Annotated in this window: 47 protein-coding genes (2 of these 47 cut by a window edge); 33 read left to right on the plus strand and 14 right to left on the minus strand. The window is 73.7% G+C overall.

What is annotated here, in order from left to right; all coding sequences use genetic code 11:
* The 7 genes in view from KJS59_RS09080 to KJS59_RS09110 are tightly spaced (at most 5 nt apart) and all read left to right on the plus strand, a layout consistent with a single transcriptional unit that may run on beyond the window.
* A protein-coding gene (locus KJS59_RS09080; RefSeq protein WP_213452007.1) for a non-ribosomal peptide synthetase/MFS transporter crosses the window boundary here: on the plus strand, positions 1–6,853 show its 3' end. It extends 7,142 nt beyond the left edge of the window; 6,853 of the gene's 13,995 nt are visible here — the last part of the coding sequence; the start codon falls outside the window, past its left edge; the stop codon is at positions 6,851–6,853.
* On the plus strand, positions 6,850–7,050 hold the full coding sequence (locus KJS59_RS09085; RefSeq protein ID WP_213452009.1) for an MbtH family protein: 201 nt from the start codon (positions 6,850–6,852) through the stop codon (positions 7,048–7,050). Before KJS59_RS09080 ends, KJS59_RS09085 begins: the two co-directional genes overlap by 4 nt.
* The gene (locus KJS59_RS09090) at positions 7,047–7,394 is read left to right on the plus strand and encodes a phosphopantetheine-binding protein (RefSeq protein WP_213452011.1); all 348 of its coding nucleotides are present in this window, start codon (positions 7,047–7,049) and stop codon (positions 7,392–7,394) included. Before KJS59_RS09085 ends, KJS59_RS09090 begins: the two co-directional genes overlap by 4 nt.
* Before the next feature lie 5 nt (positions 7,395–7,399).
* On the plus strand, positions 7,400–8,713 hold the full coding sequence (locus KJS59_RS09095; protein WP_249714001.1) for a glycosyltransferase family 4 protein: 1,314 nt from the start codon (positions 7,400–7,402) through the stop codon (positions 8,711–8,713).
* A complete protein-coding gene (locus KJS59_RS09100; RefSeq protein WP_213452015.1) occupies positions 8,710–9,666 on the plus strand; it encodes a thiamine pyrophosphate-dependent dehydrogenase E1 component subunit alpha in 957 nt (318 codons plus the stop codon). Before KJS59_RS09095 ends, KJS59_RS09100 begins: the two co-directional genes overlap by 4 nt.
* On the plus strand, positions 9,645–10,658 hold the full coding sequence (locus KJS59_RS09105; protein WP_213452017.1) for an alpha-ketoacid dehydrogenase subunit beta: 1,014 nt from the start codon (positions 9,645–9,647) through the stop codon (positions 10,656–10,658). Before KJS59_RS09100 ends, KJS59_RS09105 begins: the two co-directional genes overlap by 22 nt.
* Positions 10,651–11,826, plus strand: a complete 1,176-nt coding sequence (locus tag KJS59_RS09110; RefSeq protein ID WP_213452019.1) for a 2-oxo acid dehydrogenase subunit E2 — start codon at positions 10,651–10,653, stop codon at positions 11,824–11,826. The genes KJS59_RS09105 and KJS59_RS09110 overlap by 8 nt, the downstream gene beginning before the upstream one ends.
* A gap of 171 nt (positions 11,827–11,997) precedes the next feature.
* On the opposite strand, the gene KJS59_RS09115 is transcribed toward KJS59_RS09110, so the two are convergent.
* Positions 11,998–12,657 carry a TetR/AcrR family transcriptional regulator gene (locus KJS59_RS09115; protein WP_213452021.1) on the minus strand — a complete coding sequence of 220 codons (660 nt, stop codon included), beginning with the start codon at positions 12,655–12,657 and terminating at the stop codon, positions 11,998–12,000.
* A 57-nt stretch (positions 12,658–12,714) separates the two neighbouring features.
* Here KJS59_RS09115 and KJS59_RS09120 point away from each other — a divergent pair, with 57 nt between their 5' ends.
* The 3 genes from KJS59_RS09120 (at position 12,715) to KJS59_RS09130 (ending at position 14,847) form a co-directional block, all read left to right on the plus strand.
* Positions 12,715–13,218 carry a hypothetical protein gene (locus tag KJS59_RS09120; protein ID WP_213452023.1) on the plus strand — a complete coding sequence of 168 codons (504 nt, stop codon included), beginning with the start codon at positions 12,715–12,717 and terminating at the stop codon, positions 13,216–13,218.
* Between the two features lie 237 nt (positions 13,219–13,455).
* A complete protein-coding gene (locus tag KJS59_RS09125; protein ID WP_213452025.1) occupies positions 13,456–14,094 on the plus strand; it encodes a hypothetical protein in 639 nt (212 codons plus the stop codon).
* A gap of 150 nt (positions 14,095–14,244) precedes the next feature.
* Entirely contained in the window at positions 14,245–14,847 is a 603-nt protein-coding gene (locus tag KJS59_RS09130; protein ID WP_213452027.1) for a hypothetical protein, read from the plus strand.
* 71 nt (positions 14,848–14,918) lie between these two features.
* Here the strand turns inward: KJS59_RS09130 and KJS59_RS09135 are convergent, their stop codons facing one another.
* On the minus strand, positions 14,919–16,226 hold the full coding sequence (locus KJS59_RS09135) for a serine hydrolase domain-containing protein (protein WP_249713994.1): 1,308 nt from the start codon (positions 16,224–16,226) through the stop codon (positions 14,919–14,921).
* A 545-nt stretch (positions 16,227–16,771) separates the two neighbouring features.
* Here KJS59_RS09135 and KJS59_RS09140 point away from each other — a divergent pair.
* From KJS59_RS09140 to KJS59_RS09165, 6 genes are all read left to right on the plus strand, one after another.
* The gene (locus KJS59_RS09140) at positions 16,772–17,485 is read left to right on the plus strand and encodes a DsbA family protein (RefSeq protein ID WP_213452031.1); all 714 of its coding nucleotides are present in this window, start codon (positions 16,772–16,774) and stop codon (positions 17,483–17,485) included.
* A 128-nt stretch (positions 17,486–17,613) separates the two neighbouring features.
* Entirely contained in the window at positions 17,614–21,282 is a 3,669-nt protein-coding gene (locus KJS59_RS09145) for a nitrate reductase subunit alpha (protein WP_213452033.1), read from the plus strand.
* Positions 21,282–22,955 (plus strand): nitrate reductase subunit beta, encoded by a 1,674-nt coding sequence (gene narH, locus KJS59_RS09150; RefSeq protein WP_213452035.1) that lies wholly within the window; start codon positions 21,282–21,284, stop codon positions 22,953–22,955. The genes KJS59_RS09145 and narH overlap by 1 nt, the downstream gene beginning before the upstream one ends.
* The gene (narJ, locus tag KJS59_RS09155) at positions 22,952–23,575 is read left to right on the plus strand and encodes a nitrate reductase molybdenum cofactor assembly chaperone (protein WP_213452037.1); all 624 of its coding nucleotides are present in this window, start codon (positions 22,952–22,954) and stop codon (positions 23,573–23,575) included. The genes narH and narJ overlap by 4 nt, the downstream gene beginning before the upstream one ends.
* Positions 23,572–24,360 (plus strand): respiratory nitrate reductase subunit gamma, encoded by a 789-nt coding sequence (gene narI / locus KJS59_RS09160; RefSeq protein WP_213452039.1) that lies wholly within the window; start codon positions 23,572–23,574, stop codon positions 24,358–24,360. Before narJ ends, narI begins: the two co-directional genes overlap by 4 nt.
* Positions 24,357–25,598, plus strand: a complete 1,242-nt coding sequence (locus KJS59_RS09165; protein ID WP_213452041.1) for an MFS transporter — start codon at positions 24,357–24,359, stop codon at positions 25,596–25,598. Before narI ends, KJS59_RS09165 begins: the two co-directional genes overlap by 4 nt.
* A 36-nt stretch (positions 25,599–25,634) precedes the next feature.
* On the opposite strand, the gene uxaC is transcribed toward KJS59_RS09165, so the two are convergent.
* The gene (gene uxaC, locus KJS59_RS09170) at positions 25,635–27,059 is read right to left on the minus strand and encodes a glucuronate isomerase (RefSeq protein WP_213452043.1); all 1,425 of its coding nucleotides are present in this window, start codon (positions 27,057–27,059) and stop codon (positions 25,635–25,637) included.
* A 143-nt stretch (positions 27,060–27,202) separates the two neighbouring features.
* Between uxaC and KJS59_RS09175 the strand changes: the two genes are divergently transcribed.
* The 11 genes from KJS59_RS09175 (at position 27,203) to KJS59_RS09225 (ending at position 38,812) form a co-directional block, all read left to right on the plus strand.
* Entirely contained in the window at positions 27,203–28,192 is a 990-nt protein-coding gene (locus KJS59_RS09175) for a LacI family DNA-binding transcriptional regulator (protein WP_213452045.1), read from the plus strand.
* Between the two features lie 72 nt (positions 28,193–28,264).
* The gene (locus tag KJS59_RS09180) at positions 28,265–29,476 is read left to right on the plus strand and encodes an extracellular solute-binding protein (RefSeq protein ID WP_213452047.1); all 1,212 of its coding nucleotides are present in this window, start codon (positions 28,265–28,267) and stop codon (positions 29,474–29,476) included.
* Entirely contained in the window at positions 29,473–30,540 is a 1,068-nt protein-coding gene (locus KJS59_RS09185; RefSeq protein WP_249713995.1) for an ABC transporter ATP-binding protein, read from the plus strand. The genes KJS59_RS09180 and KJS59_RS09185 overlap by 4 nt, the downstream gene beginning before the upstream one ends.
* A complete protein-coding gene (locus KJS59_RS09190) occupies positions 30,537–31,415 on the plus strand; it encodes an ABC transporter permease (RefSeq protein WP_213452049.1) in 879 nt (292 codons plus the stop codon). The genes KJS59_RS09185 and KJS59_RS09190 overlap by 4 nt, the downstream gene beginning before the upstream one ends.
* Positions 31,412–32,290: an ABC transporter permease gene (locus tag KJS59_RS09195; protein ID WP_213452050.1), complete on the plus strand. Its 879-nt coding sequence runs from the start codon at positions 31,412–31,414 to the stop codon at positions 32,288–32,290. Before KJS59_RS09190 ends, KJS59_RS09195 begins: the two co-directional genes overlap by 4 nt.
* The gene (manD, locus tag KJS59_RS09200) at positions 32,287–33,495 is read left to right on the plus strand and encodes a D-mannonate dehydratase ManD (protein WP_213452052.1); all 1,209 of its coding nucleotides are present in this window, start codon (positions 32,287–32,289) and stop codon (positions 33,493–33,495) included. The genes KJS59_RS09195 and manD overlap by 4 nt, the downstream gene beginning before the upstream one ends.
* Positions 33,496–34,135: 640 nt before the next feature.
* The gene (locus tag KJS59_RS09205; RefSeq protein ID WP_213452054.1) at positions 34,136–35,335 is read left to right on the plus strand and encodes an LLM class flavin-dependent oxidoreductase; all 1,200 of its coding nucleotides are present in this window, start codon (positions 34,136–34,138) and stop codon (positions 35,333–35,335) included.
* Positions 35,336–35,362: 27 nt separating this feature from the next.
* The gene (locus tag KJS59_RS09210; protein ID WP_213452056.1) at positions 35,363–36,340 is read left to right on the plus strand and encodes an aliphatic sulfonate ABC transporter substrate-binding protein; all 978 of its coding nucleotides are present in this window, start codon (positions 35,363–35,365) and stop codon (positions 36,338–36,340) included.
* Positions 36,337–37,194, plus strand: coding sequence for an ABC transporter permease subunit (locus KJS59_RS09215; protein WP_249713996.1), 858 nt, complete (start codon positions 36,337–36,339; stop codon positions 37,192–37,194). The genes KJS59_RS09210 and KJS59_RS09215 overlap by 4 nt, the downstream gene beginning before the upstream one ends.
* Positions 37,167–37,928, plus strand: a complete 762-nt coding sequence (locus tag KJS59_RS09220; RefSeq protein ID WP_376771142.1) for an ABC transporter ATP-binding protein — start codon at positions 37,167–37,169, stop codon at positions 37,926–37,928. The genes KJS59_RS09215 and KJS59_RS09220 overlap by 28 nt, the downstream gene beginning before the upstream one ends.
* A gap of 338 nt (positions 37,929–38,266) precedes the next feature.
* A complete protein-coding gene (locus KJS59_RS09225; RefSeq protein WP_213452058.1) occupies positions 38,267–38,812 on the plus strand; it encodes a flavin reductase family protein in 546 nt (181 codons plus the stop codon).
* Between the two features lie 32 nt (positions 38,813–38,844).
* Here the strand turns inward: KJS59_RS09225 and KJS59_RS09230 are convergent, their stop codons facing one another.
* Positions 38,845–39,636, minus strand: a complete 792-nt coding sequence (locus KJS59_RS09230) for a hypothetical protein (RefSeq protein WP_213452060.1) — start codon at positions 39,634–39,636, stop codon at positions 38,845–38,847.
* Between the two features lie 186 nt (positions 39,637–39,822).
* Between KJS59_RS09230 and KJS59_RS09235 the strand changes: the two genes are divergently transcribed.
* Genes KJS59_RS09235 through KJS59_RS09245 form a run of 3 tightly spaced genes read left to right on the plus strand, consistent with a single transcriptional unit; the run spans position 39,823 to position 43,123 of the window.
* A complete protein-coding gene (locus KJS59_RS09235) occupies positions 39,823–40,644 on the plus strand; it encodes a MerR family transcriptional regulator (protein WP_213452062.1) in 822 nt (273 codons plus the stop codon).
* The gene (locus tag KJS59_RS09240; RefSeq protein ID WP_213452064.1) at positions 40,641–41,543 is read left to right on the plus strand and encodes an ABC transporter ATP-binding protein; all 903 of its coding nucleotides are present in this window, start codon (positions 40,641–40,643) and stop codon (positions 41,541–41,543) included. Before KJS59_RS09235 ends, KJS59_RS09240 begins: the two co-directional genes overlap by 4 nt.
* The gene (locus tag KJS59_RS09245) at positions 41,540–43,123 is read left to right on the plus strand and encodes a hypothetical protein (RefSeq protein ID WP_213452066.1); all 1,584 of its coding nucleotides are present in this window, start codon (positions 41,540–41,542) and stop codon (positions 43,121–43,123) included. The genes KJS59_RS09240 and KJS59_RS09245 overlap by 4 nt, the downstream gene beginning before the upstream one ends.
* An 88-nt stretch (positions 43,124–43,211) precedes the next feature.
* Here KJS59_RS09245 and KJS59_RS09250 read toward each other — a convergent pair whose 3' ends face one another.
* The 10 genes from KJS59_RS09250 to KJS59_RS09295 are packed head-to-tail and all read right to left on the minus strand — an operon-like array spanning position 43,212 to position 54,231.
* The gene (locus KJS59_RS09250) at positions 43,212–45,218 is read right to left on the minus strand and encodes an amylo-alpha-1,6-glucosidase (protein ID WP_213452068.1); all 2,007 of its coding nucleotides are present in this window, start codon (positions 45,216–45,218) and stop codon (positions 43,212–43,214) included.
* A 28-nt stretch (positions 45,219–45,246) separates the two neighbouring features.
* The gene (gene qcrB / locus KJS59_RS09255) at positions 45,247–47,010 is read right to left on the minus strand and encodes a cytochrome bc1 complex cytochrome b subunit (protein WP_213452070.1); all 1,764 of its coding nucleotides are present in this window, start codon (positions 47,008–47,010) and stop codon (positions 45,247–45,249) included.
* Positions 47,007–47,894, minus strand: a complete 888-nt coding sequence (locus KJS59_RS09260) for a QcrA and Rieske domain-containing protein (protein ID WP_213452072.1) — start codon at positions 47,892–47,894, stop codon at positions 47,007–47,009. The genes qcrB and KJS59_RS09260 overlap by 4 nt, the downstream gene beginning before the upstream one ends.
* A complete protein-coding gene (locus tag KJS59_RS09265) occupies positions 47,891–48,931 on the minus strand; it encodes a c-type cytochrome (RefSeq protein ID WP_213452074.1) in 1,041 nt (346 codons plus the stop codon). Before KJS59_RS09265 ends, KJS59_RS09260 begins: the two co-directional genes overlap by 4 nt.
* Before the next feature lie 11 nt (positions 48,932–48,942).
* Positions 48,943–49,332: a c-type cytochrome gene (locus KJS59_RS09270; RefSeq protein ID WP_213452076.1), complete on the minus strand. Its 390-nt coding sequence runs from the start codon at positions 49,330–49,332 to the stop codon at positions 48,943–48,945.
* Entirely contained in the window at positions 49,329–50,234 is a 906-nt protein-coding gene (locus tag KJS59_RS09275) for a cytochrome c oxidase assembly protein (protein WP_213452078.1), read from the minus strand. Before KJS59_RS09275 ends, KJS59_RS09270 begins: the two co-directional genes overlap by 4 nt.
* A complete protein-coding gene (locus KJS59_RS09280; protein WP_213452079.1) occupies positions 50,231–50,629 on the minus strand; it encodes a hypothetical protein in 399 nt (132 codons plus the stop codon). Before KJS59_RS09280 ends, KJS59_RS09275 begins: the two co-directional genes overlap by 4 nt.
* Complete coding sequence (locus tag KJS59_RS09285) at positions 50,629–51,264, minus strand: cytochrome c oxidase subunit 3 (RefSeq protein ID WP_213452081.1); 636 nt, start codon at positions 51,262–51,264, stop codon at positions 50,629–50,631. Before KJS59_RS09285 ends, KJS59_RS09280 begins: the two co-directional genes overlap by 1 nt.
* Positions 51,261–53,183, minus strand: coding sequence for a cytochrome c oxidase subunit I (ctaD, locus tag KJS59_RS09290; RefSeq protein WP_213452083.1), 1,923 nt, complete (start codon positions 53,181–53,183; stop codon positions 51,261–51,263). Before ctaD ends, KJS59_RS09285 begins: the two co-directional genes overlap by 4 nt.
* A 7-nt stretch (positions 53,184–53,190) precedes the next feature.
* Positions 53,191–54,231 carry a cytochrome c oxidase subunit II gene (locus KJS59_RS09295; protein ID WP_213452085.1) on the minus strand — a complete coding sequence of 347 codons (1,041 nt, stop codon included), beginning with the start codon at positions 54,229–54,231 and terminating at the stop codon, positions 53,191–53,193.
* Positions 54,232–54,398: 167 nt separating this feature from the next.
* On the opposite strand from KJS59_RS09295, the gene ccsA reads away from it, so the two are divergent.
* The 3 genes from ccsA to KJS59_RS09310 form a co-directional block, all read left to right on the plus strand.
* On the plus strand, positions 54,399–55,316 hold the full coding sequence (ccsA, locus tag KJS59_RS09300) for a cytochrome c biogenesis protein CcsA (protein ID WP_213452088.1): 918 nt from the start codon (positions 54,399–54,401) through the stop codon (positions 55,314–55,316).
* A gap of 82 nt (positions 55,317–55,398) precedes the next feature.
* Positions 55,399–55,812, plus strand: a complete 414-nt coding sequence (locus KJS59_RS09305; RefSeq protein ID WP_213452090.1) for a cytochrome c maturation protein CcmE — start codon at positions 55,399–55,401, stop codon at positions 55,810–55,812.
* Positions 55,809–57,671 carry the 5' portion of a cytochrome c-type biogenesis CcmF C-terminal domain-containing protein gene (locus tag KJS59_RS09310; RefSeq protein WP_213452092.1) on the plus strand. 258 nt of this gene lie beyond the right edge of the window, so the window shows 1,863 of its 2,121 coding nt (coding positions 1–1,863); it begins with the start codon at positions 55,809–55,811; the stop codon falls past the right edge of the window. The genes KJS59_RS09305 and KJS59_RS09310 overlap by 4 nt, the downstream gene beginning before the upstream one ends.

Consider the following 57,671-nt stretch of genomic DNA (forward strand, 5'->3'; position numbering starts at 1 on the left):
GCTGGCGTACTGGCGGGGTCAGCTCGCCGGGGTGCCCGCGCTGGACCTGCCCACCGACCGGCCGTGGCCGGCGGTCCCCAGCGCGGATGGCGAGTACCTCGACGTTTACGTGCCCCGGCGACTCGCCCTGGATCTCCAGCGGGTCGCCACCGAGGCGCGGTGCACGCCATACATGGTGCTGCTGGCCGCCTACCAGGTACTGCTGGGCCGGTTCACCGGCCAGGACGACATCTGCGTCGGCTCACCGATCGAGCACCGGCCGCGGGTCGAGGTGGCGAACCTGGTCGGGTTCTTCGTCAACACCCTGGCGCTGCGCGGGGACCTCTCCGGCGACCCGACGTTCCGGCAGCTGCTGGACCGGACGCGGGAGACGGCGCTCGCCGCGTACGCCAACCCGGAGGTGCCCTTCGACGAGCTGCTCGCCTCCGCCGGCATCCCCCGGTACCCCGGCCGGACGCCGGTGTTCCAGACCATGTTCGTCCTGCACACGGAGCAGGGCGCCGGGGTCGAGGTGCTGCCCGGTGTGGCGGGTGAGTTCTTCGACGGCGGCCTGCGGCAGGTCAAGTTCGACCTGAGCGTGGACGTCTGGCAGCAGGACCGCGGCCTGCGGGTGACCTTCGGCTACCGCGGCGAGCTGTTCGAACGGGCCACCGTGGCGGATCTGGCCGACCGGTTCGTCGCGCTGCTCGGCGCGCTCGCCGCGGCACCCGACCATCGACTGTCTACCGTGGAGGCCGGCGACCCGGCCGGGCGGGACCGGCTGCTCGCCGCGGATCGGGCGGCCACCGCGGACCTGGCTGACACGGCCGGCACCGCGGCGGCGCCCGTCGCCGCGCCGGTGTACGTGGCGCCGCGCACGCCGGCCGAGGAGCTCGTCGCCCGGGTGTGGGCCGACGTGCTCGGGCTCGACCGGGTCGGCGTCTACGACGACTTCTTCGCCCGCGGCGGGCACTCGCTGCTCGCGATGAAGGTGGTCGCCCGGTTGCGCGCCGCGACCGGAGTCGACCTGCCGCTGCGCGCCGTGTTCGCCGCCTCCACCGTGGAGGGCGTCGCGGCCGCGCTGGACGAGATCGAGCCCGACCCGGACAATGCCGACAGCGGCGCAGCCGGCGGCCAGAGCGCGGACGCGGTTCCGGTGCGCACCGGCGACGACGCACCGCCGCTGTCCTTCGCCCAGGAGCGGCTGTGGTTCATGGAGCAGCTGGCGCCGGGCACGGGCGCGTACACCATCGCCGTGGTGTTGCGGCTGCGCGGCGCGTTGGACGTGGCCGCGTTGGGTGCGGCCTACGACGGGGTGGTGGCCCGGCACGAGACGCTGCGCAGCCGGTTCCGCGATGCCGGCGACGGCCGCCCCGTGGTGGTCATCGACCCGCCCGCGCCGCGCGGCCTGCCGGTCCTCCCGGCTCCCACGACGGGTGACGATGACGCGGACGGCCGGCTCGCCCGGGCCCAGGATCTGGTCGCGGCACACCTGGCGGAGCCCTTCGACCTCGAAACCGGCCCGCTCATGCGGCCGCTGCTGCTGCGCCTGTCGCCCGGCGACGGGACGGCCGACGACCACCTCCTCGTCCTGGCGATCCACCACATCGTCGCCGACGGGTGGGCGATCGACCTGTTCGCCGCCGAGCTGCGCGCGCTCTACGCCGCCGCCCAGGCCGGCGCCGCGTCACCCCTGCCCGAGCTGCCGGTGCGGTACGGCGACTACGCGGCCTGGCAACGCGAGCGGATGGCCGGGCCCGCCAAGGACGCCGACCTGGCGTACTGGCGGCCGGCGCTGGCCGGGCTGGAACCGCTGGACCTGCCGACCGACCACCCCCGGCCGGCCCGCCAAGCCTTCCCCGGCGCGGCCCACACCGTCGCCCTCGACGCCGACCTGCGCGCCGGCCTCGCCGAGCTGGGCCGGGCCCACGGCACCACCCTCTACATGACGCTGCTCGCCGCGGTGCACGCGGTGCTGGGCCGGCACAGCGGGCAGCGCGACTTCGCCGTGGGGTCGCCGGTCGCCGGCCGCCTCCGGCCCGAGCTGGAGGGCCTCATCGGCACGTTCGTCAACATGCTGACGATGCGTGCCGCGCTGGACGGCGACCCGAGTTTCACCGAGCTGCTGCGGCGTACCCGGGAGAGGTGTCTCGACGCGTACGCCCACCAGGAGTTGCCGTTCGAGCAACTCGTCCAGGAGCTGAACGTAGCGCGTGACGTGCGCCGTCCGCCGCTGTTCCAGGTCCTCTTCGCGCTACAGAACTACGCCGAGCACGGTGGGCGTGCCGGGGTCGGGACGCCCGCCGCCGACGATGCGGCCGGGCTCGCCATCAGCGACGTGCCCGGACCGGTCACCGCGACCCGGTTCGACCTGGAGATCTACGTCTACGAGTCGAACGGGCGGGCGTGGGCCACCTTCGTCTACAACACCGACCTGTTCGCACCGGGTACGGTCGCCCGCCTCGCCGGGCACCTGGACCGCTTGCTGGCCGCCGTCGTGGCCGACCCCGGTCGGCGACTGTCTGAAGTGGACCTGTTGGACGCGCCGGAGCGACGGGCCCTGCTCACCGCGCCGGTCGAGGTCGACATCCCGGCCGACGCCACGCTGCCCTCGCTGATCGCGGAGACGGTACGTCGCAGCCCCGACGCCGTGGCCGTCACCTTCGAGGGGTCGCACCTGACCTACGCCCAGCTCGACGAGCGGGCCGCCGCCCTGGCCGACCGGCTGCGCGGGCGGGGCATCGGGCCGGACAGCCTCGTGGCGGTCTGCGCCGACCGCTCCCTCGAACTGGTCGTCGCGCTCTACGCGGTCCTGCGGACCGGCGCCGCGTACGTGCCGCTGGATCCGCAGTACCCGGCCGATCGGTTGGCGTTCATGCTCGCCGACTCCGCCGCGCCGGTGCTGCTGACCCAGGCACACCTGACCGCCCGGCTGCCCGCCGCATCCGCCGCGTCGATCATCGGTTTGGATCGGGACGAGGAGGAGGCGCCGCGCGCTGAGCCCATGGTCGACGGGGCCGAGCGTGGGCCCCGGCAGTCCGACGCCGCCTACATCATCTACACCTCCGGCTCCACCGGGCGGCCGAAGGGCGTGCCCAACACGCACCGGGGCATCGTCAACCGGCTGGACTGGATGCAGCGCGTCTACCGGTTGGGCCCCGACGACGTGGTGCTGCAGAAGACCCCGGCCAGCTTCGACGTGTCGGTCTGGGAGTTCTTCTGGCCGCTGCTGGCCGGTGCCCGGCTGGTGCTCGCCCGGCCCGACGGCCACCGCGACGCGGAGTACCTGCGCGACCTAATCCACACCGAGCGGGTCACCACGGTCCACTTCGTACCGTCGATGCTCGCCATCTTCCTCGGCACCGAGGGCGTCTCCCGGTGCACCTCGCTGCGCCGGGTCATCTGCAGCGGCGAGGAACTGCCGGTGGACCTGGCGACCCGCTGCCTGGCCACGCTCCCCGCGCAGCTGCATAACCTGTACGGCCCGACCGAGGCGGCCGTGGACGTCTCCGCCTGGCATTGCCGCCCCGAGGGGCTCGCCGGGCTGGCCCGGGTTCCGATCGGCGCACCGATCCAGAACACGTCGCTGTACATACTGGACGAGGCCCTGCGGCCGGTGCCGGTCGGCGTGCCCGGCGAACTGTTCATCGCCGGCACCGGGCTGGCCCGCGGCTACCTCAACCGGCCCGGGCTCACCGCCGAGCGGTTCCGGCCGGACCCGTACGGCCCGCCGGGCACGCGGATGTACGCGACCGGCGACGTCGCCCGGTGGCGGGCCGACGGCACGGTCGACTTCCTGGGCCGCCGGGACGACCAGGTGAAGCTGCGCGGCCTGCGCATCGAACTGGGCGAGATCGGTGCGGCGCTGCGGGAGCAGCCCGGCGTTCGGGACGCGGCGGTCGTGGTCCGCGAGGACCGGCCGGGCGACAAGCGGCTCGTCGCCTACGTGGTCACCGAACAGCCCGGCGCCGGCGCGCCCGACCAGGGCGGAGCGGCGGACCCGTCGGCGCTGCGGGCGGCGCTGCGCTCCCGGCTGCCGGACTACCTGGTGCCCGCCGCGATCGTGCCGCTGGACACCCTGCCGTTGCTGCCCAACGGCAAGCTCGACCGCCGCGCGCTGCCCGCGCCGGTGGTCCAACGTGACGGGTCGGCCGCGCTGGTCGAGCCGCGCACGGACACCGAGCGGCTGATCGCCGGCATCTGGCGGGAGGTGCTCGGCCTCGACACCGTCGGCATCGACGACGACTTCTTCGACCTGGGCGGCCACTCGCTGATCGCCACCCAGGTGGCGGCGAAGCTGCGGCACACCGCCCCGGCCGGCGTCTCCGTGCTGGAACTGTTCCAGTACCGCACCATCCGGGCCCTGGCCGAGCTGGTGGAGACCCCGGTCGAGCAGCGCGGCCCGCGCCGGCTGCTGCACGAGCTGACCAAGCCGTCGGGGCAGCGCGTCGGCACCCTCGTCTGCGTTCCGTACGGCGGCGGCAGCGCGGTGGTGTACCAGCCGCTGGCCGATGCGCTGCAGCCCGGGTGGTCCCTCTACGCCCTGTCGATCCCCGGTCAGGACGTCGGGGTGCAGGAGCAGGCGCTGCCCTTCGACGAGCTGGCCGCCCGGTGCGCGGCCGAGGTGCTCGACCGGGTGGACGGCCCACTCGTCCTCTATGGGCACTGCGTCGGCTCCGCGCTGCTCGTCGAGGTCGCCCGCCGGCTTGAGGCGGCCGGCCGGACGATCGACGCGGTCTACCTGGGCGCCACCTTCCCCTTCGCCCGGCCGACCGGGCGGGCGATGGTGCTGCTGTCCAAACTGGCCCGCCGCGACCGGCTGCGCGGCAACCGGGGCTACGAGAACTGGCTGCGCTCGATGGGCGTGGACCTGGCCGAGCTGGACCCGGCCGAGGCGAACGCGATCGTGCGGACGATGCGGCAGCAGGCCGTGGCGGCCGAGGAGTACTTCACCGGGCTGTTCGCCGAGCAGGTGGAGCCGCTGCGGGCGCCGGTGGTCTCCGTGGTGGGGGAGCGGGACTCCGAGACCGAGTTCTACCGCGAGCGCTACCGCGAGTGGCACTTCCTCGCCCGGCAGGCCGCGCTGGTCGTGCTCGACGAGGGCGGGCACTACTTCCTGAAGTATCGGGCGGCCGAGCTGGCCGAGATCGTGACCTCGGTGCACCGGACGGACGAGGCGCTCGCGGACCGCGACGGCGGGTGGTCGGTGCTCGCCCGGTCCACCATAGACCCGGCCGAGGCGCAGGGCCGCCCCGCCGCGATGGACCCGGCCGAGGCGCAGAGCCAGCCCACCGCGATTGACTCCGCCGAGGCACAGGGCCGGCCCACGGCGATGGATCCGGCCGAGGCGCAGGGACCACCGACCGCGGACCCGAAACGAACCACCGCCGGTCCGGACCGGTCCCGGGCGCGGGCCGGTGCGACGGTGCCCCAGCCGAGCATGCGCCGCTTCCTGCTGGTGGCCTTCGGGCAACTGACCTCCATGATGGGTTCGGCGCTCACCGAGTTCGCCATCCCACTGTGGATATACATGCAGACCGGCTCGATCGTCCGGTTCGCCGTCTTCGCCGTGCTCGGACTGGTACCGGGCATGCTGGTCGCCCCGATCGCCGGCGCGGTGGTCGACCGGTACGACCGGCGCCGGGTGATGCTGTTCGGTGACATCGCGGCCGGCGGCAGCCAGGCGGTGCTGCTCGGCATCGTGCTGACCGGGCACCTCGCGGTCGGCCACATCTACGTCCTGCTGGTCGCGCTGTCGGTGTCGCTGACCTTCCAGCGGCTGGCGTACAACGCGGCGGTCCCGCAGTTGGTGCCCAAGCGGTACCTCGGCCACGCCAACGGCGTGGTGCAGATGACCCAGGGCGCCGGGCAGTTCGTCGTCCCGATCATCGCCGCCGGCCTGATGGCCGCGGTCGGCCTGCGCGGCGTGCTGGTGCTGGACGTGGCGAGCTACCTGTTCGCGACCACCGTGACCCTGCTGGTCCGGTTCCCCAACACGATGCCGTGGCGGCGCCGCGAACCGTTCCTCACCGAGGTCGCCGGCGGCTGGCGGTACGCGCTGGGCGACAGCGGCCTGCGGCCGGTGCTGATCTTCTTCGCGGTGCTCAACCTGTTCATGACGGCGCTGTTCCTGCTCGTCTCGCCGCTGGTGCTCTCCTTCGCGGATCTCAACGCGGTCGCCCGCGTCAGCATGGCGACCGGGCTCGGCGGGATCGTCGCCGGGCTGCTGATGAGCCTGTGGGGCGGGCCCCGGATCCGCCGCGTGCGCGGCATGCTCTGGGCGGTCCTGGTGCTCGCGGTCTCCAGCGCGGTGCCGGGCCTGCGGGCCAACGAGGCGGTGGTGGCGGTCGGCGCGTTCGGCATGTTCTTCGGGCTGACCCTGGCGAATGGGATCTACGCCACCGTGGTCCAGGTGAAGGTGCCGCAGCGCTTCCACGCCCGGGTGTTCGCGGTCAACACGGTCATCGCGTTCTCCACGATCCCGATCGGGTACGCGGTGGTGGCCCCGCTGGGCAGCCGGGTCTTCGAACCGCTGCTGGCCCCGGGCGGAGCGCTCGCCGGCACGGTCGGCGCGGTCATCGGCACCGGCCCGGGTCGCGGTACCGCGCTGCTCTTCCTGGTCCTGTCCGCCGTCATGGTGATCCAGGTGCTGATCAGCCTGCGGCTGCCGAACCTGGTGCGCTTCGACGAGCGGGTGCCCGACGCGATGCCTGACGACCTGGTCGGCGCCCGGGCGCGCGAGGCGAAGGTGCGGCGGCGACGCGCGGCCGCGGACCCGGCGGCGCCCGCGGACCCGGCGGCGCCCGCGAACCGGGTCGCGCCGGTGGGAACGGCGGCGCGACCGGTGGTCACATCCGGCGAGAAGGAAAGGTGAGACCGGTGGAAGCTGACGAGGGGAGCTACCAGGTCGTGCTCAACGACGAGGAGCAGTACTCCATCTGGCCGGCCGGCGAGCAGCCGCCCGCCGGATGGCGCCCCGACGGCACGGTCGGCTCGAAGCAGCACTGCCTCGACCGCATCGACGAGGTCTGGACGGACATGCGCCCACGCAGCGCCCGGAGGCCGAGATGAGCGAGCCCGCCACGCCCGACGGGGCGGACGCCACGGCGGCGGCCGTCTTACGCATGTGGACAGAGCTCGGGCTGAGGCCGGGCTCGGCGGCCGACGACTTCTTCGCCGCCGGTGGCCAGTCCCTGACGCTGGTCCGGTTCCTGGCCCAGGTCCAGGAGGCGTACGGCGTGGAGCTTCCCGTCGACCGGCTCTTCGACGAGGACCTCACCGCCGCCGTGGCCGCCCGTCTGATCACCGAGGCCCAGCTCGACGCCGCCGACGAGGGGGACCTGGCGGCGATCCTGGCCGAGGTGGAGGGGCTGTCCGAGACCGAACTGGCGGCGCTGCTCGCCGAGGCGGAGTGAGCCGGATGCGCGTGCTGCTCGCCCAGAACATGCGCTACCTGCCCAGCCACGGCGGCGCCAACAAGTCCAACCGGATCATGTTGGAGGGGCTCGCCGCCCGCGGCCACCGGTGCGTCGCGGTCGCGCCGCTGCACGCCACCGAGCACCGGATGTCCGAGGCCGACCTGGTCGCCCACCTGGTCCGCCTCGGCGCCCCGCCGCCCCGCCGCAGCGGTGACGCGCTCGTCTTCGAGCACCGTGGCGTCCAGGTGCACGTGGTCACGGAGCCGGCCCGACTGGCCCCGTACGCCCGGCAGCTCACCGACGCGCTCCAACCCGACCGCACGCTCGTCCCCTCCGACGATCCCGGGCTGCTCATGCTGGGTACGGCGCTGCGTGCCAGCCCCGACCGGGTGGTGTACCTGGTGCACACGCTGCAGCAGGTGCCCTTCGGCCCGCGGACGTTCTACCCCGGCGCGTCCGGCCTGCGGCTGGTGCGCCGGTGCGCCGGCGTCGTCGCGGTCAGCCGGGCCGCCCGCGACTACGCCGTCCGGTGGGGCGGGCTCGACCCCGCGCTGATCTACCCACCGGTGTACGGTCCGGGCCCGCACCCGGACCTCGGCCGCCCGGACTCCGGCGCGGTCACGATGATCAACCCGTGTGGCTACAAGGGAGTGTCCGTTCTGCTCGGTCTCGCGGACGCCCGACCGGAGGTCCGGTTCCTGGCCGTCCCCACCTGGGGGACGACCGACGCGGACCGGACGGAGCTGGCCCGCCGGCCCAACATCGAGGTGGCCGATCCGGTGGACGACATCGTCGAGCTGCTGCGGCGCACCCGGGTCCTGCTGATGCCCTCGCTGTGGGACGAGACGTTCGGGTACGCGGCGGTGGAGGCGATGCTGCACGGCATACCGGTGCTCGCCAGCGATGTCGGCGGGCTCACCGAGGCCAAGCTCGGCGTGCCGTACCTGCTGCCGGTCCGCCCGATCAGCGAGTATCGCCCGCAGCGCGACGACGAACCGTACCCCGCCCCGGTCGTACCCCCGCAGGATCTTGACCCGTGGCTGGCCGCCCTGGACCGGCTGCTCGGCGAGCCGGAGCACTACCGGGACATCGCGACCCGCGGCCGGCGAGTGGCGACCGACTTCGCCGGCCGGCTCGACCCGGCGGAGCTGGAGCACTATTTGTCCAACCTGGACGCACCGGCGACGCCCGGCCCGGTCACGGCCGAGGCCGGCATCGCCGGCGCGGAGCGGGTCGCCCGGCTCAGCCCGGAGCGCCGCGCGGCGCTGGTCAAGCTGGCCGCCCGCCGGGCCGGTGCGCGGGACGGTGCGCGGTGACCGAACCGACCGACGCCGACCTGCGCCGGCTGCTGCTGATCCGGCACTTCGAGACCGCGCTGCTGGACCTCTTCGCCGCCGGCCGGCTGGCCGGCACCACGCACACCTGCCTCGGCCAGGAGCCGGTCGCCGTGGCGCTGGCGGACCTGCTCGACGAGCGGGACTTCGAGTTCAGCAACCACCGCGGCCACGGCCACTACCTGGCCCGGTTCGACGACCCGGCCGGGCTGCTCGCCGAGATCATGGGGCGGGCCGGCGGGGTCTGCGCCGGCGTGGGCGGCAGCCAGCACCTGCTGCGCGGGCGGTTCCTCTCCACCGGCGTTCAGGGGGAGAGCGTGCCGGTGGCCGCCGGCACGGCCCTGCACCTGGCCCGCACCGAGCCCGGAAAGCTGGCCTGCGCCCACATCGGCGACGGCACGTGGGGCGCGGGCGCGGTGTACGAGGCGCTCAACCTGGCCGTCCTGTGGCGGCTGCCGCTCGTGGTGGCCGTCGAACACAACGGCATCGCCCAAAGCACCCCGACGGCGGCTCAGCTCGCCGGCACGATCGCCGGCCGGGCCGCCGCGTTCGGTGCCGCCTACCTGCACGTCGCCGACGACGACGTGGCGGCGATGCGGGATCTGGTCGCCGGTCCGCTCGCCCGGGTCCGTGACGGCGCCGGACCGCTCGTCGTGGAGTTCGCGACCCGGCGGCTCGGCCCGCACAGCAAGGGCGACGACGCCCGCCCGCCGCAGCAACTGGCCGCCCTGCGCGAGCACGACTGGTACCCCCGCCACGCCCGGCTCTGCGGCGAGCGCTTCGCGCGCCTCGACGCCGAACAGCGCGACCGGGTGGCCGAGGTCGTCGCGGAGGTCAGCGCCCGACCGCCGGCCACCCCACCGGCACCGTCCCCGGCGGCGCTGTCCCCATCCGACAATCCAGCGGAGTCGCCGTGGCAGCTCGTCAACGCGTAGCCGAAAGCCTCAACGCGGCGCTGGCCACGGCGCTGGCCGACGATCCGCGGCTGTACCTGCTGGGCGAGGACATCCTCGACCCCTACGGCGGCGCGTTCAAGGTGACCCGGGGTCTGTCCACCCGGTTTCCCCGGCAGGTGCTCGGCACGCCGATCAGCGAGGCCGGCATCGTCGGGCTCGCCGGCGGGCTGGCCCTCGCCGGCGACCGGGCGATCGTCGAGATCATGTTCGGTGACTTCGCCACCCTCGCCTTCGACCAGGTGGTCAACTTCGCGGCGAAGTCGGTGACGATGTACGGGCGGCGGGTGCCGATGCCCGTCGTGCTGCGCTGCCCGACCGGGGGCAACCGCGGGTACGGCCCGACGCACAGCCAGAGCCTGCAGAAGCACTTCGTCGGCGTGCCCTCGCTGGCCGTCTACGAGCTGACCCCGTACCACGACACGACGGATCTGTTGCGTGGCATCCTGGCGGCGGGCGAACCGGCCGTCCTCTTCGAGGACAAGGTGCTCTACACCGACTGGATGCGCCGCGACGGCGCGGCCGACGACCTGTTCCGGTACGACGTGGTCGGTGACTGGCCCGGCGTCGCCCGCGTCCGGCTGGACGACGCGCCGCCGGAGTGCATTGTGGTCGCTCCGGGCGGCGTCGCCGATCGGGCGCTGGCCGCGATGCGCCGCCTGCTGCTGGAGTCCGAGATCGTCACCGAGCTGCACGTGCCGGCCCGGCTGTATCCGGTGGACCTCTCGCCCGTCCTGGACGGTGCCGGGCGGGCCGGCCGGGTGCTGGTCGTGGAGGACAGCACCGCCGGCGGGACCTGGGGCGCCGAGGTCGCCCACACGCTGCACACCGAGCTGTGGGGCCGCCTGCGCCGGCCGGTGCGGCTCCTGCACGCCGCCGACAGCGTGGTGCCCGCGGCGCCGCACCTGGAGCGCGCGGTGCTCCCGCAGGACGGTTCCATCGCCGGCGCGGTCGAGGAGATGTGCCATGGGTAGCGTCGAGATCCGGGTTCCGCAGCTCACCAGCAACGACGCCACCTGCATCCTGGTCGAGTGGCTGGTGGCACCCGGGGCGCGGGTCAGCACCGGTGATGCCGTGGTGACCGTGGAGACGGCGAAGGCGGCCGAGGAGCTGACCTGCGCCGGCGACGGTGTGCTGCATCCGCTGTTCGAGGCCGGCGCGGAGTGCGCCGTGGGCGAGCTGATCGGGGTGGTCGTCGCCGACGAAGCCCAACGGCAGCGATACATCGAGTCGGGTCGTATGCCCACTGTAGAGACAGCTGCGGCTGACCCGGCCACCGCGCCCGGTCAACCGGGCCAGGTGGTCACCGAGCCGGCGCGGCGCCGGATGGCTGAGCTTGGTGTCGACCCGGCGGCGGTCAGCGCGCTGGACCGCAAGGTGATCCGCGTCGCCGACATCGAGTCCCTTGCCCAGGCGCGACCGGCTCCCGGCGCCGCGGTTGCCTCGCCTGCCGGCGGGTCGGACCTGGTGGCGTTGTCGCCCGTCCAACGCGCCGTGGCGGCGGTCGTCGCCGAGTCGCACCGCACCGTGCCCGCCGCGTTCGTCGCGGTCAAGGTGCGCGTCGACGCGGCGCTGGCGCACGCCCGCGAGCTGACCCGCCAGCACCGCTGCCTGATCGGCCTGACCGAACTCGTCGTCAAGGCGCTTGGTGAGCTGCGTCCGCGGTTCCCGCTCTGTTTCGCCGGGCCGGTCGACGACGGCACCGTGCGGGTCACCGACCAGGTCAACGTCGGCATCACCATCGACGTGGGTAACGGCCTGCACGTACCGGTGATCCCCGATGTCGCCGCCCGGCCGCTGCCCGCCGTCGCGAAGGACCTGATGCGCCTGCGGGCCAGGGCGCTGTCCGGCGGCTTCCGTGCCGGCGAGCTGACCGGGGCGACCATCGTCCTCGCGCTGCACACCGAGGACGACGTGAGCGTGGCCGTGCCGGTGGTGCTCCCCGGTACGGTCTGCGCCGTGTCGCTGGCCGGCCGCCAGTACGAAGTGGACCTGGACGGCTCCGCGGTGGTGCGCCGTACGGTGGTGCAGCTCGGGCTGGCGTACGACCATCGGGTGGTCAACGGCCGGGAGGCGGTGGCGCTGCTGGTCGCCGTGCGGGAGCTGGTGGAGCATCCCGAACGGATACCGGTCGGCATTTGACTGCTTCCACGTGGCCGTGGGGCCGCCGTTCGGGCGGCCCCGGTGACCTTCGCCCCCGTTCTCCTTTATGCGGCGCGGCGGGCGCATCCCGCAGATGGCACGGGGAAGGGTCGACCGTCGTCCTCGCCCAGGTCGGGACGCGCCGACCTGCCTGACCGCGGTGCGGCTGGCCTAACGCGTCGCGGGCGGTCCGGTTGCACCCTCGGCGATACCGGCCAGGACCGCTTCCAACATCCGCTCGAACTCGGCGGCACCGCCGAACCCCGCTTGCAGGGGAGCCAGCGCGGCCAGGGTCGGATACCGGGCCGGATCGAACGCGGGTGGCGTCGCGGGGGCGTCGCTCCCGCCGGGATCCGTGCTCAAGGTGGCGAGCAGGTACCCGTTGAGGAACCCGAAGAGCACCAGGGGCGCGTCCGCGACCGCCCGGTCTGCGAGCGTGGCGCGACGCATCGCCGCGGTCAGCCGCTCGAGCGCCGCGAGGGCCACCGCCGAGGTCTGCGCCCGGGTCGCCAGCAACGGGAAGATCCGGGGGTGGCGCACCGCCATGTCGCGGTAGCCGTGGGCCATCGCGCGCGCGATGTCTAGCCAGTCGTCCGGCCACTGCGTGGCGGGGGCCGAGACCTCGGTCAGGACGGCCTCGGAGACGGCGTCCAGCAGCGCGGCCTTGCCCTTGATGTGGTTGTAGATGGACATCGGATCGACGCCGAGTTCGGATGCCAGACGTCGTACCCCGAACGATTCCAGCCCCTGGCGATCGACGAGGTCCACGGCCGCGGCGGCAATCCGCTCGCGGCTCAGCCCGGCCGGTCTGCCCTGTGTGCGCTTCGCCACTGGTCGCCCTTTCGTCGCGTTCAACCTACACCGTAGGCTACGATCTACACCGTAGGTATGCAGAATGACGCGGTGCATTTCGGGCAAAAGGAGATAAATATCATGACCAAGACGCGTCATGCCCCAGCGGCGATCGGCGCGATGTACGCGGGTCTCGCGCTTACCGTTGTCGCGGCGATCGTCCCGTACATCGACCGCGCCAACGGCAACATGCTGGCCGGCCACATCCGGGCCGGCTACCCAGCGTACGCGCAGGACCGCATCGACACCGCCGCCACGACGTACCTTGTCTACCTGTCGGTTCTGGGGGCAATCGGCGTCGTTTGCTGGTTCGGCACCATCTGGGCGGTCAAGGCCGGCAAGCGGTGGGCCCGCGTCGTCGCGACCCTGATGCTCGCGCTCGCCGCTAGCATCGGCCTGTTCAACCTGCTCGTGAAGGACACCTCGGGAGATACCGGCCTGCCGCCACTGTTCGGTTGGGTCGGGATGCTGCCGTGCCTGGCCGGCCTCCTGGCGGTCACGCTCCTGTGGCGGAGAGTGGGCTCGACGCCGCGGGCGTGACCAGACGCGATCTCGGTCCTACCCGGTGTGGGTGCTGGTCGCTGGCCCTTTTGCGATTGGCTCGCGTCGACGGCAGGTAAGATCGCCCAGTGCTACGGCGGCCCGCTGACCGGCCCGGCCGAGGCAGGTCGAAGGTCCCGGGTGGAACGGGGGGTTTGGCCCTGCTGAAGGAGGTGCCCAGGCCGGAGACAATGGGACCGTCATCGAGCAGAACTCACCACCCATACGGGAGCAGTCATGAAACGCCGGACCTTGGATCTGCTGTTCAGCATCGGCGGGCTGGGCCTCGCGGTCCTGCTGCTTGTTGTCGGCATCGTCCTGACGACGAACGCCAACTTCGCGAACGACTACGTGCGCGACCAACTCGCTGAGCAGCACATCACCTTCAAGCCGGCCGACACGTTGACCGCCGAGGAGCAGAAGTCGGACTGCCTGCGCGAGAACGCCGGCAAGCCGATGACCACCGGCAAGCAGGCCGAGTGCTACGCCAACGAGTTCATCGGGTTGCACCTGAAGACGATGTCCGGTGGCAAGACCTACGCCGAGCTCGGTGATCCGGAGTCGGCGCTGAAGGCACAGGTCGCCGAGGCCGAGAAGACCAACGCCGCGAACCTGGAGGACCTGAAGCAGCAGCTCGCCCAGGCCAGCGCGCTGCGGGAGACCGTGTTCAAGGGCGAGTCGCTGCGCGGCATGCTGCTCACCTCGTACGGCTTCAGCGAGTTCGGCCGCAAGGCCGAGCAGGGCGCCCTGGCCATGTACCTGGGCGCGGGGCTGCTCCTGCTGCTGTCGATCGCCGGCCTGGTCCACGCGTCCCGCACCCCGGCCAGCGAGACGTTCGCCGCGCCGGAGCGGACCAAGGAACCCGCCAACACCTGACCCCCCGATATCCCCCCCGGATCCGATCGCTCCCGGTCTCCCCGCTGAGGCCGGGAGCGATCGGCTTTCCGGCGCGGGGCGGCGGGGTACGGCATCGATCGGTAGGCTCCGCTCCCGGCCGTTCGTCGATATGAGCCGAGGGAGCAGTACATGACATTGCCCGGTAATGGGCCCGAGGAGTTCCGGGCCTCGTGGCGGCAGACCTGGCACACGCACATCAAGCCGTTCCTGGTCTCCAACATCCTGATCGCGCTCGTCACCTGGGTGCTCGGCTACGTGTTCGGCGGCCCGGTCCTGTCCGTGCTGCTGCCGGTCGGGCTGGTCGGCCTGGTCACGCTGCTGCAGCGGGGCGCCAGCCGTGGGTACGTCCTGCGGCTGTCCGCCAACGGTGTCGAGTTCCTGCGCCGCCACGGCGTTGTCGTGCGCATGAAGTGGGCCGACATCCAGGCAATCACCGTGCTGACGCAGGGCCGCACCGGTATCGTCATCGCACCCACCGGCGCCGCCCGGTCCATCGTCGCTGCCGACTCCGCGGCGTTCGCCGCCGCCAACACCGGATACGGGATCGTCGGGGTCGGCGAGGTGCTGACCCCGCTGCAGGCGGCGCAGCAGCGCCGGGCCGGCCCGGCGTGGCAGCCGGCCGGCACGGTCCGCGAGGCATCCCTGCGCCTCGCGGCCGTCGACCACGACTGGCGCACCGGCCGCATCGGCGAATGGTTCCGGGTGTACCGGCCCGACCTCCTCACGCCGTAGCCGAGCAACCCGCGCGGCGGCCGAGCTTCGTCGAGCGGGCGCTCGCGCGGCGCCGGGCGGCCGTCAGCGGCTCAGACCGCCTTGGCCAGGGCGTCGGCGACGGCGACCCGGGTGGGATCGGGGTCGGCCCAACTCCAGTTCGGGTGGGCGCGGTTCGTGAGCAGGGCCAGCACGAGCCTCCGCCCGGGATCCACCACCAGCGTGGTTCCGGTGAAGCCGGTGTGACCGAAGGTGCCCGGCGACGACAGGCGACCCATGAACCACGGCTGGTTGAGGACCACACCGAGGCCGTGCGCCGAGGTGCGGGTGGGGTGGTCCGGGTCGATGGCGGGCTTGCCGGCGTTGGCGTTGACGAGCATCTTCCGGACGGTGGCGGCTTCGAGGACGCGCGTGCCGCCGTAGGTGCCGGCGTCGAGCAGCAGCCGGCCGATCGCGGCGACATCGGCGGCGCTGGCGAACACGCCCGCGTGGCCGGCGACGCCGCCGAGGAGGTTGGCCACGTCGTCGTGCACCACCCCGCGCAGCAGCCCGCGCGACGAGCGGGCGTCGGTGGCGACCAGCCGGGTCTTGCGGTCGCTGGCGCTCAGCCACGCGTTCGGGGTGAACCCGGTCTCCGTCAGCCCGAGCGGGCCGGTCAGGTTGGACCTGAGCGCCTGGTCGAGGCGCTGCCCGGTGACCTTCTCCACGATCCTGCCGGCGATCATGAGGCCCACGCTCGAGTACCGGAACGTGGTGCCGGGGGTGGCACCGGCCACGAGCGGGGTGGCCAGGACGGCGTTCCACCGCGCGGCCTCGTCCGGCAGCCCGGTGACGGTCGCGCCCACGGGCAGGCCGCTGGTGTGCGTGAGGAGCATCCCGACCGTGACGGCCGCCTTGCCGGCACCGGTGAACCCGGGCAGGTACTCGACGACCGGCGCGTCGAGCCGCACCCGCCCCCGCTCGACCTGTTGCAGGAGCAGGATCGCGGTGTAGACCTTGGTCACCGACGCCAGGTCGAAGATCGAATCCGGGCGCATGGCGACCCGCTCGCCGAGGGGCAGCAGGGTTGGGCCGGCCCCGTAGCGCAGCGCCTCGCCGACCGCCACGCGCACGGTCGGCTCACCGTCGACCAGGACCAGCGCGACCGCGCCGGGAAAGCCGTTGTGCCGCAGCGTCTGCGGTGCCGGAACGTACCGCTCGAGAACCTGGTGCACGTCAACCGCGTACCGGGCCTGACCGAGGATACGACGCACTGCGAGGCCGGCACCCGGGCTGAAGGACGGCCGCGGCAACGGGCCCGCCGGGTCCACCGATGCCGGGCCGCCGGCCTTGGCGCAACCGGTGAGCGTGGCGGCGGCGGCCAGGCCGGCGCCGAGCAGGGTACGGCGGGCGACGCGCATGGCAGGGATCATCCCCCACGCCGCCCGGTTCGCGCCATCGATGGGCCGTCCACGCCGCACTGGTCAGCCGGTGGTCCAGGGCCGGAGTTTGTCGGGGTTGAGGACCGCCCAGATGCGCCTGATCCGGTCGCCGGCGATGTCGAACGCGTACACCGTCGTACGACTACACGGCGCAGTGGCTGAGCGTCCTCGGCCCGGACACGCCGGTGCTGCGGGTGCCCGGCGACCACTACTCGTTCCTCCAGCCGCCACACGTGCACGACCTGGCCGCGGCGGTGCGCCGGCACCTCTGACCGAACATTGTGGACCCTCCCCGGCGCGGCCGTTCGGCCGCGCCGGGGAGGGCCTGATCATTGGTCCCGTCGGGCCGGGACCAATGACCCTATGGCGCGGGTCGGTGACCCGGCAGGCTCACGGCGGGCGACGACTGCGATCCGAGCCCACGGCGGCGTGCGACCCCCCTCGTGGTCGCGGGCCGGGGCCGGCGGCCACATCGGTGCCGGCCGACCGGTTGCCGGCGGTCCGTGACCAGGAGGAGGCAGCGGGTGAGCAAGCGAGTGGCACGCGAGCGAGCCGCGCGGGCGGCGCGCGAACGGATGGCGCGGCAGCGCCGCCGGCGGCGCACCGTCTGGGGGTCCGTGGCCGCCGTCTCGGCACTGGTCCTGGCCGGGGTGGTGGGCTGGGTGGTGGTCTCCGCCCAGAAGCCCGCCGACGGCTTCCCGGTGCCGGCCACGGCGACCACCGACCGCACCGGGCTCACCGTCGGCTCGGGCCCCACCAAGGTGGAGATCTACCTGGACTACCTGTGCCCGGCGTGCCGGGCCTTCGAGCAGGACGCGGCCGCGACGATCGAGCGGCTCGTGGCCGACCAGCGGATCACCGTGGTGTACCACCCGGTGGCGATCCTCGACCGCTACTCGACCAACGGCTACTCGTCCCGCTCGGCCGCCGGCGCCGGCTGCGCGGCCGACGCCGGAAAGCTCTCCGAGTACACCAAGGCCCTGTACGGCAACCAGCCGGCCGAGGGCGGCGCCGGGCACACCGACGACCAGTTGATCGACCTCGCCGCCGGTGCCGGGGTGCCGCGCGAACCGTTCGGGCAGTGCCTGCGCGATCGCCGCTACGCCGACTTCGTCGCCGGGGTCACCGACGCGATGGCCGCCCGCGGGGTCAACGGCACCCCGACGGTGTTCGTCAACGGCCGGCAGCTGCCGAACCCGTCGGCGACGACCCTCGAAGCGGCCGTCCAGCAACCGTGACCAGCGCCCGCCCACCGGCCCGGCCCGCGGCGGCACGGGCCGGCGCGCGGGGAACTCGGGCTCGGGTTGCGGATCCGGGTCGATGGGGTGAGGGTGTTGACAAGGTCAACTTTGGGGGATAAAAGCGCATGACGGGCACGATCGAGAATGCCGGCCGGGCCCTGCTGGCGGTCGGCGGCCTGGTCCGCCGGGCCGAGGTGTCGCCGGACGGGCGGGCGCTGTACCAGATCGGCGGCCGGGAGGCGGACGCCTTCTACCGGGACCGCTGGTCCTACGACAAGGTGGTGCGCTCCACCCATGGCGTCAACTGCACCGGGTCGTGCTCCTGGAAGGTGTACGTCCGGGACGGGATCATCACCTGGGAGCAGCAGCAGGTCGACTACCCGACCGCGGGGCCGGACCGGCCCGAGTACGAGCCGCGGGGCTGCCCGCGCGGGGCGGCGTTCTCCTGGTACACCTACTCGCCGACCCGGGTGCGGTACCCGTACGCGCGCGGCGTGCTGGTCGAGATGTACCGGGAGGCCAAGCGGCGACTCGGTGACCCGGTCGCCGCCTGGGCGGACATCCAGGCCGACCAGGAGCGCCGGCGCCGGTACCAGCGGGCGCGCGGCAAGGGCGGCCTGGTCCGGGTGTCCTGGGACGAGGCGCAGGAGATCGTGGCCGCCGCGCACGTGCACGCGATCAAGCGGTACGGGCCGGACCGGGTGGCCGGCTTCTCGCCGATCCCCGCGATGTCGATGGTGTCGCACGCGGTCGGGGCCCGGTTCCTGTCGCTGATCGGCGGGCCGATGCTGTCGTTCTACGACTGGTACGCGGACCTGCCGGTGGCCTCGCCGCAGGTGTTCGGCGACCAGACCGACGTGCCGGAGTCCGGCGACTGGTGGGACGCGACCTACCTGGTCATGTGGGGCTCCAACGTGCCGGTCACCCGGACCCCGGACGCGCACTGGATGGCGGAGGCCCGGTACCGGGGCCAGAAGGTCATCGTGGTCAGCCCGGACTACGCGGACAACGTGAAGTTCGCCGACGAGTGGCTGCCCGCCCAGCCCGGCACGGACGGCGCGCTGGCGATGGCGATGGGCCACGTCGTGCTGCGCGAGTTCTTTGTGGACCGTCGCACCCCGCGCTTCGTGGACTACGTGCGCCGCTTCACCGACCTGCCGTTCCTGGTCGCGCTGGAGCCCGCCGCCGACGGCAGGTACCGGCCGGGCAAGTTCCTCACCGCCGAGGACCTGGGCGACGCGGGCGCGGAGGCGGCGTTCAAGCCGGCGCTGTGGGACTCGACGGCTGATGCGCCCGCCGTGCCGCGCGGCACCCTCGGCCACCGCTGGCAGGAGCGACCCGGCGAGTGGAACCTCGACCTGGGCGCCCTGGAGCCCGCGCTGACCTGCCTGGACGGCGACGGCCCGGCCGTGACGGTGGAACTGCCGCGCTTCGACACGGACACCCCGGGCGTGCTGCACCGCGGCGTGCCCACCCGGCGGATCGGTGACACCCTGGTCACCACCGTCTTCGACCTGATGCTGGCCCAGTACGGGGTGGGCCGCGACGGGTTGCCGGGGCAGTGGCCCACCGGCTACGACGACCCGACCACCCCGTGCACCCCGGCCTGGCAGGAGCCGATCACCGGCGTACCGGCCGCCCAGGTGGCCCGGGTGGCGCGGGAGTTCGCCGACAACGCCGACCGCTCCGGCGGCCGGTCGATGATCCTGCTCGGCGCCGGCACCAACCACTGGTTCCACTCCGACGCCACCTACCGGGCGATCCTGGCGCTCGTCACGCTGACCGGCTGCCAGGGGGTCAACGGCGGCGGGTGGGCGCACTACGTCGGGCAGGAGAAGTGCCGCCCGGTCACCGGCTGGCAGCAACTGGCGTTCGCGCTGGACTGGTGCCGGCCGCCGCGCCAGATGATCGGCACCGCCTACTGGTACACGCACACCGACCAGTGGCGGTACGACACCTACTCCGCCGACGTCGTCGCGGCGCCCACCGGCAGCGGCGCGTTCGCCGGTAAGCACACCATGGACCTGCTGGCCCAGTCGGCGCGGCTGGGCTGGATGCCGTCGGCGCCCACGTTCGACCGCAACCCGCTGGACCTGGCCGACGAGGCCGTGGCCGCGGCGCCGGACGACCCCACCGGCTGGGTGGCCGGCGAGGTCGGCGCGGGCCGCCTCGGCTTCGCCTGCACCGACCCGGACGCCCCGGAGAACTGGCCGCGGGTGCTGACCGTGTGGCGGGCCAACCTGCTCGGCTCGTCCGCGAAGGGCAACGAGTACTTCCTGCGGCACCTGCTGGGCACCGACGCGAACCTGCGCGCCACCGAGGCCGACCCGTCGCTGCGGCCGCGGGACGTGACCTGGCCGGAACGGGCCCCGGAGGGCAAGCTGGACCTGCTGCTCTCGCTGGACTTCCGGATGACGTCCACGACGCTGTTCTCCGACATCGTGCTGCCCGCCGCCACCTGGTACGAGAAGCACGACCTGAACAGCACGGACATGCACCCGTTCGTGCACGCGTTCACCCCGGCGATCAACCCGCCGTGGCAGACCCGCACCGACTTCGACGCCTTCCACGGCATCGCCCGCGCCTTCGCCGGTCTGGCCCGCACCCACCTGGGCGTGCGCCGGGACCTGGTCGCCACGCCACTGCTGCACGACACCGCCGACGCGATGGCCACCCCGCACGGGGTGGTCCGCGACTGGCGCGACACCGGCGAGGTGCCCGTGCCGGGCCGCACCATGCCGCGACTGACCATTGTGGAGCGTGACTACGGCGCGGTCGCGGAGAAGATGGCCGCGCTCGGCCCGCTGCTGGACCGGCTGGGCACCACCGGCAAGGGCGTGCACACCGACGTCACCCCGGAGATCGAGTACCTGCGCCGCAAGAACGGCCAGGTCCGCGGCGGGGTCGCCGACGGCCGGCCGTCGCTGGCCCGGGACGTGCACGCCTGCGAGGCGATCCTGGCGCTGTCCGGCACCACCAACGGCCGGGTCGCCACCGCCGGCTTCCGCGACGTGGAGCGGCGCACCGGGGTACGCCTGGCCGACCTGGCCGCCGAGCACGAGGGCAAGCAGATCACCTTCGCCGACACCCAGTCCCGGCCGGTACCGGTGATCACCAGTCCGGAGTGGTCCGGCAGCGAGCACGGCGGCCGCCGGTACTCGCCGTTCACCATCAACACCGAGCGGCTCAAGCCCTGGCACACGCTCACCGGCCGGCAGCACTTCTACCTGGACCACGACTGGATGCAGGAGGCCGGCGAGGCGCTGCCGGTGTTCCGCCCGCCGCTGGACATGCACCGGCTGTTCGGCGAGCCCCGCCTCGGCCGCAACGGCGAGCTGGAGATCACCCTGCGCTACCTGACCCCGCACTCGAAGTGGTCCATCCACTCCGAGTACCAGGACAACCTCATCATGCTGACGCTGTCCCGGGGCGGCCCGACGATGTGGATGAGCGAGGCCGACGCCGCGAAGATCGGGGTGCGGGACAACGACTGGATCGAGGCGGTCAACCGCAACGGCGTCGTGGTCTGCCGCGCCGTGGTGACCCACAAGATGCCCGAGGGCACCGTCTACATGTATCACGCGCAGGAGCGGGTGATCGACGTGCCGAAGTCCGAGCGGACCGGCCGGCGCGGCGGGATCCACAACTCGCTGACCCGCCTGCTGGTCAAGCCCACCCACCTGATCGGCGGGTACGCCCAGCTGTCGTTCGCGTTCAACTACCTGGGCCCGACCGGCAACCAGCGCGACGAGGTGACGGTCATCCGCCGTCGGTCGCAGGAGGTGACCTACTGATGCGCGTCATGGCCCAGATGGCGATGGTGATGAACCTCGACAAGTGCATCGGGTGCCACACCTGCTCGGTCACCTGCAAGCAGGCGTGGACCAACCGGTCCGGCGTCGAGTACGTCTGGTTCAACAACGTCGAGTCCCGGCCCGGGCAGGGCTACCCGCGCACCTACCAGGACCAGGAGCGCTGGCAGGGCGGCTGGGTGCGCACCCGCTCCGGGCGGCTCAAGCCCCGTGCCGGCGGGCGGCTCCGGAAGCTGTTGGGTATCTTCGCCAACCCGAAGCTGCCGGCCATGCGGGACTACTACGAGCCCTGGACGTACGACTACGAGCACCTGCTGAGCGCGCCGGCCGGCGAGGACACCCCGGTGGCCCGGCCGAAGTCGCTGCTGACCGGCCAGGACACCAAGGTGACCTGGTCGGCCAACTGGGACGACTCGCTGGCCGGCGGCAACGAGATCGCCGCCGGCGACCCGGTGCTGCGGCAGGTCGCGGACCGGGTGCGCCAGGAGTACGAGAAGGCGTTCCTGTTCTTCCTGCCGCGCATCTGCGAGCACTGCCTCAACCCGTCCTGCGCCGCCTCCTGCCCGTCCGGCGCGATCTACAAGCGGGCCGAGGACGGCATCGTGCTGGTCGACCAGGACCGCTGCCGGGGCTGGCGGATGTGCGTGACCGGCTGCCCGTACAAGAAGGTGTACTTCAACCACCGCACCGGCAAGGCGGAGAAGTGCACGTTCTGCTTCCCCCGCATCGAGATCGGGCAGCCGACGATCTGCTCCGAGACGTGCGTCGGCCGGCTGCGGTACATCGGCCTGATGCTGTACGACGCGGACGCCGTCGCCGCGGCGGCCGCCGTGAAGGACGAGACGGACCTGTACGCCGCCCAGCGTTCGGTCTTCCTCGACCCGCGCGACCCGCGGGTGGCGGCCGAGGCCCGCGCCGCCGGCATCCCCGACGACTGGATCGAGGCGGCGGCGCGGTCGCCGGTGTGGGACCTCATCATGCGGTACGAGGTGGCGCTGCCGCTGCACCCGGAGTACCGCACCATGCCGATGGTCTGGTACATCCCGCCGCTGTCACCGGTCGTGGACGTGCTGCGCGACACCGGGCACGACGGCGAGAACGCGGGCAACCTGTTCGGCGCCGTCGACGCGCTGCGGATCCCGGTCGAGTACCTGGCCGGACTGTTCACCGCGGGCGACCCGGCGCCGGTCCGGGCCGTGCTGAACCGGCTCGCCGCCATGCGCGCCTACCAGCGCCGGATCAACCTCGGCGAGCCGCGCAACGAGTCCATCGCCACCGCCGTCGGGATGACCGGCGCGCAGCTGGACGACATGTACCGGCTGCTGGCGATCGCCAAGTACGAGGAGCGGTACGTCATCCCGGCCGCGCACGCCGAGGACGCGCACCGGCTGGAGCAACTCGGCACCGAGTGCAGTCTCGACTACGACGGCGGCCCGGGCATGTACCAGACCGGCCCGTTCGGCGAGGCGTCCGGCACGGCGGTGCCCGTGCAGGTGGAGACGTTCCACATGCTGCGGTCGCGGCAGACCGCCGACGCCGGCACCGACCCCGGCGACCAGCCGCGCCGGGTCAACCTGCTCAACTGGGACGGCAAGGGCCGTCCGGCGGGCCTGTTCCCGCCCCGCCGGGACCCCGACGATGGGGGCGGGCAGTGAGCGCCGGGCCGGGCTGGCGGTCGGTGGCCGCCCGCGCCGCCTCGCTGCTGCTGCGCTACCCGGACGAGCCGGTGCTCGACGCACTGCCCCTGGTGGCCGCCGCGCTCGCCGACCTGCCCGCCCCGGTCGCCGGGCCCCTCGGCGCCGTCGCGGCGCACCGGGCCGGCGCCGACCCGATCCGGCTGCGCGCCGACTACGTGGAGCTGTTCGACTTCCGCCGCCGCTGCTGCCTGCACCTGACGTACTACACGTGCGGCGACACCCGCCGCCGCGGCGAGGCGCTGGTCGGCTTCGCCGCCGGATACCGGGCCGCCGGGCTGGCGGTGGTCGACGGCGAGCTGCCCGACTACCTGCCCGCCGTGCTGGACCTGGCCGCCGCCGACCGCGGCGGGTGGCGGCTGCTGCGCGAGAACCGCATCGGCCTGGACCTGCTCGCCGAGGCCCTGACCCGGGAGCAGTCCGTGTACCGGCACGCCATCGAGGCGGTGCGGGAGACGCTGCCCGCCGCCCGCCCCGCGGACCTGGCCGCCGCCGCCCGCCTGGCCCGCACCGGCCCACCCGACGAACAGGTCGGCCTGGAACCATACGGACCCCTGAACCCGACCGGGAGCCGCGCGTGAACACGAACGTCCTGCTCTGGGTGGTCTACCCGTACCTCGCCATCGCCGTGCTGGTCGGCGGGCTGATCTGGCGGTACCGGTACGACAAGTTCGGCTGGACCACCCGCTCGTCCCAGCTCTACGAGAGCGCCGTGCTGCGCTGGGGCAGCCCGATGTTCCACTTCGGAGTACTGCTCGTCCTGATCGGACACGTCGGCGGCCTGCTCGTGCCGAAGTCGTGGACGGAGGCGGTCGGGGTCACCGAGCACACCTACCACCTGACGGCCGTCTTCGTCGGGACCGTGGCCGGGCTGTGCACGCTGATCGGGATGGCGATCCTCATCGCCCGCCGCCGCCTCACCGGGCCGGTCTTCGCCGCCACGACCCGCAACGACAAGGCGATGTACGTGGTGCTCGCCGCCGTGATCGTGCTCGGGCTGTGGGCGACGGTCAAGGCCAATGTCGCCGGCGACGGCTACGACTACCGGCAGACCGTCTCGCCGTGGTTCCGGTCGCTGTTCTACCTCAGCCCGGACCCGGAGCTGATGGCCGGGGTGCCGGCGAGTTTCCAGGCGCACGTCCTCGCCGCGTTCGCCCTGTTCGCGTTCTGGCCGTTCACCCGGTTGGTGCACGCCTTCAGCGCACCCGTCGGGTACCTCACCCGGCCGTACGTGGTCTACCGCAGCCGCGACGCCCGCCCCGGCCTGCGGCCCGCTCGCCGGGGCTGGGGCGGCCCGCCGAGCGCCCCCACCACCCGCCGCGGCACACCGGCCCGGCCGACCGAGCGCTCGCGAGGTGGACGATGAGCACCGCGGCCGGCCCTGCCGCCCGCACCGGGGGGCAGGCCGCCGCCCCGGCGGCACCGCCCGGCGCCGCGCGCAACCTGACCCTCGCGACCGTCGGCTTCCTGGTGAACTTCTGGGCATGGGCGCTGCTCGGCCCGCTCGGCCCCGGGATCAAGGAGCGCCTCGGGCTCAGCTTCGCGGCGCAGTCGCTGCTGGTCGCCGTGCCGGTGGTGGTCGGCTCGCTGGGCCGCATCCCGGTCGGCGCCCTGACCGACCGGCTCGGTGCCCGGGTCATGTTCCCCGCCGTCAGCCTGCTGACCATCGTGCCCGTCCTCGCCCTCACCGTGGTCTCCAGCTACCCGGCGCTGATCGTCGCCGGGTTCTTCCTCGGCATCGGCGGCACCGCGTTCGCCGTCGGCGTGCCGGTGGTCTCCGGCTGGTACCCGCCGGCCCGCAAGGGCTTCGCCCTGGGCGTGTTCGGCATCGGCATGGGCGGCACGGCCGTCAGCAACTTCACCACCGTCCGGCTCGCCGACGCGTACGGTGCGGACACCCCCTTCTACCTGGTGGCGGCGATCCTCGCGGGGTACGCCGTGGTCGCGGTCCTGCTGCTGCGCGATCCGCCCGGCCGCACCCGCCCGGCCGGCTCCGCGTGGGCGCGCACTGCCGGCGTCGCCCGGCTGGCCGTCACCTGGCAACTCTGCTTCCTGTACGCGGTCGGGTTCGGGGGCTTCGTCGCCTTCAGCGTCTACCTGCCGGCGTACCTGCGCACCGCCTACCAGCTGAGCGCCAACGACGCCGCGCTGCGCACCGCCGGCTTCGTGGTCCTCGCCGTCGTCGCCCGCCCGATCGGCGGCTGGCTGTCCGACCGGCTCCACCCGGTGCCCGTGCTGGTCTGGTGCTTCGGCGGGACCGCCGTGTTCGCCGTCGCCCAGGCGTTCCAGCTCGCGCTGATGCCGGTGGCGACCGCCGCCTTCCTCGGCATGGCCGCCCTGCTCGGTGCCGCCAGCGGCGCCGTGTTCGCCCTGGTCGGCAAGGTCGCGCCGGCCGACAAGGTCGGCACCGTCACCGGCGTCGTCGGCGCCGCCGGCGGGCTCGGCGGCTTCGTCCCCCCGCTGATCATGGGCTGGGTGTACGGCGTGGAAGGCTCGTACGCCATCGGCCTCATGCTGCTCTCCGACGTGGCCCTGGCCGCCGCCGTCTACACCGCCATCAAGATGCGCGGGGTCGCCCCCGCCTCCAGCCGGGCGGCAACCTAGCCGGGCGGCAAGCTGGCCCGGGCCGGCCCGGGCGGGTCAGGGCTGGGCGGCGGCCGGGCGTCGGTACAGCCGCCGCGGAATGTGGTACGCGAGGTCGATCGCCGTCTCGATCGCCTCGTCCAGGTCCAGCAGGTGGCCGGCGACGAGTTCGGCGAGGTAGCCGGCGTCGACCCGGCGGGCCAGGTCGTGCCGGGCCGGGATCGAGGCGAACGCCCTGGTGTCGTCCACGAAGCCGGCCGTGCGGTAGAAGCCCGCCGTCTCGGTGACCGCCTGCCGGAACCGGTGCAGGCCGTGCGGGCTGTCCAGGAACCACCACGGCGCGCCCAGGTGCAGGGCGGGGTAGACGCCCGCGAGGGGGGCGAGTTCCCGGCTGTAGGTGGTCTCGTCCACGGTGAACGCCACCATCCGGAACCGCGGCTCGTGGCCGAACGCCGCCAGCAGCGGCCGCAGCGACCGGGTGAACTCGACCGGGACGGGAATGTCGAAGCCGCGGTCCGGGCCGTGGCGGCGCAGCACGGCCGGGTCGTGGTCGCGCAGCACACCGGGGTGCAGCTGCATGACCAGACCGTCCTCAGCGGACATGCGGGCCAGCTCGAACAGCATGTGCCCGGCGAAGGCTTGCACCTGCCCCGGCTCGGCGGTGCCGGCCCGCGCCGCGGCGTAGACCCGCGCCGCCTCCGCCTCGGGCAGCGGCTGCGCCGCGGCGGACTCGTGCCCGTGGTCGGTGGCCAGCGCGCCGGCGGCGATGAAGTCGAGCCGGCGCCGCCGCAGCGCCGCCAGGTAGCCCCGGTAGTCGCCGGTGTCGAGGTCGGTCAGCCGGCCGAGGTCGGCCACCTCCGCCCGCCAGCCGGCGTGCCCGACGTGCACCAGGGAGTCCGGGCGGAAGGTCGGTATGACCTGCTCGCCCCACCCCTCGGCGGCCAGCCGCCGGTGCGCGGCCAGGTCGGCCAGCGGCGAATCGGTCGTGGCGAGGACCTCGATGCCGAAGTGTTTGAACAGCGCCCGCGGGCGGAACTCCGGCTCGGCCAGGCGCGCGGCCAGCTCGTCGTAGAGCCGGTCGGCCGTCTCGGCGGACGGGGCGAGCGTGACGCCGAAGACGTCGACGAGTTCGTGGGTGAGCCAGTACCGCGACGGCGTGCCGCGGAACAGGTGCCAGTGCGCGCAGAACCGGCGCCAGATCCGGCGGGGGTCGCGCTCGACCCCGGGGCCCTCGCCCACGCCGAGCGCCTCCAGCGGCACGCCGGCGGCGTGGACGAGCCGGGTGACGTAGTGGTCGAGCGTGATGAGCATGCGGGCCGGGTCCGGGAACGGGGTGTCGTCGGCGAGTACCGCGGCGTCCACGTGGCCGTGCATGCACACCAGCGGCAGCGACCGCGTCTCGGCGTACACCGCGCGGGCGACGTCCCGGGTCGCGGGATCGAGCGGGAGCGCGCGGTCCTCGTGCAGGTGCAGGTGCTTCACCGGTCCCCTTCCCGCATCCTACAAACCTTTTCATTACTGTGCTGGCGCCTGCCCGCGAGGTCAAGGCCGACCATGCGGAAACTCTTGACAACGTTCTGCAAAGGATTTCAGACTCATCGGCAGGCACGGACAGGAGGCCGCGGATGCCCGTCACGATCAAGGACGTCGCCCGGGCGGCCGGCGTCTCGCCGTCGACGGTCAGCCGGGCCCTGTCCACGCCGGGGCTCGTCCAGGCCGCGACCCGCGAGCGGGTGCGGCGGGCGGTGGCCGAGCTCGGCTACCACCCCAACCGGGCCGCGCGGGGACTCATCACCGGCCGGACCGGCAACATCGGGCTCATCGTCCCGGACCTGACCAACCCGTTCTTCCCCGGCGTCGTCAAGGGGGTGCAGGAGCGGGCCCGCGAGTCCGACTACTCGGTGTTCCTCGCCGACACCGACGAGCGGGCCCCCCTCGAGGCCGACCTGGTCCGCGCCCTCGGCAAGCAGGTCGACGGCATCGTGCTGTGCTCGCCGCGGATGAGCGAGGCCGAGGTGCGCTCGGTCGCGGGGGAGACGCCGATCGTCATGCTCAACCGGCGCGTCGGGCGCATCCCGGCGGTGACCATCGACAACGGCGAGGCGATCCGGCAGGCGGTCGCGCACCTCGTGGCGCTCGGTCACCACCGGCTCGGCTACGTCGCGGGGCCGCGCGTCTCGTGGTCCAACCGGGAGCGGCTGCGCGCGCTGCGGTCCACCACCGCGGCGACCGGCGTCGAGCTGCTGGAGGTCGCGACCGTCGTGCCGCAGTTCTCCGGCGGCGTGGCCGCCGCCGACCTCGTCCTCGCGGCCGGGGTCACCGCCGTCGTGGCCTACAACGACCTCGTGGCGCTCGGCCTGCTCAACCGGTTCGCCGCCCGAGGGCTGGCCATCCCCGGCGACATCAGCGTCCTCGGCTTCGACGACATCGTCTTCGCCGAGATGGTGAACCCCGCCCTGACCACCGTCGCGCAACCGAAGGAGGCGGCCGGCCGGGCCGGCGTCGAACTCCTGCTCCACCTCATGGAAGAACCCGATCGCGCCGGCACCGCCCGGCGCGACCTGACCGCCCAGCTTCTGGTCCGCGGATCCACCGGTCCACCGCGGACGGCGTGACACGCGCCGGACGCGAACACCACCACAGGGGGCGGCGACGTGCCGACGCGCCAGCCCCGGAGAGGAACCGCCATGCCCTCCACCCGCCGCGCATTCTGTACCGCAGCCGGTCTCCTGGCCCTCGGCCTGCTGGCCGGGTGCGGCGCACCCGAGAAGGCGAGCCCGGCCGGCACCAGCGGCCCCGTGCCGGACAAGCCCGGCTCGCCGGTGACGCTCAACATCCTCGACGTCGCGGGCAACCTGCAACTGACCCAGGGGATGATCGACGAGTTCGTCGCGAACAACCCGTCGATCATCAGCAAGGTCACCTACTCCAAGGCCACGGCGCCGGAGCTCGCCGGCAAGGTGAAGGCGCAGCAGGACGCCGGTCGCATCGACATCGACCTGGTCCTCACCGGCGTCGACGGCCTCGCCGCGGGCGTCGACCAGGGCCTGTGGCAGCCGCTGCTGCCCACCTACGCGGACCGGCTCCCCGGCATGCGGGAGTACCTACCCGGCGCCGCCGCGATGCAGAACCTCGCCGGCGACTTCGGCGTCACCGTCACCTACTACCCGTCGGGCCCGCTCATCGAGTACCTGCCGGACAAGGTGCCCAACCCGCCCACCACCGCGCAGGCGCTGCTGGAGTTCGCCAAGGCGAACCCGGGCGCGGTGCAGTATGCCCGGCCGTCCAACTCCGGCCCCGGGCGCACCTTCCTGATGGGCCTGCCGTACCTGCTCGGCGACAAGGACCCGAAGGACCCGGTCAACGGCTGGGAGAAGACCTGGGCCTACCTCAAGGAGCTGAACCAGTACGTCACGCTCTACCCGTCCGCGACGAGCGAGACGATGAAGAACCTCGCCAACGGCTCGGCGAAGATCATCGTGAGCACCACCGGCTGGGACATCAACCCGCGGGTGCTCGGCCAGGTGCCGAAGGAGGCGAAGATCGGCACGCTCGACGGGTTCCACTGGGTCACCGACGCGCACTACGCCGTCGTGCCCAAGGGGGTCGGCAACGACAAGCAGAGCGCGATCCTCACCCTGCTCCAGTCCATGCTCACCCCGCAGCAGCAGGCCAAGGCGTACGACAAGGGCTACTTCTACCCCGGGCCGGCGGTCAAGGGCGTCGACCTGTCGATGGCCCCGGCGGACAGCCAGCAGGCGCTCGGCGAGTACGGCCGCGCCGAGTACGAGACGCTCATCGCCGACCACCCGCTCGAGGTGCCGCTGGACGCCAAGGCGCTGGTCACCGCGTTCGACACGTGGGACCGCGAGGTGGGCGGCGCGAAGGTGAAGAAGTGACCACCGGCTTCACCGATCTGCGGCTGGAGGGCGTGACCCGGCGCTTCGCCGGGCACGACGCCCTGACCGGCCTCACCATGACGATCCGCCGCGGCGAGTTCATCGCCCTGCTCGGCCCCTCCGGCTGCGGCAAGTCCACGGCGCTGAACTGCCTGGCCGGGCTGCTGCCGCTCACCGACGGCAGCATCTGGCAGGACGAGACGCGGCTGGACACCGTCCCGCCGGAGAAGCGCGGCTTCGGCATGGTGTTCCAGAGCTACGCGCTGTTCCCGCACCTGTCGGTGCGCCGCAACATCGCCTTCGGGCTGCAGATGCGCCGCCTGCCCCGGGCCGAGATCCGGCGGCGCACGGACGAGGCGATCCGCCTGGTCCGCCTCGAGGAGCACGCGGCGAAGCTGCCCGGGCAGCTGTCCGGCGGGCAGCAGCAGCGGGTGGCGATCGCCCGGGCCGTGGTCCTCGAACCGGCGCTGGTCCTCATGGACGAGCCGCTGTCCAACCTGGACGCCAAGCTGCGGCTGGAGATGCGCACCGAGATCCGCCGCCTGCACCAGTCGCTGGGGCTGACCACCGTCTACGTGACGCACGACCAGGAGGAGGCGCTGTCGCTGGCCGACCGCCTGGTCGTGCTGCGGGCCGGGCGGGTACAGCAGATCGGCACGCCCGAGGAACTGCACACCACCCCCGCCAACCGGCACGTCGCCGACTTCATGGGTTTCCGCAACCTGCTGCCCATGCGGGTCGCCGAACTGGCCGGCGACAAGGCCGTCGTCGAGGGCGACGGGATGCGCCTGCACGGCACCGCCGTGGGCGCGCTGCGGCCGGGCGACCCCGTGGTGGCGGCCGCCCGGCCGGAGAGCCTCCGGCTGGACGCGGCCGGCGGCGTCCCGGCCACCGTGGAGGTGGTGGAGTACCAGGGCCGCGAGGCGGCCGTCGAGGTCGTCACCGCGCAGGGGGTGCGGCTGCACGCGCGCGCCGGGCAGCGGCCGGCGGTCGGTGAGCCGGTCACCGTCGGCGTCGACCCGGCCGACCTGCTGGTCTTCCCGGCGGACGAGGACGAACCATGAGCCGACCGGCCCTGACACACCGGCTGGCCGAACGCGGCATCGACCGCCAGATCCTGCTGCTCGTCCCGGCGGCCGTGTTCGTGCTGGTGCTGTTCGTCTACCCGTTCTGCTACGGCCTCGGCCTGTCCTTCCAGCCGGAGCGGGGCGGCCCGCTCGGCGCCTACCGCGCGTTCTTCACGGATCCGTACGAGCGGAACACGATCTGGACCACGCTCAAGCTGTCGCTGCCGGTGGCCCTGCTCAACGTCGGCGTGTCGGTGCCGATCGCCTACCGCATGCGGGGCCGGTTCCGCGGCAAGCGGCTGCTCACGACGCTGCTCGTCGTCCCGATCACGCTCGGCACCGTGCTCACCGCGCAGGGCCTGCTGAACTTCCTCGGCCCCGCCGGCTGGTTCAACCGCATCCTGATCGGAGCCGGGCTCACCGACGCGCCGGTGCGCTTGACGAACAACTACTGGGGCGTCTTCTTCTCCCTGCTCATCACCGGGTTCCCGTTCGCGTTCCTGCTGGTGCTGTCGTACCTGTCCGGCATCGATCCCACCCTGGAACGCGCCGCGGCGACCCTCGGCGCGAGCCGCACCCAACGGTTCCGGCGCATCACCCTGCCGCTGCTGGCCCCCGGGCTGGCGACCACCTTCTGCCTGACCTTCGTGCTGGCGTTCAGCGTCTTCCCCTCCGCCGTGCTCGTCGGCGACCCGGCGGGCGAGACCCGGGTCATCTCCATCGCCGCCTGGCACGCCGGCTACGAGCAGTACGACTACGCCAAGGCGTCCGCCATCGCGATCGTCATGGGGCTGGTCGAACTGGTCGTCATCGCCATCACGCTCGGGTGGCGTGCCACGCTGTTCACCGGCTCCACGGGAGGCAAGGGATGACCGCGCCGACGATCGCCCGAACGACCGCGACCCGCCCCCGCCCCGTCCGGGCCATCCGGGCGCGCCCGGCCGCCTGGCTCGTCTGGGGCCTGGTCATCTTCTTCTTCGTCAACCTCGCCGGTGTGATCGGGTCGGTGGTGGTCAGCTCGTTCGGGGAGCGCTGGTTCGACACCTGGCTGCCCCAGGGCTGGACCGGCCGGTGGTACGGCGAGGCCTGGCGCGACTTCGGCCTGCTGCCCGTGCTGGTCACCACCGTCGAGGTATCGCTGTCGGTCGTGGCGATCTCGGTGCTGGTCGGCGTGCCGGCCTCCTACGTGCTGGCCCGCCGGTCGTTCCCCGGCCGCCGCCTGCTCTACCTGCTGTTCCTGCTGCCGATCCTGATGCCGCCGATCACCTACGGCATCCCGCTGGCCACGGTGCTGTACAAGTACGGGTTTGCCGGGCACTTCAGCGGCGTGGTGCTGGCCAACCTGGTGCCGTCGGTGCCGTTCGTGATCCTCACCATGACCCCGTTCATCGAGCAGATCGACCCGGCCATCGAGCGGGCCGCGCGGATGTGCGGCGCCGGTACCGGCCGGATCTTCACGCGCATCCTCGCGCCGCTGCTCGTGCCCGGCATGCTCGCCGCCTCGATCCTGGTGCTGGTGCGCACCGTCGGCATGTTCGAGCTGACCTTCCTCACCGCCGGCCCCGACTCCACCACCCTCGTCGTCGCGCTCTACAACTCCATGTCGGCCGCCGGCATCCGCGCCCAGCAGTCCGTCGACGCGATGGCCGTCATCTACACCGGCACCATGCTCGTCCTGCTGGTGCTCGCGCTGCGCGTGGTGAACCCGACGCAGCTGGTTGCCCGAGTCAAGGAAGAACCGGAATGAGAATCACGGACGCCCGGGTCATCGTCACCTGCCCGGACCGCAACTTCGTCACCCTCAAGATCGTCACCGACGAGGGGGTGTACGGGCTGGGCGACGCCACGCTCAACGGGCGTGAACTCGCGGTCGCGGCGTACCTGCGCGACCACGTCGCCCCGCTGCTCATCGGCCGGGACCCGAGTCGGATCGAGGACACCTGGCAGTACCTGTACAAGGGCGCATACTGGCGGCGCGGTCCGGTGACGATGACCGCCGTCGCGGCCGTCGACACCGCGCTGTGGGACATCCTCGGCAAGGTCGCCGGCCTGCCGGTCTACCGGCTGCTCGGCGGCCGCTCGCGGGCGGGCGTGACGGTCTACGGGCACGCCAACGGCGAGTCGGTCGACGACGTGCTGACCGAGGTGGCCAGGTACGTCGAACTGGGCTACCGCGCGGTGCGGGTGCAGACCGGCGTGCCCGGGCTGGCCAGCACCTACGGGGTCAGCACCAACAAGATGTTCTACGAGCCGGCCGACGCGGCGATCCCGACCGAGAACGTCTGGTCGACCGAGCGCTACCTCGCGCACGTGCCGTCGGTGTTCGCCCGCGTCCGCGAGGAGTTCGGCCCGGCGCTGAAGCTGCTGCACGACGTGCACCACCGGCTCACCCCCATCGAGGCCGCCCGGCTCGGCAGGTCCCTGGAACCCTTCGCGCTGACCTGGATGGAGGATCCGGTCCCGGCCGAGTCGCAGGACGGCTTCCGGCTCATCCGCCAGCACACCACCACACCGATCGCGGTCGGCGAGGTGTTCAACACGGTCTGGGACTGCGAGCAGCTCATCCGGGAGCAGCTCATCGACTACATCCGCACCACCGTCGTGCACGCCGGCGGCATCAGCCACCTGCGCCGCATCTTCGACCTGGCCGCCCTGCACCACGTCCGCAGCGGCTCGCACGGCGCCACCGACCTGTCGCCGGTGTGCATGGCCGCCGCGCTGCACGTGGACATCGCCATCCCCAACTTCGGCCTCCAGGAGTACATGCGGCACACCGACGCCACCGACGCGGTCTTCCCGCACGGCTACCGCTACGCCGACGGGTACCTGCACCCGTCGGAGGAGCCCGGCCTCGGCGTGGACATCGACGAGGACCTGGCCGCCAAATACCCCTACCGGCCGGCGTCGCTGCCGGTGAACCGCCTCGAGGACGGCACGATGCACAGCTGGTGACCGGGCTCTCGGCGGGCTGCATCGCGCGACCCGACCACGCGCGCGGCCGGCGGTCCGATCGGGCGGGGTTCACGTACTCCCGCGGGCTCCTGGTTTCGCCGGTCACGGGGCCGACTCAAGATCGAACCACGGGTGGGTGGGGCGGCCGGCGAGGTGGAAATGCCGGGAAATGGGCGTGTTAGTACCAAGATCTTACCGCCCCTGCATCGGTGCCGGGATGGGCCGCGAGATCGAGCGTGCGGCCGCTATGGACGGTTGTGTTGGCTTTCCCGGCGGTTGCCGCCCCGGCGTAGCCGGTGCGGGTGCGTCGAGCGGGTGACCGCCGCCGGGCCGCCAGCCGCCCGCACGGCGCCGCCGCTGCCGGACGGCTCCGCGGCTGAGTCTGGGTTCCACTACTCGGGAGGGTGGGCGTCGGCGCTTGCCGAATAGCCTATCTAGACGGTAGGAAAGATGGGTGTTCCTTCCGGCGCGGCTGACCGGTCGACCCGGCGTCGACCCGGGTCACCGGGCCGCCATGTCCTGTCGGCGCTGACCGGACATGGCGGCCATCGCCCGCCGCCCGCCCGTCCCCGTCCCGCCCGCCGGTCGCCGCCCGCGCCGGCGGCGGTGACGAACGCCCGAGACGATCCGAGGTGACCCGATGGCTCTGACGTTCCACTGGTTCCTGCCCACCTACGGCGACAGTCGCGACATCGTCGACGGCGGCCACGGTGTCCCGGTGGGCAGCGCCGGCGGCTCCCGCCCGCCGACCGTGGCGTACCTCGGGCAGATCGCCCGCACGGCGGAGCAGCTGGGTTTCGTCGGCGCGCTGACGCCCACCGGCGCGTGGTGCGAGGACGCCTGGCTGACCACCGCCATGCTGACCGGGGTCACGGAGCGCCTGAAGTTCCTGGTGGCGTTCCGTCCCGGCCTGCTCTCGCCGACCCTGGCCGCCCAGATGGCCGCCACCTTCCAGCGGCAGTCCCAGGGTCGGCTGCTGCTCAACGTCGTCACCGGCGGGGAGGGCGCCGAGCAGCGGGCGTACGGCGACCTGCTGGACAAGGACGCCCGGTACGCGCGCACGGACGAGTTCCTGCGGGTGGTCCGCGCGCTGTGGCGGGGCGAGACGGTGACCTTCACCGGCGCGCACCTGCGGGTTGAACAGGCCCGGCTGCACCAGGTTCCCGACCCGGTGCCCCCGGTGTACTTCGGCGGCTCCTCCGCGCCCGCGCTCGCGGTCGCCGGGCGGCACGCCGACGTGTACCTGACCTGGGGCGAGCCGCCCGAGCAGGTGGCCGGGAAGCTGGCCGCCACCCGCGCCGCGTACGCCGACGCCGGGCGGGTGCCCCGCTTCGGCATCCGGCTGCACGTGATCGCCCGGGACACCGCGGCCGAGGGCTGGGCCCAGGCGCGGCGGCTGCTCGACCGGATCAGCGACGTCGACATCCGGCGCGTCCAGGAGGGACTGCGGCGCAGCGAGTCCGAGGGGCAGCGCCGGATGTTGGAGCTGCACGGGGGCAGCCGGGACCGGCTCGAGATCTCGCCCAACCTGTGGGCCGGCTTCGGGCTGGTCCGTGGCGGCGCCGGCACCGCCCTGGTCGGCAGCCACACCGAGGTGGCCGAGCGGATCGCCGAATACGCCGAGCTGGGCATCACCGAGTTCGTCCTCTCCGGACACCCGCACGTGGAGGAGGCGTACTGGTTCGGCGAGGGGGTGCTGCCGATCCTGGCCCGGCGCGGGCTCTGGCGGCACCCGGCCGGGCCGGCGGCCCCGGGTGCGACGCCGGTGCCGTTCGCCCCGGCGCGTCCCGCCCCACCGGCGTCCGTCGCGGCGCAGCCCGCCGCGGTCGGGTCCCACTGAAACAGCGACGGCGAAGGAGCAACCACGATGCGTGCCCGGTCCTGGCGATGGACCGACACCGCCCTGACTCTGGCGCTCGTCGCCGCGCTCGGCGTCACCTCCGGCTGCGCCGGCGCCGCCGGTTCCGGTTCGTCCGGCGGTGGCTCCGGTGGCGAACAGCCGCTGCGGGTGGGCTACCAGCGCTACGGCAGCGAAAGCCTGGTCAAGGCCCGCGAGGCCGGCGGCGACCTGGCGTGGTCGCTGTTCGAGAGCGGCCCGGCACTGACCGAGGCGCTGCGGGCCGGCTCCATCGACATCGGGGAGACCGGCGAGGCGCCGCCGGTGTTCGCCGCCGCCGCCCGGACCGACTTCCGGATCGTCGCCACCTCCGCCGAGGTGCCCGAGGGTGAGGCCGTGCTGGTGCACTCCGACAGCGGCTTCTCCTCCTTCGCGGATCTCAAGGGCCGCACGATCGCGCTGAACAAGGGCTCGAACGTCAACTGGTTGCTGCTGCGCCTGCTGGCGGCCAACGGCATGACGCTCGACGACGTGACCGTGCGGTACCTCAAGCCGGCCGAGGCCCGGCCGGCGTTCGACAGCCGCCAGGTCGACGCGTGGATCGTCTGGGATCCGTACTTCGCGCTGGCCGAGGGGCCCGGCGTGAAGGTGCTCGTCGACGCGACCGGGCTGGCCGGCAACCGGGAGTACATCCTGGTCTCGACGAAGGCGCTGGACACCAAGTCCGAGCAGATCAAGCGGTTCCTGACGACGCTGCGGGAGACCACCGACTGGGGCATCGCCCACCCCGACGAGCGGGCCGGCGTGCTGGCGCCGGAGTTGCGGATCCCGCTGGACGTGACGAAGCGCTCGCTGGAGCGCAGCGCGAAGCCGCTCGCCCCGGTCACCCCGGCGATCGGCGAGGAACTGCAACGCATCGCGGACGGGTTCGCCGATCTGAAGCTGATTCCCGGCCCGGTGGACATGCGGTCCCTGATCGACGACCGGTACACCGAGGTGCTGCGGTGACCGTCACCGAGGACGCGGCTCCCCGGACGGGCACGGCAGCGGGCGCGGCCCCGAAAGCGGTGGCGACGGTGCCCGTCCGGGCGCGCCGCGGTCCGCGGGTCCGTCGGTGGCGGCGCTTGGTCAGCCCGGTGGTCCTCGTGCTGGCGTGGGAACTGGTCAGCCGCGCCGGCCTCGTGTCGCCGGACAAGCTGCCCGCGCCCAGCGACGTGCTGGCCGTCGGATGGCGGCTGGCCCGGGACGGCGCGCTCGGCGCCCACCTGGCCCAGTCGCTGACCCGCGCCGTGATCGGGCTGGCGGTGGGCGGGGGCGTCGGCCTGCTCGCCGGCGCGGTGGCGGGGCTGCTGCGCCTGGGCGACGACCTGATCGACCCGCCGGTCCAGATGGCGCGCATGCTGCCCCACCTGGGGCTGCTCCCGCTGCTGCTGATCTGGCTCGGGATCGGCGAGTCGCTGAAGATCTCGCTGGTCGCGCTCGGCGCGTTCTTCCCGATCTACCTCAACACGTACGCGGGCATCCGGGACATCGACGAACGCCTGGTGGAGGCGGCGCGCACCTGCGGGCTGTCCGCGGCGGCGCGGCTGCGGCACGTCGTGCTGCCCGGCGCGCTGCCGGCGCTGTTCATCGGGCTCCGGCTGGCGTTCGCCGCGGGCTGGCTCAGCCTGGTGGTCAGCGAGCAGGTGAACGCGCAGGTGGGGATCGGCTTCATGATGATGGAGGCCCGCGAGTTCAGCCAGACCGACGTGGTCGTGCTCGGCCTGGTCGTCTACGCCCTGCTCGGGCTGGCCTCCGATCTGCTGCTGCGGGTGGCCGAACGGAGGGCGCTGGCGTGGCGACGCGGCCTACGGGCGACCTGACCGGTGCCGCCACCGCGGTGACCCCGGTCGCCGTGGTGCGCGCTGTCGGCGTGCGGCGGGCGTTCGGCCCGGTGCCGGTACTCAACGGTGTCGACCTGACGATCGCCGCGGGCGAGGTGGTGGCCCTGCTGGGGTCCAGCGGCTCCGGCAAGAGCACGCTGCTGCGCGTCCTGGCGGGGCTCGACGGCGACGCGTGCGGCGAGGTCACGGTGCCGGCCCGGTCCGCCGTGGTGTTCCAGGAGCACCGGCTGTTGCCGTGGAAACGGGTCGCCGACAACGTGGCGCTGGGCGTCGCCGGTCGGGACGTCGCCGGCCGGGTGGCCGCCGCGCTGGCCGAGGTCGGCCTGGCCGGGCGGGAACGGGCCTGGCCGGCCGAGCTGTCCGGCGGGCAGTCGCAGCGGGTGGCGGTGGCCCGGGCGCTGGTCCGCCAGCCCGAACTGCTGCTGCTGGACGAGCCGTTCGGCGCGCTGGACGCGCTCACCCGGCTGCGGATGCAGGCGCTGTTCCAGCGGCTGCGCGCCGAGCACCGGTTCGCCGCCCTGCTGGTCACGCACGACGTGGACGAGGCCCTGCTGCTGGCCGACCGGGTGCTGCTGTTGGACGGTGGCGTGCTCGTCGAGGACGTGCCGATCACCGTGGCGCATCCCCGTACCACCGACGCGCCCGGGTTCGGCCCGCTGCGCCGCCGGCTGCTCGCCCTGCTCGGCGTACCGGCCGGCCCCGACGCGCAGTGAGCGAACCGTTGGCCGGTCACGCGGGCGCGTCGGCGGCTCAGTCCACTGTGGTCCACAGCCGTGCCGGCGGCGTGAACTGATCGGTGCCGACCACGGGCCGGGGGGCACAGTAACCGCCGGGCGCGGGAGACGGCCGGGTGTCCCAAGCCGTGAAATCCTACTTGTCCTATAGGAAATACGGCGCCAGGATGTAGGCATATCAAGAGAGAGCGGCCCGCTCGACGGCACCGTGATCGCGGTGTCGCGGGGCTGCTGTCGCGGGTGGGCGACCGCGCGCGACCGCGTCCCGCTTGAGCCGGGTCGAGACGCTCAGGCCCGTCCACGAGGAGGCGAGAGCCATGACCGTGACCCTCGAACCGAGCGGCCCCGTCGAGCCGGAGGCGCTGCGCGCGCTGCTGCGCCAGCAGGCGGCCGCGGTGAGCGTCGTGACCGCCGCGGGCCGCCCGCCGGTGGGCTTCACCGCGACGTCCTTCACGTCCGTGTCGCTGCGCCCGCCGCTGGTCTCCTTCTGCGTCGCCCACTCGGCGTCCACCTGGCCGGGCGTCGCCGAGGCGGCCCACGTCGGGGTCCACCTGCTCACCCGCGGCCAGCAGCGGGTCGCCGGCATCTTCGCCACCAGCGGCATCGACCGGTTCGCCAGCCACTCCGGCTGGAGCCCCGGGCCGCACGGGGTGCCGGTCCTGCACGACGTGCTGGCCTGGCTGGTCTGCCGGGTCGTCCGGCGGATCACCGCCGGCGACCACGACATCGTCCTGGCCGAGCCGGTGGCGGCGAACCAGACCGGCGACGGCGAGCCGCTGCTGTACCACCGGGGCCGCTACACCGCGCTGCGCACCGACGCCGCACCCCGGCCGCCGTCGGGGTGGAGCGGCGAGCGCGGTTAACGGCGCCGAACGCGGCAGGTGCGCCGGGTCGGTCAGACCTTGGTCAGTTCGCCGGCGGTCCGCGGGGAGCGGGGCACGTTGCGCAGCCCGAGCAGGGCGCGCAGGTCCCGCCCCTTGAGGAGCCAGGAGATGCCGAACGCCCACACCGAGACGACCTCGCCGACGTAGAGCGGCGTCAGTTCCCAGACGGTCAGGTCGACGATGAAGCCCAGGACGGCCCAGGCGATCGCGGCGATGATCGCCCAGCCGCAGATCTGCTGCACCAGAGCCATCCCCGGGTTGATCCCGAACCTCTTTTCCCGGTACCCGAACAGGAACGCGATGGCGGCGAGGCTGAGCATGAAGACCGCGGCGCAGGTGAAGTGGATGACCGCGGTGGTGGTCTCGCCCAGCGCCTGCTGCATCGGTGCGCACCCGGCCGGCACCGGTTGACCGCCGCAGGGCGGGGCGCCGGACGCCAGACCGGGGCGGCGGGTCGGGAAGAAGGCGACCCCGACGACGGCGATCCCGGCGACGAGGCTCAGCCAGAAGTCCCAGGTCCTCGTCTGCGCCGACATGTAGGTCATCAACAGGAAGCCGATGACGCAGAGCCCGGCGACGAAGAGGTCCCGCATCGGCGTGTGGTAGTACGCGCTGATCGAGCCGCGGATCTGGACGCTGCCGCGCAGGTAGAACGCCTCGCCGACGATGAACGCGATCGGCAGCAGGATGCCGAGGAAGCCGACCACGGTCCGGGTGATCAGGTAGGACAGCACGTAGAGGACCGCGGGGTCGCTGCGGTCGTCGAGGCGCTGCGGCTGGCGGAAGGTGCCGGGGGTGGGCATGAACGGCACGGTCCGCTGCCGGCGCCATCCGCGCAAGACCCCGCACCGCGGCGGGTGAACCGGCGCTGCTCGCGCGCTGTCCGGCCCACCAGCGAGGGCTACCGGGCGTCAGGCGGTGACCGCCCCGGTTCGCAGAGACCGGGCTCGATTTGACTGTGACGTAACGTCACACCTGAGACTTGTCCCATGCGCATCAAGGAGCTGGCGGCCCTCACCGGCTCCACGGTCCGAACCATCCGGTACTACCACCAGATCGGGCTGCTGCCGGTGCCCGGGCGGCGGGACGGCGCCCGCGACTACGACATGTCGCACCTGGCCCGGCTGGTCCGGGTGCGGTGGCTCGCCCAGGCGGGCATCCCGCTGGCGACGATCGCCACCGTCCTCGACGACCAGCCCGGCATCGACCCGCCCGGCCAGGGAGCGAGTCGGGAGTCCGTCCTGGCCGACCTGCGGGCGAGCGTCGTCGCGGTCGACGAGCAACTCGCCGAGCTACGCGGGCAGCGGGAACGCATCACGGGCCTGATCGCCGCGGTCGAGGCCGGCGGCGGCCTGTCCCCGATGCCGCCGGTCGTCGCCCGGTTCTACGACGAGATGGAGGCGCGCGCCGGCGACGGGAAGGCGCGCCGCCTGATCCGCCGCGAGCGCGACTTCATGGAGGTGGCCTTCTACCGGGGTGAGATGCCGCCCGAGTCGGCGCTGCTCTACCAGGGGCTCACCGAGGCCGCGATGGCCCGCAGTCTCGACCAGTTCCGGGCGATCGCCGACCGCGCGGAGCAGGTCCACCTGCTCGACGACCGGGAGATCGCTCAGATCGCCGACGGCGTGGTCGAGCGGATCACCCGGCACCTGGGGCCCGACCTGCCCCGGCTGATGAAGGCGGTCGACCTCGACCTCGCCCGCCGGGCGGCCGACCTCTACCTCGGGCTCGCCGACCCGCGCCACCGCCGGATCGACCGCGCCATCGCCGATGCCCTGCTGACCGCCATCGAGAAAGGCCAAGTCCAATGACCGAACCCGCCGTCGACATCGAGGGGCTGGTGAAACGGTTCGGCGCCTTCGCCGCCGTGGACGGCCTCGACCTCAGCGTCGCGCCGGGCACCGTGCACGGCTTCCTGGGGCCCAACGGCGCGGGCAAGTCGACGACGATCCGGGTCCTGCTCGGCCTGTACCGCGCGACCGCCGGCCGGGTCCGCGTGCTCGGACTGGACCCGGCCACACACGCCGCCGAGGCGACGAGGCGGATCTCGTACGTTCCGGGCGAGGTCCGGCTCTGGTCCACCCTGACCGGGCAGGAGGTGCTCGACGCGCTGGCCGCCCTGCGCGGCCGCCGGAACGCGGCGGCGGAGCAGCGCCTGGTCAACGACTTCGCGCTGGACACCCGGCGGCGGGTGGGGACGTACTCCAAGGGCAACCGGCAGAAGGTCGCGCTGATCGCCGCGTTCGCGGCGCCCACCGACCTGCTCGTGCTGGACGAGCCGACCTCCGGCCTCGACCCGCTCATGGAGGAGCTGTTCCAGCGCTGCGTGCGCGAGGCGGCCGCGGCCGGGCGCACCGTGCTGCTGTCCAGCCACATCCTCGCCGAGGTCGAGAAGCTCTGCGAGACGGTGACCATCATCAAGGACGGGCGGCTGGTGGAGTCCGGACGCCTGGCCGACATGCGCTACCTGGCCGCCTCGACCATCACCGCACGCCCGCCGGGCGGGCAGGCCGACGCCGTCACCGACCGGTTGCGCAGCCTGGGGGTGGAGGTCGAGCGCGACGGCGCGCGGCTGCGCCTCAGCGTGCCCCGCCCGCTGGTGCCCGCCGTCCTCGGCGTGCTGTCCGATGTGGAATCAGACGACATCACCTGCACCCCCGCCAAGCTGGAGGACCTCTTCCTGCGGCACTACGCGGTGGCCGCCCGATGAGCCTCACCCGCCTGCTGGTCCGCCGCCACCGGATGACGCTCGGCGCGTGGCTGCTGATGCTGATCGGCCTCTGCGCCGGTACCGTCCCGTCGTACCAGAACACATACGACACCGAGCAGCAGCGCCGCGGCGTCGTCGAGCTGGCGCAGAACAACCCGGCCACCACCCTGCTGTACGGGCGGCTGCCCGACCCGGGCACGCCCGCGCAGATGTTCGCCTGGGAACTGGGGGCCATCGTCACCATCCTGGCGGCCGTCATGGCCGTGCTGCTCACCGTCTCGGTGACCCGGGCGGCCGAGGACGACGGCACCCTCGAACTGCTGCGCGGCTGCGGCGTCGCACCCCGGCGGCCGCTGCGCAGCGCGCTGGCCCTGCTGGCCGGCCTGGCCGTCGTCCTCGCGCTCGGCTGCGGCGCCGCCGTCGGCCTGGCGACCGGGCACGTCGACGCGGTGACCTGGGCCGGGGCGATGGCCTTCGGCACCACGATCGGGCTGACCTTCCTGCTGGTCAGCGCCCTCACGGCGGTCCTGGCCCAGATCGCGGCCACCGGCGGGCAGGCGCGGGCGCTCGGCTTCGTCGCGGTCGGTGCCGCGTTCGCGCTGCGGGCCTTCGGCGACGTCAAGCGGGTCGACCCGCTCGCCTGGTCCAGCCCGCTCGGCCTGCGCGCCGCCATCGAACCGTTCACCGCCGACCGGTGGTGGGCGTCCGCGCCCGCCCTGCTGGTCGCGGTCGCCCTGGCCGTCCTGGCCGAGGTGCTGTCCGGCCGGCGGGAGTTCGGCGCCGGTCTCGTCACCCGGCGTGCCGCCCGCGACAGCCGCCTGCGCCTGCGCACCCCGGTCGGGCTCGCGGCCCGGCTCGGCCGCTCGTCGCTGCTGGCCTGGACGGTCGGGGTCGCCGCGATCGGAACCCTCTTCTCGACGATGGGCTCCGCCGCCGTCAAGCAGAGCCGCTCCGGGGACCTCGGCGGCTTCCTCGAGTCACAGCTCGGCACCGGCGACCCCGCGGCCGCGTACCTCGCCTACAGCGACACCGTCATCGGGATCGTCGTCTGCGCGTACGCGGTGCTGTCGGTGTTGGCCAGCCGGCGCTCCGAGGTCGACGGCGTGACCGATCTCGTGCTGGCGACCGGTGTGCGCCGCTGGCTGCCGCTGGCCGCCCAGGTTCTCGTCACCGCGGCCGTCAGCGCGGCCGTCCTGGTGGCGACCGGGGCGCTCGGCGCGCTGATCACGCCCGTGGCCATCGAGGGAGACGACATCGCCGCCCGGGCCTTCGCGTACGCGGTCGGCCAGTGGCCCGCCGCCGTCGCGACCGCCGGTTGCGCCGCGCTGCTGATCGGCATCAGCCCGCGCCTGGCGCCCCTGGCCTGGCTGCCGCTGGGCGCGAGCGCCCTGCTGGCCCTGCTCGGCAACCTGCTCGACGTCCCGCAACGGGTCCAGGATCTCGGATTCTTCCGGCACATGCCGGACGTCGCGGGCCCCGATCCCCGGTTCGGCGCCCCGCTCGTCCTCATCGGACTGGGCGTCGCGCTCTCCCTGGCCGGCATCGTCGCCACCACCCGGCGCGACATCGCCACCGGGTGACCGCCGCGCGACTTGCCCTTGCCTCGGCCGTCCCGTAGCTCACCGAACTTGTCGGCCACCTCGGGCGCCCGGAACAGGGGCCCCGGCCTCAGCTCCGGTCGTCAGCGTCGACGCGTGCCGGCAGGCCGTCCAGGGTCACCGACCAGGACTTCCCGTCGACCAGCACGTCCCGCCGCACATGGGCTGGGCACGCCGGTTCGAGGCCGATCAGCAGGCGCAGGAGCAGCAGCACCGAGCCGCTGGCCCACGCCTGCGGGGAGCACGCCTCGGGGTACCGGATCGGCCGGGCGGTCTCCCGGCGGTCCTGGCCCGTCAGGCACTCCGGCAGCGAGTACCCGAAGCTGGCGGACGCCTCCAGCAGGCTGCCGGCGATGCGGTTCGCCTCGGCGTGCCGCCCGTACCGGGCCAGCCCGGCGGCGATCAGCGAATTGTCGTGCGGCCAGACGGTGCCGTTGTGGTACGCGACCGGGTTGTACACGGCCTGCCCGGTCGCCACCGTGCGGATCCCCCAGCCGGAGAACAGCGCGTCGCCCATGAGGTGGCCCACCAGGGGGTCGACCCGCTCCGGGGGGACGATCCCGCTCCACAGCAACTGCCCGAAGTTGGACGCGAGCGTGGGCACCAGGCGCCGGTCGCCGTCGATGGCCAGGGCGTAGTAGCCGCCGGCGGCGAGCCAGAAGTCGGTGTTGAACCGGTCCCGGAAGGCGGCGGCGTCCCGCTCCAGCCGGTCGGCGAGGCCGGCGTCGCCCCAGACGGCGCGGGCCAGCCGGGCGCACCGGAGCCGGGCGTCGTAGGCGTACCCCTGCAACTCGCACGTGCCCCGGGGAAGCGGCGCGAGCCGGCCGTCGGGGTACAGCACGGAGACCGGCGAGTCCTTCCAGCACTGGTTGGCCAGGCCCTGCTCGGGGTTGCGGGTCTGGTACTTGATATACCCGGAGCCGTCCAGGTCGCCGAACTCCTCCACCCAGCGCAGGGCGGCGCGGGCCGCCGGTTCCAACTCCCGGACCAGCGCGGCGTCGCCGGTCCATCGGTGGTACTCGTCCAGCACGATGAGGAACAGGCTGGTGGCGTCGGCGCTGCCGTAGTACGGCGACTGGGGGCGCCGGCCGCTGTAGGCGGCGGGACCGTGCCGCAGCTCGTGGAGGATCTTGCCGGGCTCGGCGTCCCGCTCGTCGTCCCGGTGCTGGGCCTGCCGGCTGGCCAGGGCGTGCAGCGTGGTGCGGCACAGCCCGGGCAGGAACGGCAGGGTCTGGTAGCTGGTGATGAGGCTGTCCCGGCCGAACAGCGTCATGTACCACGGCACGCCGGCGCCGGGCATCCACGAGCGGGCCACGACATCCGGGTGGAACCGCAGGGCGGCGAAGTCCGCCAGGCAGCGCCGGTAGGCCCGGTCGAGGTCCGGCCAGTCCGTCGTCAGGCGGGGCGTGTCGGCCAGCCAGTCCTGCGCCTCGCTGGCCGGGTCGGACAGGTTCGGGCCGGGCCAGGTGTGCCCGTGCGCCTCGGCCAGCATGTCCACCCGCACCTCGGTCGTCCACCGGCCGCCCGGCGGCAGCCGGATCCGGTAACTGGCTGACTCGCCGGTCAGTTCGGCATCCGGCGCGCACACCGTGGTGGTCCGGCAGAAGTCGCCCTGCCGATACGCGAACCTGACCCGGTCGCCGCTGACCGTGCGGGTGACCGGCTGGTCCTGGGCCTGGCCGTGCGAGATGTCGAGCAGGTCGGCGAAGTCCGCGTCGAAGGTCAGGCAGAGCACCAGTTCGCGCTCGCGCGGCGCGTGGTTGGTGACGGTGAACCGCTCGGACATCGCGGCGCCCAGGCGCCGCTCGCGGGTAAGGATCGCGTCGATGCCGTCGATCCCGTCGCCGATGGCGCCGCCGAGGGTGAACACCGCCCGGTTGTAGCCCACCGCGTCCGCGTCGAGCGGCTCCCAGGTCCGGCCGTCCACGTGCAGCCGCCACCGCGACAGGTGCCGCGCGTCCCGGAAGAACAGCCCCTGCATGGTGCCCCGCTCGCGCCGGCCCCGCGTGTCCACGTCGCCCCGCTCGTCGCTGTCGGCGAACGCGCCCCCGAACACCAGGCGGATCCGTTCGGCCACCCGTACCCGGTACCCCGGCAATCGGCGGTCACTCGCGCGCCGCCGGTTCCCGTGCCCGCTCGCCCGGGTCCTCGGGTGGCTCCTCGCCCGGCTCCGCCGGTGGTCCGTCGGGCGGGCCCGGCCGGCGCCGGCGCCCGAGCAGGAACAGGGCCAGCCATCCGGTGACCCCCGCGGCCCGGGTGGCCGCCGGGTGGCGGTGGCGCGGCGGTGGCAGGGGGACGCCCGCTGGCGGCCGGACCTGCTCCAGCCGGACGCCCGCGAAGGCCACCCGCGCGGCGGTGAGCGCCTCGTCCCGGCTCAGGTACGCCTCGTTGCTGAGCAGTTCCTCGCCCGGTCCGCGCCACCGCCACCGCCAAGTGCCGGCCGGGTTGCGCCACATCTGCACCACCTGATCCGGCGGTGGCACGAGGGGCGGCTCCCGCCCGGCCGGGTGGCGCGCCCTGTGCGGCGTCAGCCCGGCCCGCATGTCCTCCCGCGTCAGTTCGGTGACCCCGCTGCCCGTGCTGCGCCGCAGCGCGTTGGTGATGAGGTATGCGATCACCGCGGCGGCGACGGGCAGCACCAGGATGGCGATCCGCAGGGCCGTCACCAGCGCGGTGACCGGGACGCGGGTGAGCCGGGCGATGATGTCGTCGGCCGCCGCGACCAGCAGCACCGCGAAGAAGGTCAGGGCGTACGCGCCGACCGCCACCCGGCCCGGCCGCTCGCGGGGCCGCTCCAGCACGTGGTGGAACGCCCGGTCGCCGGTCCGCCACCGTTCCAGCCACGGCCAGGCGTACAGCAGCAGGAACGTGATCGTGCCCAGGCCCACCGAGGGCCAGAACGGCGACGGGACGAGGCGGCCGAAGATGCGGAAGTCGGCCGGCGGGAACAGCCGCAGCGCCCCGTCGCCCCAGGCGACGTACCAGTCCGGCTGCGCCGGCGAGGTCGCCTTGGCCGGGTTGAACGGACCGTAGATCCAGATGGGGTTGATCTGCACCAGCCCGCCCAGCGCGAACGCCACCGCGAGGACCCCGAGCAGCAGGCTCACCGAGCGCAGCGTGTACGCCGGCCAGAACCGGGAGCCGACGACGTTGCGGTCGCGGCGGCCCGGTCCGGGGAACTGGGTGTGCTTCTGCACCACGATGATCACCAGGTGTACCGAGATCAGCGCGGCGAACGCGGCGGGCACCAGCAGGACGTGGCTGATGTACAGGCGCGGCAGCAGTTGCGCGGTCGGGAACTCGCCGCCGAACAGCAGCATCGCCAGCCACGACCCGGCCACCGGTATCGACAGCACGACCGAGTAGATGATCCGCAGCCCGATGCCGGACAGCAGATCGTCCGGCATCGAGTAGCCGGTGAAGCCGTTCAGCAGCGCCAGCGCCAGCATGGTCACCCCGACCACCCAGTTGATCTCGCGGGGGCGGCGGAACGCGCCGGTGAAGAAGATCCGCGACAGGTGCAGCACGATCGCGGCGACGAACAGCAGCGCCGACCAGTGGTGCGCCTGGCGGAACAGCAGACCCGCCCGCACGTCGTAGCTGAGCGCCACGGTCGAGGCGAACGCGCTGGACACCCGGGAGCCGGACAGCGCCTCGTAGCCGCCCCGGTACACCTGCTCGGCGGTGCTCGGCTCGAAGAACAGGGTCAGGAAGACGCCGGTGAGCACCAGCGTGACGAACGAGTACAGCGCGATCTCGCCGAACATGAACGTCCAGTGGTCCGGGAAGACCTTGACCAGGGACTTGCGCAGCAGCGGCGTGCTGCCCACCCGTTCGTCCAGCGACCGGTACAGGCGACGGGTGATCACGGAACGCCCCCGGGGGGAAGGTCCCAGAAACCGGCGCCGGGCGGCGCGGTGAAATCGCCGGAGGCCCGCAGGTACCCGTCGGGGCCGACCTCGATCGGCAGGCCGGGCAGCGGCCGCGCCGCCGGCCCCGCCACCGCCCGCGCGGCGTTCCACAGGTCGAAGGCGGACTGGTGGCAGGGGCACAGCATCCGCCCGGTGCCCTTCTCGTACAGCGCGACCGGGCACCCGGCGTGCGTGCACAGCACGGAGAACGCGGCGAGGTCACCGACCGTGGCGGCCGGTGGCCCCTTGCGCAGCCGTCGCACGTCCAGCCGGACCAGGAAGGCGGGCGCGTCGCCGTCGTCGGCGTGCCCCTCCGGGACGACGATCTGGACGGTGCCCGGGCTGATGTCGCCGGGCCGCACCGGCTTCCCCTCCGGGGTCACCAGCCGGATGCCCCCGGCCCGCCAGACGGTGTGCCGGACCATGCCGATCGGCCGGTTGCCCGGGCGGAACTCCAGCAGGGACCGCAGCGGGAACAGCAGGGCCAGCCCGAGGGCGCCCCCGGCGGTGACCAGCGCCCCCACCAGCCCTCGCCGCCGGATGGGGCTCTCCGCGCCGCCCGCCGTCTCGGCGAGCACCCGCCGCTCCTCGCGGTGCCGGCCGAGGATGGGGCGTTCCTCGACGTAACCGCCGCTGGGCAGCAGCCCCCGGCCCCACACGGCGAGCCCGGCGGCCAGCCCGCCGAAGGCGACGGCGAGGGCGACGCCCAGCAACTGGGTGTTGCCGCCCGCCGTGTACGCGGCCGCGAAGCCGGCGGCGCCGAGCACGGTCAGCGCGAAGAAGGCGCGTACCCACCGTGCCCGGCCCCGCTGGCCGGCGAACGGGTCCCGGGGACCGCTCATCCGGCCCGGCTCCCGAGCCGGCGGACCAGCAGCACGATCAGCCCCATCCCGATCAGCCAGCCGACCGCGCCCTCGGGGAACGGACCGAGCCGCCCCAGCGACCAGCCGCCCCTGTCCAGCCGGCCGCGCCCGTTCCGCAGTACCTGGACGTAGCTGGCGACGGCGTCCACGTCGCCGTCGCTGAGCACCCCCTCCGGGAACGCCGGCATCAGCCCCGGGCCCACCCGGATCGCCTCGCCGATCTGGGTCGGGGTGGAGTTGGCCAGCGACGGCGCCACCCGCCCGTTGTTCAGCGTCGCCCCGACCCCGGCGGAGGAGTGGCAGGCGGCGCAGTGGGTCAGGTAAAGCTCCCGGCCGGACCGGGCGTCGCCGTCGCCCACCCGCGGGATCGGCGGGCCGCCGCCCGGCGGCAGGGCGGCGACGTACCGCACGATCGCGGCGATGTCCGGCGGCGAGAACGCGGGCGTGCGGTGGGTGTCCGCGTACGGCTCGTCGCGCAGCGGCATGCGGCCGGTGCTCAGCTGGAAGTCGACCGAGGCGGCGCCGACCGCGTTGATCGACGGCCCGCGCGCGCTGCCCTGGCCCGTCACGCCGTGGCAGCTCGCGCAGCTCTGCCGGTACAACTGGTCGCCCCGAGGGTTGGCGGCGGCCAGCCCCGGCGGCGGCCCGCTGGCCTCCGCGCTCGCCGGGGCGCCGGGCGAAGCACCGGGCGAGGCATTGGGTGAAGCGCCGGACGAAGCACCGGGCGGGGCGGTGGGCGAGGCGCCCGCCGGGGCGGTGGGTGCCGGCACCGAAGCGCCGGGCGTCGCGGCGACAGAGGCCGTGGGCGCCGCCTGGACAGCGGTGGTGGAGGTCGTGGGCGCCGCCCGGACAACGGCGGCGGAGTGGGTGGAGGGGCCGGCCGTGGCCGGCGGGGTGGCCGCCGGGGCGGCCAGCGCCGGCAGGCCGATCAGCCCGAGACCGGCCGCCGCCGCGACCACCCGGCGACGGGAAGGGGCGCGGCGGGGCCGGTCCGCGCCCGGTGGCTTGCCCGTCACCCGCGTCCCCCTCACTTCATCGTGAACAGGTAGGCGGCGATGTCCTGCGCGTCGGTCGCGTTCACGCCCAGATCCGGCATGGCGGTACCCGGGTCCACCTGCTGCGGGTGCTGGATCCACCGCTGGAGGTTGGCGCCGTTGTTGACCAGCTTGCCGGCGATGTAGGAGCGCGACCCGAACCGGACCAGCGGCGGCCCGACGAGCCCGTCGGCGCCCGCGACCCCGGGCACGGTGTGGCAGGAGCCGCAGCCGTACTGGCTGATCAGGCCGGCGCCCCGGCCCGGGTCCCCGGCGGGAACCTGGGGCGGCGCGGCGGGGGAGACGGTCACGCAGCCACCGGGCAGGGCGACCAGGGCCCCGGCCGCGAGCATCGGCCACAGCCACCGCAGTCGGCCAGTCATGCGGGCACCTCCTCCTGCCTGGGTGAGCCGGTGTCGGGCGGTTTCAGGTCGCGTTCGGGCGGGGCGGACCGGTCCAGCCGGACCAGCCAGCGCAGGAACACGGCGACCGCGACCAGCAGCACGATCACGTCCATCGGAACCCACATGACCAGCCCGGCCAGTTGCTGGTCGGCCAGCGGGTGAGCGGCGGCCAGCACACCGTCCGGGTACAGCGGGACCGGCGCCAGCGTCAGCACCGCGCCCAGGGCGGCGGCCGGCATCCCGGTGGCGAACAGCAGCAGGAAGCCGACCGGGGCGCTCAGCCCGGCCCCGCGCGGCGCGAACACGGTCGACCACAGCAGCCACGCCGCGCCGACGAACGTGGCGTGCTCGACGGCGTGGACCACCTCGTCACCCTCGGCCAGCAGGTACGGGGTGGGCAGGTGCCACGCCCACAGCACGACGGTGTGCGCGCCGGCGGCCAGCAGGGCCAGGTTGGTGGGGGCGCGCAGCCAGCGCGCGGCCGGCGTGGCCCGCCCCCGGCCGGCCCACCGGCGCAGCCGGCGCGGGCCGGCCAGGGTCAGGGGCAGCCCGGCGCCGCCGGCGGCCAGCAGCGGGCCGGCCACCACCAGCAGCAGCATGTGCTGCGTCATGTGACCGGCGAACGAGCGCTCGGCCAGCGCGTGCACCGGGTCCTGCCCGGCCAGGGCCAGGACGAACAGGCCGGCGCCGAACGACGCCGCCCGCCAGCGGGGGACGACCGCCCCGACGCCGCGCCGGGACCACAGCTCGTGCACGCCCCGCCCGTACCCGGCGGCCAGCGCGGCGATGAGCAGGACGCCGGCGATCTGCGTCCACGCGGCGGCCGTGCCGCCCCCGGGGTACGCGAGCGGCGGGCCGAGCGGATCGGGCCGGGCGGTCATCGCTGGCACGCCGAGAAGACCAGCAGGCTCACGCCGCCCGCGATGATGATGGCCAGGAACAGGGTGTTGGCGGCCAGCCCGACCACCGCGAGCAGGGCGGCCCGGCCCATCCGCGGGTCGTCCTCGCCCGCCGCGGCGGAGGTGCGCCGCCACGCGAGCCAGGCCGTCGCCAGCGCCGCGGCGGCGACCAGCGCCGGCAGTACGACGCCGATCGTGACCACCCCCTTGACCGGGAACCCGGCCAGCGTGGTGTGCCCCGACGCGCAGGCCAGTTCGTCGGTGGCCCAGGCCACGAACAGGTGCACCGTCCAGGACAGCGCGCCGCCGAGCGCGGCGAACCACAACAGCCCGCCGCCGACGCGGCGGGCCCGGGGCGAGGTCTCGGTCGGGTCCATCACAACCTCGGCGACAGGTAGAGGCTCATGAAGATGAAGGCCCACACGATGTCCACGAAGTGCCAGTAGAGGGCGACGATGGTGACCCGGTCGTGGTGCCGGGCGCCGAAACTGCCGCGCAGCGAGGCGGCCAGCAGCCAGGCCACCATCACCAGGCCGATGGTCACGTGGAAGCCGTGGAAGCCGGTGGTGGCGTAGAACAGCGACCCGTACACGTCGGTGGTGATCGTGAACTTCTTCAGGTTGGTGGCGTACTCGGACGCCTGGACGGAGAGGAACAGCAGGCCCTGGATGAGCGTCAGGCTCAGCCCCAGGCGCAGCCGCCACGGCTGCCCCCTGCGGATGCCGCGCTCCGCCCAGACGACCGGCAGGCTGCTGGGCAGCAGCAGGATCGTCATGATGATCGCCTTGGTCAGCTCCGGCTTCTCGATGCCCGGCGGCGGCCAGTGCCGGCCGGACTGGAACCGGAGGTAGAAGTAGCTGCCCAGCAGCAGCGCGAACACCGTCGCCTCGGTGGCGATCAGGAAGACCATGCCCCACCAGCCGCGGGTGCGCCCCACGGGCATCTCGGTCGCCAGCGCGTCGGCCCGGGTGGCCTGCCGCAGCGTTCCGGGCGGGGGCGGGGAGGCGGTCACGGGGCCCGGCCTTCCCTCGCCACGCCCGCTTCCTCCGGCGTGCGGTGGGGCGGCCAGAGCCACCGGGCCAGCGTGATGAAGACCGCGAACGCGGCCAGCACGGCGAGCCAGTACTGGCCCCAGAGCAGGCCCAGCACCACGAACAGCAGCCCGAGCGCCGCCGCGAACGGCAGCAGCGACGATTCCGGCATCTCCACCGGGCCCTCCCGGTCGCCGTCCAGTTCGCTGGTGAGCACGGCACGGTGCCCGGCCAGCACGTCGCCGGTGGCCATCGCTTCGCGGCTGCGCTCGTCCCACACCGGGTGCAGGCTGTGCACCTGGGGGATGACCGCGAAGTTGTACGGCCGCGGTGGGGAGGAGGTCGCCCACTCCAGGGTGTCCGCGCCCCACGGATCGTCCGGCGCCGCCGGGCCGCGCCGGATCGCCTGCACGACGCCCGTGGCGACCAGGATCAGCCCGAGGGCGAGGACGTACGCGCCGATCGTGGCCAGCAGGTTCCACGGGTCCCAGCCGAGGCCCGTGGGGTAGGTGTAGACCCGGCGCGGCATGCCGAGCAGCCCGGAGACGTGCATCGGGAAGAACGTGGTGTTGAACCCGATGAACACCAGCCAGAACGCCCACTTGCCGAGCCCGTTGTGGAACATCCGCCCGGTGAACTTGGGCAGCCAGTAGTACACGCCGGCCAGCAGGGGGAAGACGGCGCCGCCGAACAGCACGTAGTGGAAGTGCGCGACCACGAAGTAGGAGTCGGTGACCTGCTGGTCGAACACGGTCATGGCGAACATGACGCCGGTGAAGCCGCCCAGCACGAAGTTGACGATGAAGCCGACGGCGAACAGGAACGGCACCCCCGCGATGATCCGTCCGCGCAGCATGGTCGCCAGCCAGGCGAAGATCTGAATGCCGGACGGGATGGTGATCAGCGTGCTGGCCGCGCTGAAGAAGCTGTACGACAGGAACGGCAGCCCGGTGGCGAACATGTGGTGCACCCACACGCCGAACGAGATGATCGCGATGGTCACCAGCGCCAGGACCATCAGCGGGTAGGCGGCCACGCCGCGCCGGCAGAACCCGGGCAGCACCGACGAGACGATGCCCAGCGCCGGCATCACGATGATGTACACGTCCGGGTGCCCGAAGACCCAGAACAGGTGCTGCCACAGCAGGCTGTTGCCGCCGTGCGTGGGATCGAAGAAGTGGGTGCCGAAGCGCCGGTCCAGGAACAGCATCGCGTTGGCGAGGTTCAGCGCCGGCAGCGCGAAGACCACCATGAACGAGGTGCCGACCATCGCCCACACGAACAGCGGCACCCGGTTCAGCGACATGCCCGGCGCCCGCATCTTCAGCGCCGTGACGATGAAGTTGATCGCGCCGATCGTGGTCGACACGCCCAGGAACAGCAGGCCCAGCGCGTAGACGTCGAGGTTCCGGCCGGGCGAGTACGGCCGGTCGGTCAGCGGCACGTACGCGAACCAGCCACCGTCCGGCGCGGCGCCGGCGAACTGGCTGATGAACATCACCGAGCCGGCGCCGAGGAACACCCAGTACCCGAAGGCGTTGAGCCGGGGGAACGCCATGTCCCGGGCGCCGACCATCAGGGGTACCAGAAAGTTGCCGAACCCGAAGAACATCGGCGTGGCGAACAGGAAGATCATCGCCGTGCCGTGCATGGTGAACAGCTGGTTGAACTCCTCCGGCGTCACCAGCCCGTTGTTCGGCCGGGACAGCTGGGTACGCATGATGATCGCGTCGACGCCGGCGATGGCGAAGAAGACCCCGGCGGTGACCATGTACCGCCGGCCGATCCGCTTGTGGTCCACGGTGCTCAGCCAGGTGCGCAGCGAGGGCCGCTCGTGCCAGGCGTGCTCGAGTTCGGCGACCTCCGGCCGGCGCTGGTCTGGTTCGGTCTGGACCGTCATCCGTGTCCTAACGCAGCGATTGCAGGTAGGTGAGCAGGTCGGGCAGGTCGCTGGCGGGCACCGGCTGCGGCGGCATGTAGTTGCCCGGCTTGACCGTCTGCGAGTTGGCGACCCAGCCGCCCAGGTGGCCCCGGTCGTTGGGCACGGCACCGGCGCCGATGCTCCACCGGGAACCGATGGTCGTCAGGTCCGGGCCGACCGTCCCGTGCGCCGTGGTGCCCCGGACGGTGTGGCACGAGGCGCAGGCACCGCCCTCGAAGACCGCCCGCCCCCGCTGCTCCGCCTGGCTCGTCGGGGCGGGTGCGGGAGCCGCCGCGCGGGCCAGCCACGCCTCGAACCGGTCCACCGGGTCCGCGGTGACCACCAGCGCCATGAACGCGTGCTGCTTGCCGCAGTACTCGGCGCACTGGGCGCGGTAGGTACCCGGCCGGTCGGCGTGCAGCAGGGTCTGGTTCACCTTCCCGGCGATCAGGTCCGTCTTCGGCATGAGCTGGGGGACCCAGAAGCTGTGCTGCACGTCGGCCGTCCGCAGCAGGACCCGGACCGTCCGCCCGGCCGGAATGTGCATCTCGTTGGCGGTCACCGCGCCGGGCCGCTCCGGGTACCGCACCTCCCACCACCACTGGTGACCGATCAGTTCGACGGTGGTCGCCGGCGCGCCGGGCGGCCGGGCCAGCGCGTCGAGGTCGGCCAGGTTCCGTCCGTAGACGGGCAGCAGGATCACCGCCGGGATGGCGACGCCGAGCACGACGACGAAGCCGGTGGCATCGCCCCCGCCCGCCCGTACGGTGTGTCGGCGCCGCCGCAGCAGCGCCCAGCCGAGGAACGCCAGCACCTCCACGAAGACCGCCATCGAGATCCAGAACATCAGCCAGAACAGGCCCTCGGCGCGGCGCGCCCCGAAGCCGACGCTGTCCAGAGTGGACTGGGGGCCGCCCGTGGAGCAGCCGGCCAGCACCGTGGCGGCCGACGCCAGCGACGCCAGCGCCAGGGCCGCCGCCCCTCGTGGCGGCGGTGGTGTACCGCGTCGTCGCGCGGGCCAACGCATCGCACTCCCTTCGTCGGCCCGACGCCTTCCCGGCAGCCCGGCCCCGAAACGCCCCGGCGGGGGGACCGCGGGACCGATCGGGTGGATGCGCGCCGCCGGCGTTTGTGGGCGCGGGCGCGGGGAAGGCGTCGGTCGGCCATGAGACCCCGCCCCGGAGGGAAACCCACATGCCGACCAGTCAGCCGACGCCGTTGCTCGGCGGGCGCAGGGCCGCCGCCGACCGCCGCACCGTCGGCTGGGCCGGCGCGGGCCTCGGCGCGGCGGGGCTCGTCACCGGCCTGTCCGTGGCGCCCACCGACGCCGTCCAGGGCCCGGCGCAGCGGCTGATGTACCTGCACGTGCCGGCCGCGTGGACGGCGTACCTGGCCTTCTTCGCCGTGCTGGTGTCCAGTGTGGCGTACCTGGCCTGGCGCGATCCCCGGTGGGACCGGGCGGCGCGGGCGGCGGCCGAACTGGGCGTCGGCGCCACCGTCCTCACCGTCGTCCTGGGCGCCATCTGGGGCCGGGCCGCCTGGGATGTCTGGTGGGCGTGGGACCCGCGCCTGGTCAGCACGGTGGCCCTGGCGGCGGTCTACCTGGGCCAGTTGGCGCTGCGGTGGACCCACGGCGATCCCGCCCGGGGCGCCCGGAGCGCGGCGGTGCTCGGCATCGCCGGGTTCGCGCTCGTACCCGTGGTCCACTTCTCGGTCGTGTGGTGGCGCTCCCTGCACCAGCAGGCGACGATCCTGGCGCCGCGCACCAGCCCCCCGATCGACGCGGTGATGCTGGCCGCCCTGCTGCTCTGCCTGGCCGCCGCCACGGTCACCGGCGCCTGGCTGTTCCTACGTCGGTTGGCGATCCTCGAGTCGCACACTGAGCCCCGCACTGCTGGCGAGGCCCGCACCGAGTCTTGCGGCGAGGCCCGCACTGAGCCCTGCGGCGAGGCCCGCGCCGAAGCTCGCGCTGACTCGTACGCCGAGGCTCGCGGTGGCTCCCGCGCTGAGGCTCGCGGTGACTCCCACACTGAGCCCTGCACCGAGGCCGGGGTCGCTGGCGCGGCCCCGGCGGGGGAGCGGTCCGCGCCGGCGCGGGTGCCGGCGCGATGAGCGGCTGGGCCGCGGTGCTCGCCGGGCTCGCCGTCACCGGGGTGGCCGTGCTGGCCGGCGCCTGGTGGACCGGGCGGCGTCCGTGACGCCCCGCCGGGCCAGGCTGCTGGTGGCGGCCGTCGCGGTCGCCGCCGCCGCCCTGCTCGTGGCCGCCGGCATGCAGGGCACGCTCACGTTCTACCGCACCCCCGCGGAGGTCCTGCACGATCCCGCGCCCGCCGGGCAACGGGTGCGCCTGGGCGGCACGGTGGTACCGGGTTCGCTGCGTTCCGAGGGCGGCCGGACCCGGTTCCTGCTGCGCGACGGCGCCGCCGAGATCACGGTGGAGCAGTCCGCGAGCCTGCCCGGGACCGTGCGGGAGGGGCAGGACGCCGTCGTCGAGGGCGTCCTCGACGCGCACGGCGTGTTCCGTTCGGACACCGTGATGGCCAAGCACGGCAACGAGTACCGCCCGGCCGGGCCGGGGGAGGCGGCGGACGGCGGGGCGGCGCGGTGACCGGGCGGTTCGGTACGGCGGTACTCGGCACCGGGCTGGTCGCCGCGGTCGCGTCGACGCTGCTGTGGCTGCGGGTCGCACTGCTGGGCGTGCCCGCCCGGCCGGCGCGGGTGGCCACCGGTGCCACGCTGGCGGCGGCCGGTGCGGCGGTGGTCGCGCTGGAGGTGGCGCTGATCGGGCACGACTTCGGCGTGCGGTACGTGGCCGAGAACGGCGCCCGGGACGTGCCGCTGTACTTCACGGTCACCAGCCTGTGGGCGGCGCTGGACGGGTCGCTGCTGCTGTGGCTGGTGATCCTGGCCGGCTGCGCGCTGCTGCTCGCGCTGCGCCGCGACGAGCGCGCCGGTCTCCTGCGGCCCTGGGCGATGGCGGTTATCGGCGCGGTGACCGTGTTCTTCTTCGCCCTGACGTTCTTCGCCGCGAACCCGTTCACCACCGTGGATCCAGCCCCGGCGGACGGGCCGGGCCCGAATCCGCTGCTGCGGGACCACGCCGCGATGGGGCTGCACCCGCCGGTGCTGTACGCCGGGTACATCGGCCTGGTGGTGCCGTTCGGGTACGCCCTGGCCGCCCTGCTGGCCGGGCGCGCCGACCGGGTGTCGGTCGCCGTGTTGCGCCGGTGGACCCTGGTCGCCTGGTCGCTGCTGACCGCCGGCATCGTCCTCGGCGCCTGGTGGTCGTACGCCGTGCTCGGCTGGGGCGGCTACTGGGCCTGGGACCCGGTGGAGAACGCCTCCCTGCTGCCCTGGCTGACCGCCACCGCGCTGCTGCACACGTTGCTGGCCCGCCGGGTGGCCCCGGGCGCCACCGGCCTGTCGGCGTGGAGCGTGGCCCTGGCCGGCAGCACGTTCCTGCTGGTCCTGCTCGGCACGTTCCTGACCCGGTCCGGCGCGGTCGCCAGCGTGCACGCGTTCACCGCGTCGCCGCTCGGGCCGATGCTGCTCGGCTTCGTGCTGCTCGCCGCGGCGGCCGTGCTGGGGCTCGCGGTGTGGCGCTCCGGTGCGTTCCGGTCCGCCGCGCCGGGCGGCCCGCTGCTGGCCCGCGACTCGGCCCTGCTGGGCAACGCCGTGCTGATGGTCGTGCTCACCGCCGTCGTGCTCACCGGCACGCTGTTCCCGTTGCTGGCCCAGGCGGTGCGGGGCAGCCGCGCGGCGGTGGGGCCGGGCTACTTCAACCGCGCGGCGCTCCCCGTCGCCCTGGTCGTGCTGCTGCTGATGGCGCTCGCGCCGTTCCTGCGGCCGGATCGGGCACCGGACGCCCGGGCGCTGCGGCTGCCCGCCGCGGCCGGGCTGGGCACCGCGGCCGTCGTGGGGCTGCTCAGCCGGCCCGGCCTGACCGCGCTGGCGGCGTTCGCCCTCGCCGCGTCCGTCCTCGCCGGCCTCATCCAATCCACCGTCGCGAAGGCCGCTGCCGCGAAGCCGAGGGCCGCTGCCGCGAAGGCCGCCGTAGCGGAGGCCGCTGCCGGAAAGGCCGCCGTGGCGACGGCCGCTGTGACGACGGCCGCTGTGGCGACGGCCGCTGCCGGGAACGCCGGCGTGGCAAACGACGCCGTGGCGACGGCCGGCGCCGAGGCGACGGGTGCCTGGCGGCGCGGCGCGCGCCGGCTGCTGGCCTCCGCCGGGCTGCTCGCCCACGCCGGTTTCGCGATCCTCGCGGTGGGCGCCGCCGCGTCGTCCGTCTACACCGTCGCCAGCGAGCGGCAGGTGACGGTGGGCCAGGAGGTACACGCGGGTGGCGTCACCGTCCGCCTGCTCGGGGTGGAGCGCGGCGCGCGGGGCGGCGGCATGGTTGCGAGGCTCAGGCTGGCCGTCGCGGGCGGCGGCACGATGGAGCCGTCCCTGCGGTACTACCCAGCGCGG

Origin of the sequence: Rhizomonospora bruguierae, from assembly GCF_018397995.1 — a bacterium.
GTDB lineage: Bacteria > Actinomycetota > Actinomycetes > Mycobacteriales > Micromonosporaceae > Rhizomonospora > Rhizomonospora bruguierae.

What these genes read in the sequence shown, in the direction of transcription:
- KJS59_RS09090 (WP_213452011.1), top strand. Translation starts at nt 7,047, where the DNA reads ATGAGCGAGCCCGCCACGCCCGACGGGGCGGACGCCACGGCGGCGGCC.
- KJS59_RS09095 (WP_249714001.1), top strand. Translation starts at nt 7,400, where the DNA reads ATGCGCGTGCTGCTCGCCCAGAACATGCGCTACCTGCCCAGCCACGGC.
- KJS59_RS09110 (WP_213452019.1), top strand. Translation starts at nt 10,651, where the DNA reads ATGGGTAGCGTCGAGATCCGGGTTCCGCAGCTCACCAGCAACGACGCC.
- KJS59_RS09120 (WP_213452023.1), top strand. Translation starts at nt 12,715, where the DNA reads ATGCAGAATGACGCGGTGCATTTCGGGCAAAAGGAGATAAATATCATG.
- KJS59_RS09125 (WP_213452025.1), top strand. Translation starts at nt 13,456, where the DNA reads ATGAAACGCCGGACCTTGGATCTGCTGTTCAGCATCGGCGGGCTGGGC.
- KJS59_RS09130 (WP_213452027.1), top strand. Translation starts at nt 14,245, where the DNA reads ATGACATTGCCCGGTAATGGGCCCGAGGAGTTCCGGGCCTCGTGGCGG.
- KJS59_RS09135 (WP_249713994.1), bottom strand. Translation starts at nt 16,226, where the DNA reads ATGCGCGTCGCCCGCCGTACCCTGCTCGGCGCCGGCCTGGCCGCCGCC.
- KJS59_RS09145 (WP_213452033.1), top strand. Translation starts at nt 17,614, where the DNA reads ATGACGGGCACGATCGAGAATGCCGGCCGGGCCCTGCTGGCGGTCGGC.
- narH (WP_213452035.1), top strand. Translation starts at nt 21,282, where the DNA reads ATGCGCGTCATGGCCCAGATGGCGATGGTGATGAACCTCGACAAGTGC.
- KJS59_RS09165 (WP_213452041.1), top strand. Translation starts at nt 24,357, where the DNA reads ATGAGCACCGCGGCCGGCCCTGCCGCCCGCACCGGGGGGCAGGCCGCC.
- KJS59_RS09175 (WP_213452045.1), top strand. Translation starts at nt 27,203, where the DNA reads ATGCCCGTCACGATCAAGGACGTCGCCCGGGCGGCCGGCGTCTCGCCG.
- KJS59_RS09180 (WP_213452047.1), top strand. Translation starts at nt 28,265, where the DNA reads ATGCCCTCCACCCGCCGCGCATTCTGTACCGCAGCCGGTCTCCTGGCC.
- KJS59_RS09190 (WP_213452049.1), top strand. Translation starts at nt 30,537, where the DNA reads ATGAGCCGACCGGCCCTGACACACCGGCTGGCCGAACGCGGCATCGAC.
- KJS59_RS09195 (WP_213452050.1), top strand. Translation starts at nt 31,412, where the DNA reads ATGACCGCGCCGACGATCGCCCGAACGACCGCGACCCGCCCCCGCCCC.
- manD (WP_213452052.1), top strand. Translation starts at nt 32,287, where the DNA reads ATGAGAATCACGGACGCCCGGGTCATCGTCACCTGCCCGGACCGCAAC.
- KJS59_RS09205 (WP_213452054.1), top strand. Translation starts at nt 34,136, where the DNA reads ATGGCTCTGACGTTCCACTGGTTCCTGCCCACCTACGGCGACAGTCGC.
- KJS59_RS09210 (WP_213452056.1), top strand. Translation starts at nt 35,363, where the DNA reads ATGCGTGCCCGGTCCTGGCGATGGACCGACACCGCCCTGACTCTGGCG.
- KJS59_RS09225 (WP_213452058.1), top strand. Translation starts at nt 38,267, where the DNA reads ATGACCGTGACCCTCGAACCGAGCGGCCCCGTCGAGCCGGAGGCGCTG.
- KJS59_RS09230 (WP_213452060.1), bottom strand. Translation starts at nt 39,636, where the DNA reads ATGCCCACCCCCGGCACCTTCCGCCAGCCGCAGCGCCTCGACGACCGC.
- KJS59_RS09235 (WP_213452062.1), top strand. Translation starts at nt 39,823, where the DNA reads ATGCGCATCAAGGAGCTGGCGGCCCTCACCGGCTCCACGGTCCGAACC.
- KJS59_RS09240 (WP_213452064.1), top strand. Translation starts at nt 40,641, where the DNA reads ATGACCGAACCCGCCGTCGACATCGAGGGGCTGGTGAAACGGTTCGGC.
- KJS59_RS09245 (WP_213452066.1), top strand. Translation starts at nt 41,540, where the DNA reads ATGAGCCTCACCCGCCTGCTGGTCCGCCGCCACCGGATGACGCTCGGC.
- KJS59_RS09260 (WP_213452072.1), bottom strand. Translation starts at nt 47,894, where the DNA reads ATGAGCGGTCCCCGGGACCCGTTCGCCGGCCAGCGGGGCCGGGCACGG.
- KJS59_RS09270 (WP_213452076.1), bottom strand. Translation starts at nt 49,332, where the DNA reads ATGACTGGCCGACTGCGGTGGCTGTGGCCGATGCTCGCGGCCGGGGCC.
- KJS59_RS09275 (WP_213452078.1), bottom strand. Translation starts at nt 50,234, where the DNA reads ATGACCGCCCGGCCCGATCCGCTCGGCCCGCCGCTCGCGTACCCCGGG.
- KJS59_RS09280 (WP_213452079.1), bottom strand. Translation starts at nt 50,629, where the DNA reads ATGGACCCGACCGAGACCTCGCCCCGGGCCCGCCGCGTCGGCGGCGGG.
- ctaD (WP_213452083.1), bottom strand. Translation starts at nt 53,183, where the DNA reads ATGACGGTCCAGACCGAACCAGACCAGCGCCGGCCGGAGGTCGCCGAA.
- KJS59_RS09295 (WP_213452085.1), bottom strand. Translation starts at nt 54,231, where the DNA reads ATGCGTTGGCCCGCGCGACGACGCGGTACACCACCGCCGCCACGAGGG.
- ccsA (WP_213452088.1), top strand. Translation starts at nt 54,399, where the DNA reads ATGCCGACCAGTCAGCCGACGCCGTTGCTCGGCGGGCGCAGGGCCGCC.